This is a genomic window from Alphaproteobacteria bacterium, from assembly GCA_020638555.1.
Lineage (GTDB): Bacteria > Pseudomonadota > Alphaproteobacteria > Bin95 > Bin95 > JACKII01.
The window spans coordinates 1036211-1093881 of record JACKII010000002.1; the positions used below are offsets into that span (position 1 = coordinate 1036211).

At 67.2% G+C, this 57671-nt stretch carries 48 protein-coding genes (2 of these 48 running past the window's edge); 24 read left to right on the forward strand and 24 right to left on the reverse strand.

Annotated elements, in window-relative coordinates; genetic code table 11:
• Positions 1 to 121, reverse strand: partial view of a flavodoxin-dependent (E)-4-hydroxy-3-methylbut-2-enyl-diphosphate synthase gene (ispG, locus tag H6844_10685; protein MCB9929862.1) — the 5' portion only. The gene continues 998 nt to the left of window position 1, outside the view; only the first 121 of its 1119 coding nucleotides appear in the window; its start codon is at positions 119 to 121; its stop codon lies off the left edge, out of view.
• A 229-nt stretch (positions 122 to 350) separates the two neighbouring features.
• On the opposite strand from ispG, the gene H6844_10690 reads away from it, so the two are divergent.
• From H6844_10690 to H6844_10705, 4 genes are all read left to right on the forward strand, one after another.
• Entirely contained in the window at positions 351 to 1325 is a 975-nt protein-coding gene (locus tag H6844_10690; protein ID MCB9929863.1) for a hydroxymethylglutaryl-CoA lyase, read from the forward strand.
• Between the two features lie 82 nt (positions 1326 to 1407).
• Complete coding sequence (locus tag H6844_10695; GenBank protein MCB9929864.1) at positions 1408 to 2637, forward strand: MFS transporter; 1230 nt, start codon at positions 1408 to 1410, stop codon at positions 2635 to 2637.
• A 384-nt stretch (positions 2638 to 3021) separates the two neighbouring features.
• Positions 3022 to 4140: an acyl-CoA/acyl-ACP dehydrogenase gene (locus tag H6844_10700; protein ID MCB9929865.1), complete on the forward strand. Its 1119-nt coding sequence runs from the start codon at positions 3022 to 3024 to the stop codon at positions 4138 to 4140.
• 2 nt (positions 4141 to 4142) lie between these two features.
• Positions 4143 to 5399, forward strand: a complete 1257-nt coding sequence (locus tag H6844_10705) for an acyl-CoA dehydrogenase family protein (GenBank protein ID MCB9929866.1) — start codon at positions 4143 to 4145, stop codon at positions 5397 to 5399.
• A 120-nt stretch (positions 5400 to 5519) separates the two neighbouring features.
• Here H6844_10705 and H6844_10710 read toward each other — a convergent pair whose 3' ends face one another.
• From H6844_10710 to H6844_10735, 6 genes are all read right to left on the reverse strand, one after another.
• On the reverse strand, positions 5520 to 5777 hold the full coding sequence (locus H6844_10710; GenBank protein MCB9929867.1) for a GlsB/YeaQ/YmgE family stress response membrane protein: 258 nt from the start codon (positions 5775 to 5777) through the stop codon (positions 5520 to 5522).
• A 58-nt stretch (positions 5778 to 5835) separates the two neighbouring features.
• Complete coding sequence (locus tag H6844_10715) at positions 5836 to 6462, reverse strand: NAD(P)H-dependent oxidoreductase (GenBank protein MCB9929868.1); 627 nt, start codon at positions 6460 to 6462, stop codon at positions 5836 to 5838.
• 373 nt (positions 6463 to 6835) lie between these two features.
• Positions 6836 to 9499: a pyruvate, phosphate dikinase gene (locus H6844_10720; protein ID MCB9929869.1), complete on the reverse strand. Its 2664-nt coding sequence runs from the start codon at positions 9497 to 9499 to the stop codon at positions 6836 to 6838.
• Between the two features lie 169 nt (positions 9500 to 9668).
• Positions 9669 to 11765, reverse strand: coding sequence for a glycine--tRNA ligase subunit beta (locus tag H6844_10725; protein ID MCB9929870.1), 2097 nt, complete (start codon positions 11763 to 11765; stop codon positions 9669 to 9671).
• Positions 11766 to 11954: 189 nt separating this feature from the next.
• On the reverse strand, positions 11955 to 12836 hold the full coding sequence (locus tag H6844_10730; protein MCB9929871.1) for a glycine--tRNA ligase subunit alpha: 882 nt from the start codon (positions 12834 to 12836) through the stop codon (positions 11955 to 11957).
• 103 nt (positions 12837 to 12939) lie between these two features.
• Entirely contained in the window at positions 12940 to 14127 is a 1188-nt protein-coding gene (locus H6844_10735) for a hypothetical protein (GenBank protein ID MCB9929872.1), read from the reverse strand.
• Positions 14128 to 14251: 124 nt separating this feature from the next.
• Here H6844_10735 and H6844_10740 point away from each other — a divergent pair, with 124 nt between their 5' ends.
• Together H6844_10740 and H6844_10745 are read left to right on the forward strand one after the other, a co-directional pair.
• A complete protein-coding gene (locus H6844_10740; protein MCB9929873.1) occupies positions 14252 to 15031 on the forward strand; it encodes an alpha/beta hydrolase in 780 nt (259 codons plus the stop codon).
• An 18-nt stretch (positions 15032 to 15049) separates the two neighbouring features.
• The gene (locus H6844_10745) at positions 15050 to 16291 is read left to right on the forward strand and encodes an LLM class flavin-dependent oxidoreductase (GenBank protein MCB9929874.1); all 1242 of its coding nucleotides are present in this window, start codon (positions 15050 to 15052) and stop codon (positions 16289 to 16291) included.
• Between the two features lie 164 nt (positions 16292 to 16455).
• On the opposite strand, the gene H6844_10750 is transcribed toward H6844_10745, so the two are convergent.
• From H6844_10750 to H6844_10775, 6 genes are all read right to left on the reverse strand, one after another.
• Positions 16456 to 17622, reverse strand: a complete 1167-nt coding sequence (locus tag H6844_10750) for an osmoprotectant NAGGN system M42 family peptidase (protein MCB9929875.1) — start codon at positions 17620 to 17622, stop codon at positions 16456 to 16458.
• Positions 17619 to 19397, reverse strand: a complete 1779-nt coding sequence (ngg, locus tag H6844_10755; GenBank protein MCB9929876.1) for an N-acetylglutaminylglutamine synthetase — start codon at positions 19395 to 19397, stop codon at positions 17619 to 17621. Before ngg ends, H6844_10750 begins: the two co-directional genes overlap by 4 nt.
• A 1-nt stretch (position 19398) precedes the next feature.
• Positions 19399 to 21174, reverse strand: a complete 1776-nt coding sequence (locus H6844_10760) for an N-acetylglutaminylglutamine amidotransferase (protein MCB9929877.1) — start codon at positions 21172 to 21174, stop codon at positions 19399 to 19401.
• A gap of 405 nt (positions 21175 to 21579) precedes the next feature.
• A complete protein-coding gene (locus tag H6844_10765) occupies positions 21580 to 22989 on the reverse strand; it encodes an amidase (GenBank protein MCB9929878.1) in 1410 nt (469 codons plus the stop codon).
• Positions 22990 to 23001: 12 nt separating this feature from the next.
• The gene (locus H6844_10770; protein MCB9929879.1) at positions 23002 to 23226 is read right to left on the reverse strand and encodes a sulfurtransferase TusA family protein; all 225 of its coding nucleotides are present in this window, start codon (positions 23224 to 23226) and stop codon (positions 23002 to 23004) included.
• 9 nt (positions 23227 to 23235) lie between these two features.
• Complete coding sequence (locus H6844_10775; GenBank protein ID MCB9929880.1) at positions 23236 to 24108, reverse strand: MBL fold metallo-hydrolase; 873 nt, start codon at positions 24106 to 24108, stop codon at positions 23236 to 23238.
• A gap of 173 nt (positions 24109 to 24281) precedes the next feature.
• Between H6844_10775 and H6844_10780 the strand changes: the two genes are divergently transcribed.
• Positions 24282 to 25031 carry an enoyl-CoA hydratase/isomerase family protein gene (locus tag H6844_10780; protein ID MCB9929881.1) on the forward strand — a complete coding sequence of 250 codons (750 nt, stop codon included), beginning with the start codon at positions 24282 to 24284 and terminating at the stop codon, positions 25029 to 25031.
• Positions 25032 to 25058: 27 nt separating this feature from the next.
• Here H6844_10780 and H6844_10785 read toward each other — a convergent pair whose 3' ends face one another.
• The 5 genes from H6844_10785 to H6844_10805 all read right to left on the reverse strand — a co-directional run bounded on the left by H6844_10785 (position 25059) and on the right by H6844_10805 (position 32679).
• Complete coding sequence (locus H6844_10785; protein MCB9929882.1) at positions 25059 to 25598, reverse strand: RcnB family protein; 540 nt, start codon at positions 25596 to 25598, stop codon at positions 25059 to 25061.
• Between the two features lie 119 nt (positions 25599 to 25717).
• Positions 25718 to 25972, reverse strand: a complete 255-nt coding sequence (locus H6844_10790) for an RcnB family protein (GenBank protein MCB9929883.1) — start codon at positions 25970 to 25972, stop codon at positions 25718 to 25720.
• A gap of 323 nt (positions 25973 to 26295) precedes the next feature.
• Complete coding sequence (locus H6844_10795) at positions 26296 to 29682, reverse strand: carbamoyl-phosphate synthase large subunit (protein MCB9929884.1); 3387 nt, start codon at positions 29680 to 29682, stop codon at positions 26296 to 26298.
• 343 nt (positions 29683 to 30025) lie between these two features.
• Entirely contained in the window at positions 30026 to 31735 is a 1710-nt protein-coding gene (locus H6844_10800) for a D-aminoacylase (protein MCB9929885.1), read from the reverse strand.
• Between the two features lie 17 nt (positions 31736 to 31752).
• Positions 31753 to 32679 carry an SMP-30/gluconolactonase/LRE family protein gene (locus H6844_10805; GenBank protein ID MCB9929886.1) on the reverse strand — a complete coding sequence of 309 codons (927 nt, stop codon included), beginning with the start codon at positions 32677 to 32679 and terminating at the stop codon, positions 31753 to 31755.
• Between the two features lie 551 nt (positions 32680 to 33230).
• Between H6844_10805 and H6844_10810 the strand changes: the two genes are divergently transcribed.
• From H6844_10810 to H6844_10840, 7 genes are all read left to right on the forward strand, one after another.
• On the forward strand, positions 33231 to 34229 hold the full coding sequence (locus tag H6844_10810) for an alpha/beta hydrolase (GenBank protein ID MCB9929887.1): 999 nt from the start codon (positions 33231 to 33233) through the stop codon (positions 34227 to 34229).
• A gap of 57 nt (positions 34230 to 34286) precedes the next feature.
• The gene (locus H6844_10815) at positions 34287 to 35222 is read left to right on the forward strand and encodes an alpha/beta hydrolase (GenBank protein ID MCB9929888.1); all 936 of its coding nucleotides are present in this window, start codon (positions 34287 to 34289) and stop codon (positions 35220 to 35222) included.
• A gap of 160 nt (positions 35223 to 35382) precedes the next feature.
• Positions 35383 to 36474, forward strand: coding sequence for a polyamine ABC transporter substrate-binding protein (locus H6844_10820; GenBank protein ID MCB9929889.1), 1092 nt, complete (start codon positions 35383 to 35385; stop codon positions 36472 to 36474).
• Between the two features lie 54 nt (positions 36475 to 36528).
• Positions 36529 to 37614 (forward strand): ABC transporter ATP-binding protein, encoded by a 1086-nt coding sequence (locus H6844_10825; protein MCB9929890.1) that lies wholly within the window; start codon positions 36529 to 36531, stop codon positions 37612 to 37614.
• The gene (locus H6844_10830; protein MCB9929891.1) at positions 37611 to 38504 is read left to right on the forward strand and encodes an ABC transporter permease subunit; all 894 of its coding nucleotides are present in this window, start codon (positions 37611 to 37613) and stop codon (positions 38502 to 38504) included. Before H6844_10825 ends, H6844_10830 begins: the two co-directional genes overlap by 4 nt.
• Positions 38501 to 39313, forward strand: a complete 813-nt coding sequence (locus tag H6844_10835; GenBank protein MCB9929892.1) for an ABC transporter permease subunit — start codon at positions 38501 to 38503, stop codon at positions 39311 to 39313. Before H6844_10830 ends, H6844_10835 begins: the two co-directional genes overlap by 4 nt.
• The gene (locus tag H6844_10840; GenBank protein ID MCB9929893.1) at positions 39306 to 40133 is read left to right on the forward strand and encodes an alpha/beta hydrolase; all 828 of its coding nucleotides are present in this window, start codon (positions 39306 to 39308) and stop codon (positions 40131 to 40133) included. The genes H6844_10835 and H6844_10840 overlap by 8 nt, the downstream gene beginning before the upstream one ends.
• Positions 40134 to 40351: 218 nt before the next feature.
• On the opposite strand, the gene H6844_10845 is transcribed toward H6844_10840, so the two are convergent.
• On the reverse strand, positions 40352 to 40774 hold the full coding sequence (locus H6844_10845) for a VOC family protein (GenBank protein MCB9929894.1): 423 nt from the start codon (positions 40772 to 40774) through the stop codon (positions 40352 to 40354).
• Positions 40775 to 40895: 121 nt separating this feature from the next.
• Here H6844_10845 and H6844_10850 point away from each other — a divergent pair, with 121 nt between their 5' ends.
• A complete protein-coding gene (locus tag H6844_10850) occupies positions 40896 to 42440 on the forward strand; it encodes a pentapeptide repeat-containing protein (protein MCB9929895.1) in 1545 nt (514 codons plus the stop codon).
• Between the two features lie 466 nt (positions 42441 to 42906).
• Here H6844_10850 and H6844_10855 read toward each other — a convergent pair whose 3' ends face one another.
• Entirely contained in the window at positions 42907 to 44385 is a 1479-nt protein-coding gene (locus tag H6844_10855; GenBank protein MCB9929896.1) for an FAD-binding protein, read from the reverse strand.
• Entirely contained in the window at positions 44382 to 45347 is a 966-nt protein-coding gene (locus H6844_10860; protein ID MCB9929897.1) for a lactate dehydrogenase, read from the reverse strand. The genes H6844_10855 and H6844_10860 overlap by 4 nt, the downstream gene beginning before the upstream one ends.
• Before the next feature lie 91 nt (positions 45348 to 45438).
• On the opposite strand from H6844_10860, the gene H6844_10865 reads away from it, so the two are divergent.
• The gene (locus H6844_10865) at positions 45439 to 46281 is read left to right on the forward strand and encodes an SDR family oxidoreductase (protein ID MCB9929898.1); all 843 of its coding nucleotides are present in this window, start codon (positions 45439 to 45441) and stop codon (positions 46279 to 46281) included.
• Positions 46282 to 46320: 39 nt separating this feature from the next.
• Here the strand turns inward: H6844_10865 and H6844_10870 are convergent, their stop codons facing one another.
• A complete protein-coding gene (locus H6844_10870; GenBank protein ID MCB9929899.1) occupies positions 46321 to 47235 on the reverse strand; it encodes an SDR family oxidoreductase in 915 nt (304 codons plus the stop codon).
• 131 nt (positions 47236 to 47366) lie between these two features.
• On the opposite strand from H6844_10870, the gene H6844_10875 reads away from it, so the two are divergent.
• Both H6844_10875 and H6844_10880 read left to right on the forward strand, forming a co-directional pair.
• The gene (locus tag H6844_10875) at positions 47367 to 49310 is read left to right on the forward strand and encodes an AMP-binding protein (protein MCB9929900.1); all 1944 of its coding nucleotides are present in this window, start codon (positions 47367 to 47369) and stop codon (positions 49308 to 49310) included.
• A gap of 46 nt (positions 49311 to 49356) precedes the next feature.
• Positions 49357 to 49887, forward strand: a complete 531-nt coding sequence (locus H6844_10880; GenBank protein MCB9929901.1) for a VOC family protein — start codon at positions 49357 to 49359, stop codon at positions 49885 to 49887.
• A 43-nt stretch (positions 49888 to 49930) separates the two neighbouring features.
• Here the strand turns inward: H6844_10880 and H6844_10885 are convergent, their stop codons facing one another.
• The gene (locus H6844_10885; protein MCB9929902.1) at positions 49931 to 50821 is read right to left on the reverse strand and encodes an alpha/beta hydrolase; all 891 of its coding nucleotides are present in this window, start codon (positions 50819 to 50821) and stop codon (positions 49931 to 49933) included.
• Positions 50822 to 51105: 284 nt separating this feature from the next.
• On the opposite strand from H6844_10885, the gene H6844_10890 reads away from it, so the two are divergent.
• From H6844_10890 to H6844_10900, 3 genes are all read left to right on the forward strand, one after another.
• On the forward strand, positions 51106 to 52269 hold the full coding sequence (locus H6844_10890) for a GAF domain-containing sensor histidine kinase (protein MCB9929903.1): 1164 nt from the start codon (positions 51106 to 51108) through the stop codon (positions 52267 to 52269).
• A gap of 110 nt (positions 52270 to 52379) precedes the next feature.
• Positions 52380 to 54230 (forward strand): ribonucleoside-diphosphate reductase subunit alpha, encoded by a 1851-nt coding sequence (locus H6844_10895; GenBank protein MCB9929904.1) that lies wholly within the window; start codon positions 52380 to 52382, stop codon positions 54228 to 54230.
• A 9-nt stretch (positions 54231 to 54239) separates the two neighbouring features.
• A complete protein-coding gene (locus H6844_10900; GenBank protein MCB9929905.1) occupies positions 54240 to 55199 on the forward strand; it encodes a ribonucleotide-diphosphate reductase subunit beta in 960 nt (319 codons plus the stop codon).
• Between the two features lie 8 nt (positions 55200 to 55207).
• On the opposite strand, the gene H6844_10905 is transcribed toward H6844_10900, so the two are convergent.
• A complete protein-coding gene (locus H6844_10905) occupies positions 55208 to 55420 on the reverse strand; it encodes a hypothetical protein (GenBank protein ID MCB9929906.1) in 213 nt (70 codons plus the stop codon).
• A 101-nt stretch (positions 55421 to 55521) separates the two neighbouring features.
• Here H6844_10905 and H6844_10910 point away from each other — a divergent pair, with 101 nt between their 5' ends.
• The 3 genes from H6844_10910 to sseA form a co-directional block, all read left to right on the forward strand.
• The gene (locus tag H6844_10910; GenBank protein MCB9929907.1) at positions 55522 to 56121 is read left to right on the forward strand and encodes an NUDIX domain-containing protein; all 600 of its coding nucleotides are present in this window, start codon (positions 55522 to 55524) and stop codon (positions 56119 to 56121) included.
• Between the two features lie 53 nt (positions 56122 to 56174).
• Entirely contained in the window at positions 56175 to 56888 is a 714-nt protein-coding gene (locus tag H6844_10915; GenBank protein ID MCB9929908.1) for an alanyl-tRNA editing protein, read from the forward strand.
• Between the two features lie 82 nt (positions 56889 to 56970).
• Positions 56971 to 57671, forward strand: partial view of a 3-mercaptopyruvate sulfurtransferase gene (gene sseA, locus H6844_10920; GenBank protein MCB9929909.1) — the 5' portion only. Its footprint extends 163 nt past the window's final position; the window shows 701 of its 864 coding nt (coding positions 1-701); the start codon lies at positions 56971 to 56973; its stop codon lies off the right edge, out of view.

The following is a 57671-nucleotide window of genomic DNA, read 5'->3' on the forward strand; positions in this document are numbered from 1 at the left end:
TGGTCAGTGTGTTGGTCATGGTCTGCACCGTGATCGGCGCATCGCCGCCGACCGGCACGTGGCCGACCATGATCTTGCGGGACTTGCGGCGAAGGATCTGGCGATAGGGGCGAAGGGTCATGCGAACCGTTCCCTTGAGCGACGACGCGGTCGGTGAGCGCCCCCTATACCCGATCATGGCCCGCCGAACCAGTCGCACCCCGCCGCAGGCCGGGCGCCTGTCCACGCGGCGACGGCCGGCGCGCTTTCGGTCTTGGTGCCGCGGGGATCGAAATGGTAGCGTGATCCCTCAAGCGTTGGCCCCGCCGCGCGTTTCCGCGATCACAGTCAGCCGAAAGGGCGCATGCGCCATGTCCGACCTGCCAGCCAAAGTCAGCATCCACGAGGAAGGCCCGCGCGAGGGCTTCCAGATCGAAAAAGGGCCGATCCCGACCGCGCGCAAGATCGAGCTGATCGACGCGCTCTCGGAAACCGGTCTGAAAAAAATCCAGGTCGCGAGCTTCGTCTCGCCGCGCGCCGTCCCCGGCTGGGCGGACGCGGATGAGGTGGTGCGCGGCTTCAAGCGCAAGCCCGGCATCAACTACCATGTGCTCTGGCTGAACGAGAAAGGCCTGCAACGCGCCCTGATGCACCAGAAAGAGGGCGCGGGGCTGGACATGTTCGGCTCGATCTCGACCACCGCGTCCGAGACCTTCATGCGCAAGAACACCAATCGCGGCTATGAGGACAATGTCCGTATCCAGGGCAACCAGATCAAAATCTACCAGGAAAACAATATCCCGGTGGTGCGCGCCAGCATCATGACCGCCTTCGGCTGCAATTACGAAGGCCCGGTCGAGGTGGCGACCGTTATCAAGCGCCTCGCCGAAATCCTGGCGCTGGCGGACGAGATGGGCTGCAATATCGAATATGTGAGCCTGGCCGACACGATGGGCTGGGCCAACCCGTCCTCGGTGAAGCGGCTGGTCGGCGCGGTGCGGGACAAATGGCCGGAACTCGGCATCAACCTGCACCTGCACGACACCCGCGGCCTCGGCATCGCCAACGCCTATGCCGGCATGCAGATGGGCGTGACCGAATTCGACTCCGCCGTGGCGGGCCTCGGCGGCTGCCCGTTTGCGGCGCTGAAGGGCGCGGCCGGCAATGTCTGCACCGAGGATCTGGCCTTCCTCTGCGAGGAAATGGGCATCGAGACCGGTATCGACGTCGACAAGCTGGTGGCGGTCGCCCAACTGGCGGAGGAGATTGTCGGCCATCCGCTGGCGGGCTCGCTGATGCATGCGGGCACGCTGACGGCGGCCCGTGCGGCGGCGAAGGCGGCCTAGGCCCTCATCTTCCCCCCGAAATGGTATCGACTGTGCCCCGGCCGTTGCGCCGGGGCCTTCTGCGATAGGGCCTCTGCCGGCCATGCCGACGAAAGAACCCCTCGGTCCCGCGCTGCCGGTGTTGATCGGCGCTGCGGTCATGCTGGCCATGGCGATGGGCCTGCGCCAGAGCCTGGGCATTTTCCTGACGCCGATGACGGCGGACATCGCCCTTTCGGTCAGCGAGTTCACGCTGGCGATTGCGATCCAGAACCTGATCTGGGGCTTCACCCAGCCGGTGATCGGCGCCATGACCGTGCGGCTGGGTTTTCGCCTGCCGATGGTGCTGGGCGGGGTTCTGTTCTGCATCGGGTTGGTGCTGCTGGCGCTGGCAGACGGCTTCCTGATGGTGTTGCTGGGCGCCGGTGTCTGCATCGGCATGGCCATGGCGGCGACCTCGTCCGCCATGGCGCTGGCGGTGTCGTCGCGGGCCGTGCCGGCCTCCCGCCGCAGCCTGATTCTGGGGCTGGTCGGCAGCGCCAGTTCGGTCGGCGCGATGGTGGCGGCGCCGCTGGGGCAGGCGATTAACAGCTATACTGGCGACTGGCGCATCGGCATGGTCGGCTTCGCGTTGCTCGGCCTCTCGGTGATTCCGGCGGCTTGGATCGCCGGCCGGATCGACCGGGTGCACCTGCCGGCCCATGGCGGCAGCGACAGCCTGACCGCCCGCGACGCGCTGAAGGCCGCCCTGCGCCATCCGCCCTTTTTGGTGATGAGCGCCGCCTTCTTCGTCTGCGGCATGACGTTGATCTTCCTGCTGACCCATCTGCCGAATTACCTGGCGATTTGCGGCATGGACCCGATGTTGAGCGCCACGGCGCTGGCGATCATTGGCGGGTTCAACATTGCCGGCAGCATCTTTTTCGGCTGGGCCGGCGGGCGCTGGAACAAGCAGGCGCTGCTGGGCATCATGTATCTGTGCCGGGCGGTGATTCTGACGGCCTATTTCATCGTGCCGCCGACGCCGGAAAGCACGATCCTGTTCGCCGGTTTCATGGGCTTTTTCTGGCTGGGCGTGTCGCCGCTGATCGCCGGATCGGTGATCGAGATGTTCGGGCTGCGCTGGCAGCCGATGTTGCAGGGCGTGACCTTCTTCGTGCACCAGTTCGGCAGCTTCGCCGGCGCGTTCGGCGGCGGCTATGTGTTCGACCTGACCGGCTCGTATGACCTGGCCTGGCGGGCCGGCGTGCTGATCGGGGCGGCGGCGGGCGTCGTGCAACTGACCGTCGCGCTCTGGCGGCCGCCGGCGCGGCCATTGCCGACCGCGGCGTGACCGCTCCCGGCCCCCGGATCGCCACCCTGGTGCCGGATCGTCACCCTGGCGCCGCCATCGGCGCCGCATTTGGGCCGAAAATACCCCATTTGGGTGATGAATCGGTTCGGAAGGCCTGCCTAACCTTTTCCTGCGTTCAACCAACGCCAAGGCATGGGATTGAACGTTGGCGGTTTTCTCGGTCAAGAGAGCGCCGTTCAGGGTGGCGAAACCACGGGGCATGGTCGGGCAGCAACGCAGTTTGAGCCTGGGGAGTCTGGGAGGAAGGGCAACCATTTCCTCCCTCTTTTTTTGTGGTCTCTTGCGGGTCGGTGGCCCTTCGCCCTACCATTCGGCCACTCTGCCGTCAGGCATGTCACACTCTCCCGTAAGGCCATTGATCCCATGCAATTCAGTTTCTCAGCGGAGCAGGAGGAGTTTCGCTCCGTCATCCGCCGTTTCCTGGAGGCAAAATCGCCGACCACGGCGGTCCGCGCCCTGATGGAGGGGGACACCGGCTACGACCCGGAGGTCTGGAAGGCGCTGTCGGCCGATCTGGGCCTGACCGCCCTGCACATTCCAGAGGAATACGGCGGCGCCGGCTTCGGCGTCACCGAACTGGCCGTCGCCTGCGAGGAAATGGGCCGCGCCCTGTTGTGCGCGCCGTTCTTCGCCTCGACGGTGATGGCCGCCACCGCCATCCTGCAGGCGGGCGATGACGACCAGAAGGCCGCCTACCTGCCGGGCCTCGCCGCCGGCGAGACCATCGCCACCCTGGCCGTGGCCGAGCCGAACGGCGGTTGGAACGGCGGCGCCATCGCCATGTCCGCCACCGAATACGGCGCGGTCTATCGCCTTCACGGCAGCAAGAGCTATGTGCTGGACGGCATGAATGCCGGGTTGGTGGTCGTGGCAGCGCGCCTCGCCAACGGCCATCTGGGCCTGTTCGTGGTCAGCGACCTGTCCGACGGCGTGACCCGCACGCCGCTGAAGTCGATGGACCCGACCCGCAAGCTGGCGCGCCTGGATTTCAACAACACGCCGGCGGTGCTGCTGGGCGCGTCCGAAGCCGGGGAGGCGGCTTACGCCAGGGTGTTCGACACCATGGTCGCCTGCCTCGCGGCAGAGATGGCCGGCGGCGCCGAGCGCCTGCGCGAGGACGCGCTGGAATATGTCAACATGCGCGTGCAGTTCGGGCGCACCATCGGCTCGTTCCAGGTGACCAAGCACAAGGCGGCCGACATGCTGCTGGACGTGGAACTGGCCAAGTCCAGCGCCTATGCCGCGGCATCGGCCCTGGACGACGGCGACGCGGACGCCTCGGCCATCGTCTCGCTGGCCAAGGCGCAGGGCTCCGACGCCTATATGCAGACCGCCGTCCACGCCGTGCAGATGCATGGCGGCATCGGCTTTACCTACGACAACGACACCCACATGTGGTTCAAGCGGGCCAAGGCGAGCGAGGTCTTCCTCGGCGATGCCAACTGGCACCGCGAGCGCATGCTGCACCACTGGAGCGCCTGACCATGACCGAGATGGCCGAACAAAACGTCCGCGACGAGGTCCGCGCCTTTCTGGAGGCCAACTGGGACCCGAACCGCTCGCTGATCGAATGGCGCAACATCCTGGTCGATTCCGGCTGGGGCGCACCGCACTATCCGAAAGAATGGTTCGGCAAGGGCCTGCCCGCCGCCATGTCGCTGGTGGTGGACGAGGTGATCCGCGACTTCGGCGCCATCGGCGCCGCCAAGATGGGCATCCGGGTGCTGGCCGGTGCCACCATCCTCGCCCATGGCAGCGACCTGCACAAACAGACCTATCTGCGCGGCATCCTCACCGGCGAGGAAACCTGGTGCCAGTTGTTCTCCGAGCCCGGCAGCGGCTCCGATCTGGCCGGTGCGACCACGCGGGCCGACTTCAAGGACGGCAAGTGGATCATCAACGGCCAGAAGGTCTGGACCACCAGCGCCCACCATGCCGATTTCGGCCTGCTGCTGGCCCGCACCGACTGGGATGCGGTCAAGCACAAGGGGCTGACCTATTTCATCCTCGACCTGCGCCAGCCGGGCGTGGACGTGAACCAGTTGCGCCAGATGAACGGCCACGCCTCGTTCAACCAGGTGTTCATCACCGACGCGGTGATCCAGGAGAACATGCGCGTCAGCGAACTGGGCGAGGGCTGGAAGGTCGCCACCACCACGCTGATGCACGAGCGCCGCGGCGCCGACGGCGCCCGCCGCTATGACCAGAAGATCGACCGGCCGGAGCGCATCTATCAGGAATACAACGAGGAAATCGACCACCAGCTGGCCCCGTATATCTGGTACCCGCAGCGCACGGGCCGGGTCGACCTGCTGATCGAACACGCCAAGGCCGCCGGTCGCTATGAGGACCCGGCGGTGCGCCAGGAAATCGCCAAGGTGCTGGGGCTGGCCAAGTCCGCCGAGTGGACCGCCCGCCGTGCCCGTGCCGCGCAGCAACAGGGCAAGCCGCAGGGGCCGGAAGGCTCCATCGGCAAGCTGGCGGCGAGCCATGTCGCCCGCGCCTCCAACCTCGCGCACACCAAGATCGCGGGGCCGAACGCCATGTTGACTGGCTCCGATAGCTGGATGGACGGCACGATTGCCGAGATTCTGGTCTCGACCCCGGCCATTTCCATTGCCGGCGGCACGGACGAGATTCAGCGCAACATCATCTCCGAACGCATCCTGAAAATGCCGAAGGAGCCGCGCACGGATACCGACCGGCCGTTCCGCGAAGTGCCCCGCAACCAGGTCACCTGAGCCCCGCCTCGCGTCCCCGGACGGTGCACCGTCCCCAGGCTTTCCCGGACGGCGCACCGTCCCCAGGCTTTCCCGGACGGCGCCCTGCGCCGATCCGGGACCTCCCGCGGTGAAGCGCTCCTACGACCGCTGCGAATTCTTCAGCATGCGCCAGCCGACCAGCAGGATCACCGCGCCCAGCACCGAAAACAGAAAATTCCCGATGCCGAAGCCGCCACCGTAAAAGCCGGTCTGGCGCGCGATCAGGCCGCCGACAAAGCCGCCGCCGATGCCGATCAGAATGGTGACGAAAATGCCGCCCGGGTCGCGCCCCGGCACGATGGCCTTGGCGACCACGCCGACGATCAGCCCCATGACGATGGCAATGATAAATCCCATATGCTTGTCCTTGCCGGTGGTGCGGCCGCTTCACGGATGGCCTCTTCCCTAGCCGATTTCAGGCCGGGGTGCCAGCGAGCCCCGCCAGGGTCGGGTGGCCAGCGATAGCGGCCAGGGCCTGCGCCATCACCCGTTCCGGGTCGCGGCCGGCGGCTTCGGCCCGGAAATAGGTGACGTCGTGCAGGCCGATACAGGCCAGAATGGCGGAGAGATAGGGGGTCAGGAAATCCGGCTGGCGCGCCGGTTCGCCCACGAACGCACTGCCGGAGGCGATGCAGACAAAGGTGGGACGGTCCGGCAGCAGCCCGATCTTGCCCTCGGGCGTGCTGCGAAACGTCCGTCCGAACCGCACCACCTGGTCCAGCCACAGCTTGAGCACCGCGGGAACGGTGAAATTGTGCATCGGCGTCGTCAGCAGCAGGGCGTCGCTGGCTTCCAGCTCGGCGATCAGGGTTTCGGAGACCGTCAGCGCCTCCACCTCGCGCGCGGCCTCGGCCGTCTGGTGGGTTCGCATGACGCGCGTGAACGCGGGATCCACGGGGGGAGGGGGCGTTGCTGCCAGATCGCGGCCGATCACCTCCGCCACGCCGCAGTGGACCCGCAACCGCTCCACCACCGCATCGCCCAACCGGCGGCTGAAGGCATCGGCATTCGGGCTACAGTCGAGGCGGAGGAGGGTGTGCATCGGGCGGCGCTCTTCGGTGTAACGGCGGATGGCGAGAGGGTAATCGATCCCGGTAACCGCTGTGAAGGTCAAGGCGCCGCAGAGTGGAGGCGGCGGAACGACACCCTGAGTCCAACCGCCGTTGCGATCGTTTGCTGCTGTTTCCCGGCCGCCGCGGAGCGGTGCGCCGGGACCGGTGTCATCCTTCGAACACCGGCACGGGCGGTGTTCGCACACCGCGAGCGGCCCCGGATCGGCGCTCCGCACCGTCCGGGGAATAGGGGCGGCGCTCCGCACCGTCCGGGGAACAAGAGTATCTCTGGCGCATCCGGGTCGCGCTCGGCCGCGCCGTGGCGTTTGCCGCCGCGTCGGTCCTCAGCCTCAGGCCTCCGCCTCAGCCCTCAGCCTCGGCAATCGCCGCCTGCGCTGCCGCGAGGCGCGCGATCGGCACGCGGTAGGGGGAGCAGGAAACGTAGTCCAGGCCGATGCGGTGGCAGAACGCCACCGACTGCGGGTCGCCGCCATGCTCGCCGCAAATGCCGAGTTTCAGGCCGTCCCGGGTCGCGCGGCCGCGTTCGGCGCCGATCCGCACCAACTCGCCCACGCCCTCCTGGTCCAGGCCGACGAACGGGTCGCGCTCGACAATGCCCTGGCGCTGGTATGCGTCCATGAAGCTGCCGGAGTCGTCGCGGCTGATGCCGTAGGTGGTCTGGGTCAGATCGTTGGTGCCGAAGCTGAAGAATTCGGCGCTTTCTGCGATCTCGCCGCCACGCAGGGCCGCGCGCGGCAGTTCGATCATGGTGCCGACCATATAGGGGATGTCGCAGCCTTTTTCCCGGGCGACCTCGCCGCCAACCCGGTCGATGACGGCTTTCAGGATATCCAGTTCCCGCTTGGTCGCCACCAGCGGCACCATCACCTCCGGCAGCACCGCAATGCCTTCCGCGGCCACTTCGGCGGCGGCCTCGAAAATGGCGCGGGCCTGCATCTCCGTCACTTCCGGATAGCTGATGGCGAGGCGACAGCCGCGATGGCCCAGCATCGGGTTGGATTCGGCAAGCCGCACCGCCCGCTGGCGCACCGCTTCCGGCGTGATGCCGATCACCTCGGCCAGATGGGCGATCTCGTGGTCCTGGTGCGGCAGGAATTCGTGCAGCGGCGGGTCGAGCAGGCGGATGGTGACGGCATAGCCCTGCATGATGCGGAACAGGTCGGCGAAATCCTGGCGCTGCATCGGCAGCAGCTTGGCCAGCGCTGCCCGGCGCCCGGCCTCGTCCTCGGCCATGATCATCTCGCGCATGGCGACGATGCGGTCGGCGTCGAAGAACATGTGTTCGGTGCGGCAGAGGCCGATGCCCTCCGCCCCCAGCGTCCGCGCGGTCTCGGCGTCGGCCGGCGTTTCCGCATTGGCGCGCACGCCCAGGCGGCGGATTTCGTCGGCCCAGCCCATGATGGTCGCGAACTCGCCCGAGACCTCCGGGTCCAGCGTCGGCACCTTGCCGGCCATGATCTCGCCGGTGCCGCCGTCCAGCGTGATGATCTCGCCGGCCTTCACCACGGCGTCGCCGGCAAAGAATTGCTGGCTCTCATAGTCGATGCGGATGTCGCCGGCGCCGGCCACGCACGGCCGGCCCATGCCGCGGGCCACCACGGCCGCATGGCTGGTCATGCCGCCGCGGCTGGTGAGGATGCCGCGGGCCGCGTGCATGCCGTGAATGTCTTCGGGGCTGGTCTCGATGCGGACCAGGATCACGTCCTCGCCGCCCTGCGCCCGCCTTTCGGCCTCGTCGGCGGAGAACACCACTGCGCCGGAGACCGCGCCGGGCGAGGCCGGCAGGCCGTGGCCCAGCAGCGTGCGCTCGGCGTCCGGGTCCAGGGTCGGGTGCAGCAACTGGTCCAGCGAGCCCGGCTCGATCCGGCTGACCGCATCCGCTTTCGAGATCACGCCTTCCGCCACCAGGTCGGCGGCGATTTTCAGCGCGGCCTTGGCGGTGCGCTTGCCCGAGCGGGTTTGCAGCATCCAGAGCCGGCCGCGCTCGACCGTGAACTCGATGTCCTGCATGTCGCGGTAATGGGCTTCCAGCGTGTTCTGGATGTCGACCAACTGCCCGAACACTTCGGGCATGACCTCTTCCATGGCCGGCAGGTCGGAGTCGTGCGCGTTCTTCGCCGCCACGGTGATGTGCTGCGGCGTGCGGATGCCGGCGACCACGTCCTCGCCCTGGGCGTTGACGAGATATTCGCCATAGACCTCGCGCGCGCCGGTCGACGGGTTGCGGGTGAAGGCGACGCCGGTGGCCGAGTCCTCGCCCATATTGCCGAACACCATGGCCTGGACATTGACGGCGGTGCCCCACTCCTCCGGAATGTCGTTCAGGCGGCGATAGACGACGGCGCGCGGCGTCTGCCAGCTGGCGAACACGGCGCCGATGGCACCCCAGAGCTGCGCCCGCGGGTCCTGCGGGAAGGGCTCGTCCAGCTCCTCCACGACCTTGGCCTTGTAGATCTCGACCAGTTCCTGCCAGTCGTCGGCGGAAAGCTCGGTGTCCAGGAAGGCGCCCCGCGTTTCCTTCAGGATGTCCAGTTCTTCTTCGAACACATGATGGTCGATGCCCAGCACCACGTCGCCGTACATCTGGATGAAGCGGCGATAGCTGTCCCAGGCGAACCGGGCGTCGGCGGCTTCGGCCATGCCTTTGACGGTCTCGTCGTTCAGGCCCAGGTTCAGCACCGTGTCCATCATGCCGGGCATGGAGACGCGCGCGCCGGAGCGGACCGAGACCAGCAGCGGATTGGCCACGTCGCCGAAGCCGCGCCCGGTCGCGGTCTCCACCTTGGCCAGCGCCGCCTCCACCTCATGCGCCAGCGCGCCCGGATAGGCTTTGCCGTTGGCGTAGTAATGGGTGCAGACATCGGTGGTGATGGTGAAGCCCGGCGGCACCGGCAGGCCGAGATTGCTCATCTCGGCCAGGTTCGCGCCCTTGCCGCCCAGCAGGTTGCGCATGGAGGCATTGCCCTGGCTGTTGCTGCCACCGAAGCTGAAAACCCATTGGCTCATGGTCATTTGGCTCCTGCCGTTCCTTGTCGTCCGTACGGGGCGCGCCTGTCTCCTTGCGTCATTGCGAGAAGCCGCAGGCGACGAAGCAATCCAGGACATGCGCTACGGTCTCATCCGCCGGCCTGGATTGCTTCGCCTCCGGCTCGCAATGACGGTGGAGAGTCGAACTTTACCCCTCGATCACCGCAAAATCGGCCACCTGGCTCATGGTATCGGTCATCTGGCCCAGCAGTTTCAACCGGTTCGCCCGCAAGGCGGGATCGTCGGCATTCACCGTCACCTGGTCGAAAAACGCATCGGTCGGTCCGCGCAGACGGGCCAGCAATTCCATGGCGCCGTCGAACTCCTCCGCCTTCAGCGCCAGCGAGAGGCCGGCCGAGGCCGCGTTGAGGGCGTCGGCCAGCGCCGCCTCCGCGGTTTCCGCGAACAGGCGCTCGTCCGGCAGGCCGCTCTGGCGGGCGCCGTCCTTCTTTTCTTCGATGGCGACGATATTGCCGGCGCGGCGATAGGCGGTCAGCAGGTTGGCGCCGTCGTCTGTGTCGAGAAATGCCGAGAGCGCGGCCACCTGGGCCATCAGGCGCACCAGATCGTCCTGCGCCTCCAGATTGAACACCGCGGCGACACGGTCGTGGCGCACGCGCTGCTCGCGCAGATGCACTTTCAGCCGGTCGGCGAAGAAGTCCAGCAGCGCGGAGGCGGTCTCGTCGGCCGAATGCTCGCCGGAGAGCATGCCGCCATAGGCCTCGTGTGCATAGAGGAAGGCGTTGCGGAGCGGCAGGCGCAGGCCGTTCTCCAGGATCAGCCGGATCACGCCCAGCGCGGCCCGGCGGAGCGCGAACGGGTCGCGGCTGCCGGTCGGCTTCTCGTCGATGGCGAAAAAGCCCACCAGCGTGTCGATCTTCTCCGCCAGCGCCACGGCGACCGAGACCGGCGCGGTCGGGCAGGCGTCGTTCGGTCCCTGGGGGGCGTAGTGTTCGGCGATGGCGTCTGCAACCGCCGCGTTCAGGCCCTCGCCGCGGGCGTAATAGCGGCCCATGACGCCCTGGAGCTCCGGGAACTCGCCGACCATGCCGCTGGTCAGGTCCGCCTTGGCGAGCGTGCCCGCCTCCATGGCCTTGTCGGCCTCGCATCCGGGAATGAACTTGGCCAGCATGCCCGCCAGCGCCGCGATGCGCAGCGTCCGGGCGCCGAGCGTGCCGAGGCGGGCATGGAACACCACGTTTTCCAGCGCCGGCACCCGGCTCGCGAGGCTGTGGCGCCGGTCCTGGTCCCAGAAAAACTTGGCGTCGGAGAGCCGGGCACGCAGCACCCGCTCATTGCCGGCAACCACCGCCTTGCCACCGTCCGCAGTCTCGCGGTTGGCGACGACGGCAAAGCGCGGCGCGAGCCGGCCGTCGGTTGTTTCCAGCGCGAAATATTTCTGGTGCTCGCGCATGGAGGTGGTCAGCACCTCCGGCGGCAGGTCCATGAACTCGCGGTCGATCCGGCCGACGAGGACCACCGGCCACTCGACCAGACCGGTGACCTCGTTCAACAAGCCGGGATCGGGGCGCAGGGCCAGGTTTTCCGCTGCGGCGGCCGTTTCCAGCCCGCCGGCGATCTTTGCCTTCCGCTCGTCCTGGTCGAGCATGACCTTGTGGTCGAGCAGCGCCTGCTTGTACTGCGCGAAATTCTCGATCGGGATCGGGCCGCGCGCCATGAAGCGGTGGCCCTCGGTTTCCGCTCCGAACGCCCGCTCGCCGAGCCCGCCGCCCAGGTCGAGCGAGCCGGCCAGCGGCTGGCCGCCGAACACCACGTTGATGCGCTGCAACGGCCGCACATAGCGAAAGGCGCCGTCGGCCCAGCGCATAGACTTCGGCCAGGGCAGGGCGCGGATGGCGTCGGCGATCATGGCCGGCAGCACCGCCGCGGTGGCCTGGCCCTCGATCTTCGAGACCGCGAACCAGAACTCGGCCTTGCCGACGGTGCGTTGCTCGCACTGGTCCAGCGAGGCGAGGCCGGCGGCGCGAAGGAAGCCCTCCACCGCCTTGTCGGGCGCGCCGACCCGCGGTCCCTTGCGTTCCTCGGTCCGGTCCGGCTGGCGTTCGGCCAGGCCCTCCACCACCAGCGCGAGGCGGCGGGGCGTGACATAGGCCTTGGCACCCTCAAAGGCGAGGTGGGCGTCCTGCAACCGCTTCACCACGGCGCCCTGAAAGTCCCGCGCCGCCTGTTCCTGCATGCGCGCCGGGATTTCCTCGGAGAGGAGTTCGATCAGCAATTCGGCCATGATTCTACTGTGCCTCCCCAACGACCGTCATTGCGAGGAGCGCAGCGACGAAGCAATCCAGATCGACGATACCGTCACGCTGCGAAGCCACCCTGGATTGCTTCCCCCGGCCCCAGGCCGGGGTCGCAATGACGTCCAAGGAGAAGGGGGGGGGCGTACCGGTCCGTGTTGAGAGATGCAAACAATCCATCACGCCGCCTCCTCGACCAGATGGCCGCGCGCCTTGAGCCAGCCGGCGGCCGCCCCCCGCGCCAGCGCCCGCACGCGGCCGATATAGGCCTGCCGCTCGGTCACGCTGATGACGCCGCGGGCGTCCAGCAGGTTGAAGGTGTGGCTCGCCAGGATGCACTGGTCGTAGGCGGGCAGGGGCAGCCCCACCGCCAGCAGCTTCGCGCTCTCGCGCTCGGCGTCCTCGAAATGGCGGAACAGGGTGGACGTGTCCGCATGCTCGAAATTGTAGGCGCTGAACTCGCGCTCGCTTTGCAGGAACACGTCGCCATAGCGCAGGCCGGCGCCGTTGAAATCCAGGTCATAGACGTTCTCGACGCCCTGGATATACATGGCCAGCCGCTCCAGCCCGTAGGTGATCTCGCCGGAGACGGGGGTGCAGTCGAAGCCGCCCACCTGCTGGAAATAGGTGAACTGCGTCACCTCCATGCCGTCGCACCAGACCTCCCAGCCCAGGCCCCAGGCGCCCAGGGTCGGGCTTTCCCAGTCGTCCTCGACAAAACGGATGTCGTGATAGTCCGGGTCGATGCCGATGGCTTTCAGCGAGCCCAGATAAAGGTCCAGAATGTCCTCCGGGTTCGGCTTCAGGATCACCTGGAACTGGTAGTAGTGCTGCAGCCGGTTCGGATTCTCGCCATAGCGGCCGTCGGTCGGCCGGCGCGAGGGCTGCACATAGGCGGCCTTCCAGTGCTCCGGCCCCAGCGCACGCAGGGTGGTCGCCGGGTGAAAGGTGCCGGCGCCGACGCACATGTCGTAAGGCTGCAACAGGGCGCAACCCTGCGCGCCCCAATAGCGTTGCAACGCCAGGATCATGTCTTGAAACGACAATGGAGCATCGGCCACGGGCGAACCCTCGCTTGAGCGGGCGGTATGGTGCGGTGCACCAAAGTCCGGGAACGTGACGGATTCAAGACGCCCCAACGCCGCAGACCGGCGAAGTTTGGCCTCAACCGCCAAACAAATTCTTGAACAGGGTAAAGATGGCGGTCGCCGCTCCGGTCGGTGCATCCTCGCCGCTGATCACCACCTGGTGCACCAGCGGCCAGACCACCGTGATGCTGTAGCCCACGAACAGCCGGCGCAGCGTCTCCGGGCCGATCACCCAGGTATCGACCTGGCGCACTGCATAATGGCGGTTGGAGAGGTCCGCGATTTCCCGCCGCAACGCGTCCCGGCTTTCGATGTCCTCGGCCTGGCGCTCGGCGTGGTGCCGGTCGGCGATGCGCGATTCCAGTTCCCGCAGCAGCGGTTCGAACTCGTCCCGCTTGATCGCCGCCACCCAGCGGTGCAGGTGCCAGAGCGGCGACAGGAAGGCCAGCCAGAGAAAAGCGACGGCGACGATCCAGACCCCGATAAACGGATTGGACCAGTGGTCATAGGTCCGCCAGCAGCCTTCGGCCCGGCCCCAATAGGGGATGATCAGCCACCAGATGAACAACCAAAGCACCGCCGGCAGGGTCAACAGCGCCTGACTGGTCAGGAAGCGGGCGAAAGGCTGCAGGCCGCAGCGCTGGTCGCTGTGGCCGGGCAGGGGGCTCAACTGGGCACCCAGGCTTTTCAGGCGGGTCAACGCCAGTCCATACCCGGCCGCGCGGCCCAGGCGAATGCCGGCCAGCGCCCCGCAGCCGGTCATCACCACCAGCATCGTCAGCAGGTTCGTCACACAGGCGGGCCTGCGCGCGCGCCAGGCACTGTCGGTCAGCACCTTGAGGGAATAGCAGGATGAACCCGGGCGGTCGGAAAACGCATCCTGCAAGGTTGCCCCCACCAGCGCCGCGGCCATCACGAAGAAGACGATGGCGCACGAGATCCTCGCCACGCGTTTCACGAACCCGTCCAACTCCGACGTCATCTGATCGGCCGTCTTGTCCGCGACCAGCACGCCGCTGCGGCAGACCTGGCGCAGCAGGCTGTGGAAGCGCCGCTCCTGCTCGGTGCTGTAGATGCCGGTGATGACGAAGGTGGCGACCCCGGTCAGGAACATGAAATCCCAGTTGCACCAGAGCGTTCCGAACGCCTGCCACTCCAGCCAGGTCCGCCAGGCCAGAGCCAGCCCGATCAACCCGAACGTGCCGTACCAGAGGGCATATTGCTCCGGTTCGAAATAGCGGGAGACAAAGCGGACGACGGGCATGGACCGTCCCATTGCGAAGGGGTTGCGCAGCTAGGTATGCAAAATTGCCGCAGCTTCGTGTTGACACTGCGACGATAGTAGCAGACGCTGCCGCCAAACCAACAATGTCAGAGGATTTGCCCGAATGCCCATTGATTGGAAAGAGGCGACCCACGCCATTGCCGGCACCAATGTTCGGGTGCGGGAGGCGGGCAGCGGCGCGCCCGTGGTGGTGTTGCATCACGACATCGGCACGCCCGAGCGCCTGCCCTTCTACGACGCCCTGGCGGCCCGCTATCGCGTCATCCTGCCGATCCATCCCGGCTGGGGCCTGACCAGCGAGCGGCCGGAATGGGCGCGCTCGGTCCGCGATATCGCCGTGATGTACCGGATGTTTCTGGCGACCCAGATCGCGGAAAAACCGCACCTTGTCGGCCTCGGCTTCGGCGGCTGGATCGCGGCGGAAATGGCGACCATGGCGCCCAACGACACCGGCAAGCTGGTGCTGGTCGGCGCCATGGGCGTGCAGCCGAGCGAGGGCTTTATCATGGACATGGCCATTCACGGCTATCTGGACTACGCCCGCGCCTTTTTCCACGATCCGGCCAAGTTCACCGAGGTCTGGGGCGAGCCGGACGGCGACATGCTGGAGAATTTCGACATCTGCCGCGAGATGTGCTTCCGCACCGCCTGGAAGCCGTACATGTTCAGCCACACCCTGCCGAACCTGCTGCAATCGGTGCCGAACCCGGCCCTGCTGGTCTGGGGCGATCACGATCAGGTGGTGCCGAAGAGCAGTTGCGAGCGCTACCTCGCCGCGCTGCCGAACGCCCGCGCCGAGACGGTCGCGAACTGCGGCCACGCCGTCGACATGGAAAAGCCCGATCACCTCGCCGGCCTGATCGGCGACTTCCTGAACGCTTAAGGGAAGGAGACCCCGCTCATGGACCTGCTCTATTTCACCGAACAGCCGATGTCCGCTTATCCCGAGGAAGCCGGTCGCGACTTCGGCGCCACGGCGCTGATGTTCTCGAACAAGCACTTCGACCCGAAGGAAGGCAGCCGCCTCTACAACGAGTTCATCGAGCAGTACAAGCTGGCCGAGGAAGTCGGCATCGACGGCATCATGCTGAACGAGCACCACAACGCGCCGTTCTGCATGCAGGCCAAGGCCAACATTTTCGCCGCCATCCTGGCGGCCGTGACCGAGCGCGTGAAGATCGTCATGCTCGGCAACCCGCTGCCGCTCTCCGAAAACCCGGTGCGGCTGGCCGAAGAGCTGGCGATGATCGACATGATCTCGAAAGGTCGCCTTGTCTCCGGCATTGTCCGCGGCGGCGGGCAGGAGCAACTCGCGGCCGGCGTCAACCCCGCCTACAACCGCGAGCGCTTCGAGGAGGCGCACGAGGTGCTGATCCGCGCCTGGACGGAACAGGGGCCGATCCGGCACGAGGGCAAGCACTACCAGAACCGGGTCATCAACCCCTGGGCGGTGCCGCTGCAAAAGCCCTATCCGCGCATCTGGGTCCCGGGCGTCATCAGCCGCGAGACCATCGTCTGGGCCGCGAAGCAGCGCTATCCCTATGTGGCGCTGAACACGTCCATCGAAGACACCAAGAAGATCTGGGATTTCTACGATTCGATCGCCGCCGAAGCCGGCTACACCGCCGGGCCGGAGAATCGTGGCTACCTGATCCAGGTGCACATCTCCGATTCGGAGGAAAAGGCGGAAAAGAACGCGCGCCAGTTCCGCTGGATGCAGGGCGAGTTCACCGGCCTCGCCCATCCGGTCTGGTCGACGCCGTCCGGTTATTCCTCGCCCAGCAACCGCCGCGCCTTCGTCGAGTTCGCGGCGGGCCTGAAGGCGAACCCGCGCGGCCAGACGACGTTCGAGCAGCAGGTCAACGACATGCGCATCATCTACGGCACGCCGGACCAGGTGGTGGCGAAGCTCAAAATCATCCTGGAGCAGACCCGGCCCGGCATCCTCGCGCTGTGGGGCAATGACGGCAAGGTCAGCCAGGAGGACTCGCTCACCTGCATCCGCCTGATGGGGCAGGAGGTGTTCCCGGCCATCCGCGAGATCGCCAAGGAACTGGACCTGAAAAGCCCGGACGAGGCCGGCGCGCCGGTGCATCTGCGCTATTCCAAGGACCTGCGCAAACCCTCGGTCGCTGCGGAATAGGGGGGGCGTCTGCGCTCCCAATTTTGGGTGCGACGCCGGCCCCGGGCGAGGCGGAGCCGAGACCGGGGCCGGCGTCGTCCATCGAACGCCGCCGCCGCGTCTGTTCGAGAGAGCAACCGGTCCCGGATGCCCGCTTCGCAGGCTCCGGGACACAGTCTACCCCGTCACGAGTCGACGTTTTCGATGTCCGGCGTCAACTCCTGCCCCGCCGGCTCTTCCGGCTGGGTGGTGAAGCCGGTGAGGTCGGTCATGGCGTGGCGGTCGCGGGCAATCGCGACCTCGCTGCGCGCATAGCAAGTCAGCAACTCCGCCAGCGAGCGCAGCGCGTGCACATGGATGCGCTCATAGCCATGGCTGGCGTCGACGCCAAAGGTGACCAGCGCCGTGCGCACGTCCGCCCCGGCTTCCACCGCCGACGCGCTGTCGGAGCGGTAGAACCGGAACACGTCCTTCTGGAAGCGGATGTCGTTGTCCCGGCAGAGCGCCGCCAGCTTGCGGGTCAGGTGGTAGTCGAACGGGCCGGTCATGTCGGCCATCGAGATGGTGACGCCGAATTCCGCGGAATTCTGCCCCGGCGCCGACGTGCCATTGTCCACAGCCACCAGCGAGGCGATGTTCGGCAGCAGGATCGAGGCCGCACCGTGGCCGACTTCCTCGGCAATGGTGAACATCCAATAGATGTCCACCGGCGGCGGGTCCGCCTGTACCATGGCCTGAATCGCCGCCAGCATGATGGCGACGCCGCCCTTGTTGTCCAGATGGCGCGAGACGATGAAGCCGTTGTCCAGGAATTCCGGCTGCGGGTCGATGGCGACGATGTCGCCCACCTCGATGCCGAGCCGGTGAACGTCCTCGGGGTTCATGGCATAGGCGTCGATGCGCAGTTCGACATACTCCCAGCCGACCGGCAGCGTATCGACATCGTCGCCATAGGTGTGGCCGGAGGCCCGCAGCGGCAGAATGGTGCCGCGATAGGAGCCGGCGTCGGTAAAGACGGTGGTGCGGGCGCCTTCGGCAAAGCGGGCCGACCAATGGCCGATGGGCACCACTTCCAGCCGCCCGTTCGGCTTGATCGCCTTGACCTGCGCGCCCAGCGTGTCGACGTGGGAGACGATGGCCCGCGCGGACGTCATGGCCTCGCCGGGCAGGCGCGCCCGGATGGCACCGCGCCGCGTCAACTCGTAATGGACGTCCATCCGGTCCAGCTCGCCGCAGACATAGCGGACCACGGAATCCGTGTAGCCGGTGGGACTGGGGATCGCCAGCAGCGCTTCCAACTGGTAGCGCAGATAGTCGATGTCGATGGTCAGCCGTAGCGGCGCTTCGCTCATTCTGGACTCCGGGCCCGGGCCTGGCGGGCCGATGCGGGGATGCTGAGGGGAAACAGCAGGTCGATGAAGCGTTCGGCGGTCGGTTGCGGCTCGTGATTGGCCAGGCCCGGCCGCTCGTTCGCCTCGATGAAAACATAGTCCGGCTGGCGCGGCCCCTTGACCATCAGGTCGATGCCCGTCACCGGGATCTCGATGGCGCGGGCCGCCTCGATGGCGGCATTGATCAGCGTCGGATGGGTTTCGGCGGTGACGTCGTGGATCGTGCCGCCGGTGTGCAGGTTGGCGGTCTTGCGCACCACGACCTCCGTGCCGCAGGCGGGCACGGAATCGTAGGTATAGCCCGCCGCCGCCAGGCACCGTTCCGTTTCGTCGTCCAGCGGGATCCGGCTTTCCCCGCCGGTTGCCGCCGCCCGCCGCCGGCTCTGGCTTTCGATCAGGCGGCGGGCGTTGGCACTGCCGTCGCCGACAATGCGGGCGGGACGGCGCAGGGCGGCGGCCACCACCTTGTAGTCGATCACCACCAGCCGCAAATCCTGGCCTTCGAAACAGGCTTCCACCACCACGTCAGGGCAGAGCGTGCGGGCGCGCTCGATGGCGGCGGCAATTCCGGCGGGCTCGGTCAGCCCGACGGAGATGCCCTTGCCCTGTTCGCCCCGCGCCGGCTTGACGACCACGCTGCCATGCTCGGCCACGAAGGCCTGCACGGCCTCCGGCGTCGGGTCGGTCAGTTGCGCCGGCACGCGCACGCCTGCCGCCTCCACCAGGCGGCGGGTCAGGCGTTTGTCGTCACAGATGGTCATGGCGACGGCGGAGGTGAACTCGCTCAACGACTCGCGGCAATGCACGCTGCGCCCGCCATAGGTCAGGCGGAACAGGTTGGCTTCGGCATCGGTCACGGTCACGGCAATGCCCCGCCGCTTTGCCTCGTCGGTGATGATGCGGGCATAGGGGTTGAGGCTGGCATCTTCGGCGCCGCCGGTAAACAGGCGCTCGTTGATCGGGTTCTTGCGCTTCACCGCGAACACCGGCACGCGGACGAAGCCCAGCTTCTCGTAAAGCGCGATGGCCTGGGTGTTGTCGTGCATCACCGACAGGTCCATGAAGCTGGCGCCGCGGGCGGTAAAATGGTCCGCCAGCCGTCGCACCAGGCTCTCGCCGATGCCCGCATGCGGGGCATCCGGCGCCACCGCCAGGCACCAGAGCGAACTGCCCCGTTCCGGGTCCTCGAAACAGCGCGCATGATCCAGCCCCATGACCGAGCCCAGAATCGCCCCGGTCTCCGCATCCTCGGCCACGAACACGGTCATGGAGCGGGCATCGCGATGCGACCAGAAAAACTCGGTCGGCACGGTCACCATATTGTGGGCGGCATAGATGGCGTTGACCGCCTCCGCATCCCGTCGGGTCGAGAGTCGGCGGATAAAGAAGGTGTGCGGCCGGCGCCGCGCCGGGCGGTAGGTGGAGAGGTCGAGGCGATAGGTGTGCGACGGGTCCAGAAACAGCTCCTGCGGCGCCCGGGCCAGCAAAACGTGCGGGTCCTGCACATAGAGGGCGATGTCCCGCCGGTCCGGCCCTTCCGCCGCCAGCACCTCCACCACGTCTTCGTTGCGTTCGAAAGTGTGGGCGAAGATCAGGCGCCCCCAGCCGCAATTGACGACCGCGTTCGGCTGGGGCTTGCCCGCCGCCGTCGGCAGGGGGCTGGAGCCATACTGGCGTTGGCGCCGGAAGCGGTGCTCATAGGCACCGCGGCGGCGCTGCGCACTCGGATCGCGCATGTCAGACTCCGTGTTGCTGTAGCCACAACTCCAACAGCCCCACCTGCCACAATTCGGAGCCGCGCAGGGGCGTGATGTGGTCGGTCGGGTTGGTGAACAGCCGGTCGAGATACTCGGGTCGGAACAGCCCGCGTTCGCGCGCCGCCGGCGCGGTCAACGCATCCCGCACCATGTCGAGATAGGGGCCCTGGATGTATTTCAGGGCCGGCACCGGGAAATAGCCCTTGGGCCGGTCGATCACGGCCGACGGGATCACCCGGCGCGCGGCGGCCTTCAGCACGCCCTTGCCGCCATCGGCCAGCTTGTGCTCGGCCGGGATGCGGCCGGCCAGTTCGACCAGTTCGTGATCCAGAAACGGCACCCGCGCTTCCAGACCCCAGGCCATGGTCATGTTGTCGACCCGCTTCACCGGGTCGTCCACCAGCATGACATTGGTGTCGAGCCGCAGCGCCTTGTCCACCGGATCGTCCGCGCCGGCGCGGGCAAAATGCTCGGCCACGAAGGCGAGGCTCTCGTCCCTGTCGGCCAGATAGGCCGGGGTCAGGTGTTCGGCCAGGCGGGCATGGCTGCGGTCGAAAAAAGCGGCGGCATAGTCGCTGACGGCCTGGTTGGAGTTGGCGAGCGGCGGATACCAGTGATAGCCGCCGAACACCTCGTCCGCGCCCTGGCCCGACTGCACCACCTTGATGGTCTTGGAGACCTCCCGCGACAGCAGGAAAAAGCCGATATTGTCATAGGAGACCATGGGCTCCGACATGGCCTGGATCGCCAGCGGCAGGTTCTCCCGCATCTCCTCCGAAGGGATGAAGATCTGGTGGTGGTTGGTGCCGTAGTGGTTGGCGATCAGGTCGGAATACTGGAACTCGTCGCCCCGCTCGCCATGCGCTTCCTCGAAGCCGATGGAATAGGTGGCGAGATGTTTTTGCCCTTCCTCCGCCAGCAGGCCGACGATCAGGCTCGAATCCACACCGCCCGAGAGCAGCACGCCCACCGGCACGTCCGCCACCATGCGCCGACGCACTGCGGTGCGCAGCGCCTCCAGCACCAGGGTGGCCCAGTCCTCGCCGCTGCGCCCGGCGTCGTCTGGCGTGCGCTCGAAGGTTGGCTGCCAGTAGGTGCGGTCGCTGGTGCTGCCGTCCGGCTCGATGGTGCGGATGGTTGCCGGCGGCAGCTTGCGCACGCCCGCCAGCAGGGTGCGCGGCGGCGGCACCACGGCATGCCAGGTCATGTAATGGTGCAGGGCCACCCGGTCGATGCTGGTATCGATACCGCCCGCCGTCAGCAGCGCCGGCAGGGTGGAGGCGAACGCCAGCCGCCGGCCGGTCTCCGCGTAGTAGAGCGGCTTGATGCCGAAGCGGTCGCGGACGAAGAACACCCGCTCGCTGTCGCGCTCGTGCAGGGCGAAGGCAAACATGCCCTGGAGCCGCGGCACCGCCTCCGCCCCCCATTGCGCCCAGGCTTTGAGGATCACCTCGGTGTCGCTGGTGGAGGCGAAGCGGTGGCCCAGGGCTTCCAGCTCGCGCCGCAGCTCCGGGTAATTGTAGATGCAGCCGTTGAAGGCGATGGTCAGGCCCAGATGCGTATCGACGAAGGGCTGGGCGCCCGCTTCCGACAGATCGATGATTTTCAGCCGCCGGTGACCGAAGCCGACGCGGCTGCGCAAATGCACGCCGGCCCCGTCGGGCCCGCGCGGCGCCATCGCATCCACCATCTTCTGAATTCGGGATGCGGACGCATAAGAACCATCAAACAAAATTTCACCGCAAATGCCGCACATCGGCTCGCGTCAAACCTCCAACATGGAAAAAGGATTTAGACAATATAGCGCAATCTTTCCCCGAATTTAAGGGGGGCTGGGCGCTCAAATTTGTCTCATAAACTTTAGGGTAACGATAATTATTCTTTGAATTATAAATCAGAGGAATTTACAGTAAATTCTCATGCGCGGAGAGAGATATTGAAACAATGCATTGCAATACAGCCGGTGTCACGGGCGTTTCTGCAATGGCAAACAACCGCAAGAACTTGTGCGCAATAAGCGGTTGCCGCGACGGTGCGATATCCGACCGGATACGCAATCGAACCTGCGGACCGGTTGCCTCGATCCGGCCCGATTGACCAACGCCAAGCACAATCCCGATAACGTCTACAGCGGGCCTCGGCGCGCCGCTCGGCTGGTGTTTCAGTCCCAGCCGGGCGGGTGCAGCGTGTGCCAGTCCGTGGCGCTCTCATAGGCAGCGCCGGCCTGAACCAGCAGGGCCTCGCTCTGGTGGTGGCCGATGAACTGGAGCGAAAGCGGCAACCCCGCCTCGGACAGGCCGCAAGGCAACGACAGCGTCGGCAGCCCGGCATAGTCGCTCGGCCAGGTGAAGCGACCGTTCCAGGCGCTGCGGTCGGCAGGGATCGGCCCGTAGGAGACTTCCGGCGACACCGGAAACGCCTCCCGCGCGGTCGAGGGGCAAAGGAACAGGTCGATATCGGCCATGATCCGCCGCATCTCGCCATTGCACTCGGTGCGCAGGATGTGGGCGGCGGCATAGTCCATGGCGGTATGCCGGTTGCCGATCTCCAGCCACTGCCGGAACCAGGGGCCATAGTCGTCCGCCCGCGCCGGGAAGAACGCCCGGTGCGCGTCCGCCGCCTCGGCGGTACACAACACCTGCCAGGCTTCCATATATTCGCGCAGTCGCGCCGGCATGGCGACCGGCACGATCTCCGCGCCCAGCCGCGCCATCACGTCGCGGGCGGCGGCGATGCCGGCGGCGAAGTCCGGCGCCAGGTCCTCGCTGGCATAGCGCGCGTCGAAGCCGATGCGCAGGCCCCGGACGCTCCGGCCGACGCCGGCCAGCAGGTCCGGCACCGGATCGGGCAGGGAGGTCGGGTCGCGCGGATCGTGGCCGGCAATGGCCTGGGTGACGATGCCCGCATCCACCGCCGAGCGGGTCAGTGGCCCCACATGGTCCAGCGTCTGCGCCAGGTCGAGCACGCCATGGCGGCTCACCAGCCCATAGGTGGGTTTCAGGCCGACCGTGCCGCACACCGCCGCCGGATGCCGGATCGAGCCGCCCGTGTCGCTGCCGAGCGTCGCAAACGCCAGCCCCGCCGCCGTCGCCGCGCCGGACCCGCTGGACGAGGCGCCGGACCAATGGCTCGCGCGCCAGGGGTTCTCCGGCACCGGAAAGTCCGGGTTGTAACCGGCCATGGCGCCTTCGGTCAGGTTGATCTTGCCCAGCAGCACGGCGCCGGCCGCGCGCAGGCGCTCGACCACGGTGGCATCGAAGTCGGGCACGAAATCCGCCCGCACTTTCAGCCCGCCCATGGTGCGCACGCCCTTGGTGTAGCAAAGGTCCTTCACCGCCACCGGCACGCCGTGCAGTTTGCCGCGATAGCGGCCGGCGGCGATCTCCGCCTCTGCCTGACGCGCCTCCGCCAGGGCGCTTTCGGCCATGACGGTGGCATAGGCCTTGAGCCTGCCGTCCAGCGCGGCGATGCGGGCCAGCATGTGCTCCGTCACCGCCACCGGGGAAAGCCGGCGCGCTTCGATTTCGGCCGCGAGCGCCCGGATGGTCATGTAGTGGATCGGGTCGCTCATGGGATCGTTGCCTTAGGCTTTGCGGATCAGAAAGGTGAAGGTGCCGCCATCCTGCCGGGTTTCTTCCAGCGCATCGCCGGTCATCTCGCAGAAGGCGGGCACGTCCTTGGCTGATGCCGGGTCATCCGCCAGCAGTTCCAACACCGCGCCGCTCGGCAGGGCTTTGAGGGCGCGGCGGGCGCGCAGCACCGGCATCGGGCATTTCAGCCCCGTCGCATCGAGGGTCTGGTCGGCCATGGCGGGGCGTCAGAACCGGTTCAGCGGCAGTTTCAGATAGGAAACGCCGTTGTCTTCGGCCGGCGGCATCTCTCCGGCGCGGATATTCACCTGGATCGAGGGCAATAGCAGGCCCGGCATTGCCAGTTCCGCGTCGCGCTTGGTGCGCATGGCGACGAACTGGGCTTCGTCCACGCCGTCATGCACATGCTTGTTGCTCTTGCGCTGTTCGGCGACCGTGGTTTCCCATGCGATCTCGCGGCCATCGGGGCCGTAGTCGTGGCCGACGAAAATGCGGGTTTCCGGAGGCAGCGCCAGAATGCGCTGGATCGACCGGTAGAGCGTCTCTGCCGAGCCGCCGGGGAAGTCGCACCGTGCGGTGCCGAAATCCGGCATGAAGATGGTATCGCCACAGAACACCGCGTCGCCGATCCGATAGGTCATGCAGGCCGGCGTGTGGCCTGGGGTGTGCATGGCCTTTGCCGGCATCTGGCCGATGGCGAATTGCTCGCCGTCGGTAAACAGGTGGTCGAACTGGCTGCCGTCGGTGCGGAATTCCGGCTCCAGATTGTAGATTTTGGCGAAGCCGGCCTGCACCTCGCCGATATGATCGCCGATGCCGACGCGGCCGCCCAGCGCCGCGCGCACCGCCGGCGCGCCGGACAGGTGGTCGGCATGGACGTGCGTCTCCAGCACCCACTGCACGGTCAGGCCCAGTTCCCGCACCTTGGCCACCACCCGTTCGGCGAAGGTCGTGGCGGTGCGGCCGCTCGCCAGATCGAAATCCAACACCGCGTCGATCACCGCGCACTGCCTGGTTGTCGGGCAGGCGACGATATAGCAGATCGTCGACGTGCCGGCATGCAGCAGCGCATGAACCTCGGGTTTCGGGTCGGACGTCATGGCGGCGGCTCCTCTCACGGTCGGGCGGCTATCATAACAGTATGGCGACGGCGGCGCCTCCCGCCTCTGACAATTTTGGTCGCATTCGCGGCGCTGGCGGGCAGGCAATTGGCGCAATAGGGTCGGTGTGCTAGTGAGTTGCCATCAATCCATATCTGAGGACCGCTCAACCCATGTCCGATCTCGTCACCTACACGTCCGAAGGGCGCATCGCGCACATCCAGCTGAATCGGCCGGAGAAAATGAACGCGCTTTCCAACGGCCTGGTCGCCCAACTGCGCGACCATCTGGAAGCGTTCCAGGCGTCCGACGACCGCGTCGCCATCATTTCCGCCGCCGGCGACAAGGCTTTCAGCGTCGGCGCCGACCTGCGCGAGCCGCCGCGCGATCCGGATCTTTGGGAGTGCATGCCCGGCACCGGCGTCTTCGTCGACAAGCCGATCATCGCCGCCATCCACGGCTATTGCGTCGGCGGCGCCTATTGCCTGGTGCAGTTCTGCGACCTGGCCGTGGCCGACGAGACCGCGGATTTCTTCTATCCCGAGGCGCAGATCGGCTTCTGCGGCGGCCTGATCGCCAGCCATGCCGGCCGGGTGCCCTATAAGGTCGCCATGGAATTCATGCTGACCGGCAAGCATTTCTCGGCCCAGCGCGCCTACGAGGTCGGCATGGTCAACAAGGTCACGCCCAAGGGGCAGGCCATCGAAGGCGCCATGGAATACGCCCGCGTCCTGGCCGATTCCGCGCCGCTGGTGATGGCGGCACTGTCCCGCTTCACCCGCGAAACCGTGCTGCCCCGCGGCCCGTCCGAGCTTTCCGGTCTCGCCCGCAAGCAGCTTTTGCGGGTCTCGCGCAGCGCGGACCAGCAAGAGGGCGGCCGGGCGTTCGCCGAGAAGCGCAAGCCGAACTTTACCGGCCGCTGAGCCGCATCGGGCATTCGACCGGCAGGCTCAGTAGCGCCTGTCGGTCAGAATGTCGACGATCAGGTGGGTCGCCACCGCCATCAGATAGACGTCGCCATCGATGTCGACATAGACATGCCCGCGCGGCGGCCGCCGCCAGCCATAGTCATGATAATGGGTGATGACCCGGTAGCGGACGGAGCGGGAAATGCGTTCGCCGCGCTTCCAGTGCCGGTGTTTGTGGTGGTCGTAGCCCCGGTGTTCGCGCTCCCAGCGGTCCCGTTCCCAGCGGTCGTGGCCGTCATGCCGGCGATCGCGATACTCGCGCCGGTCGTCGCGCCGGTCGTCGCGGCGGTCGTGAACGCGGTCCGCATGGTCCCGGCGACCCTTGTAGTGATCGCCGCCGCGGCCACGGTCGTCCTTTCGGTAGCGGTCGCCGCCGCGGTCGCCATGGTCGCGGTTGGCATCCCAGCGGGGGGACTCGGCAAATGCCGGCCCGCTGCTATAGGGGACCGTGCCGACGGCCAGCATCAACGCGGTGCCGACGGTCGCAACGGTCCGAACCAGAAATCGTTCTGCAAGCATCATTCTATCCCTCTGCGGTAGCGCAGCATCACGTGGGAAAGGAAAACGCAAGTTTCGAGCTTTTTTTGGTTCGTATGGCGGCCGATCAAGCAAATCGACTGCCATATTGTTGCCATAATAATTTAATTGGCCGCGAGCATGACTCGCACAATGCGGCGCGTTGCTTGGGCCATGAGGTAGATGCCGCCGTCGATTTCAATATACACCTGTCCCCGCGGCGGCGCCCGATAACCGCGGTCACGATAGCGTGTAAGCACGCGAACACGCACCGTGTCCGGTACCACGTCACCGCGTTGCCAGTGCTTGCGCTGGCCGGGCGGGATGCAGGAGCCCTTTTTCGCGAGCCCGGGTGGGCAAGCCCGGGGCGGCGGCGTCACGTGCGCCGCTCCCGCAGGCGGGTGCGTGCGATAGTCGGGCCGGGGGTAGGGGCCGCCATCGCGATAGGGGCCGGCACAGGCGGCCAGGGTCAGAAAGGCCGCCGCAGCGGCCCCGAAACGGATGGGCCCGACACGGATTGGCCCGACACGGATTGGCCCGACACGGATTGGCCCGACACGGATTGGCCCGACACGGATTGGCCCGACACGGATGGGAAAGTGGACTGCGTTCATGTTCCTGTCCTCTCACGCACCTCGCATGAAGATAGGAAGCAACCCACCGGTTTGCCAGGAATTCTCCGTGCCGCTTCTGCGGCCTGGCGTTACCAGGTGTCGACCATCGGGCGCTTCTTCCGGTCGCGCGGCGCCGGCGGGCGGATCGAGGCGAGCAGGTTCACCACCCATTTCCGCGTATCCGCCGGGTCGATCACCTCGTCGAGCGAGAAGTTGGTGGTGCGGTTGATGGCCTTGCCGGACTCGTACAGGCCGGCGACCAGCTTTTCGAACAGTTGCCGCCGTTCCTCCGGGTCCGCGACCGCCTCCAGCTCGGCCCGATAGCCCAGCTTCACCTGGCCTTCGATGCCCATGGGCGCAAACTCCCCGGTCGGCCACGCGACGTAGAAATAGGGGAAGCGCAGATTGCCGCCGGCCATGGCGCTCTGACCCAGGCCATAGGCCTTGCGGGTGATGACCGTGAAATAGGGCACGGTCAGGTTGGCGCTGGTCACGAACATGCGGGCGGCGTGGCGCACCAGCGCCGTCTTCTCCACTTCCGGCCCGACCATGATGCCGGGCGTATCGCAGAGATGGACGATCGGAATGTCATAGGCGTCGCACAACTGCATGAAGCGCGCGCCCTTGTCGGAGCCGTCGCTGTCGATGGCGCCGCCCAGGTGTTTGGGATCGTTGGCGATGATGCCGACGGGCCGGCCCTCGATCCGGGTCAGGCAGGTGACGATGGTCTTGCCGAAGCCCTGGCGCAGTTCCAGCACCGAGCCCTCGTCGGCCAGGGTTTCGATCACGTCGCGGATTTCATAGATGCGCAGTCGGTTTTCCGGCACGATATGGCGCATGCGGCGTTGGTCCGGCGCGGTCCAGTCCGGCAGCTTGCCCTGGAAGTAGGACAGATACTTTTTCGCGACCCGCACCGCCTCGGCTTCGTCCTCGACCAGCACGTCGATCACGCCGTTTTTGAACTGGACCTCGGTCGGGCCGATATCCTCGGGCGCGAACACGCCCAGGCCGCCGCCCTCGACCATGGCCGGGCCGCCCATGCCGATATTCGCGTCCCGCGTGGCGATCACCACGTCCGAGGCGCCCACCAGCGAGGCGTTGCCGGCATAGCAGCGCCCGGCCACGACGCAGACAATGGGCACATGGCCCGACAGTTTCATGAAGTGATGGAACGTGTCCATGCCGACGAAGCCGCCATAGTCGTCGTCGCCGGGCCGGCCGCCGCCGCCCTCGGCGAACAGGATCACCGGCATGCGGCCGTCGTCGGCAATGTCGATGCCCTTGTCCGTCTTCCAGTGGTTGTGCACGCCCTGGGTGCCGGCGAAGACCGTGTAGTCGTAGGCCAGCACGACGACGCGCGATTCCGGGTCGCCGAACTGTTCGCCATTCACCTGGCCGACGCCAACTATGATGCCGTCGGCGGGGCTGCGGGTGTAGAGGTCCTCCAGCCCGCGCCGCCGCACCTGGGCCGCCACGACCATGGAGCCGTACTCGATGAACGTGTCGGGGTCGACCAGATCGTAGACATTCTCGCGCGCGGTGCGGTGCCCGGTCTTGCGCCGGCGCGCCACGGCCTGCGGCCGGTTCTCGTCATAGATGCGGGACTTGCGTTCCAGCACCTCGGCCAGGTCCGGGCGGATATAGTCGGGGTCGATTTCCTCCGCCGCCACTTCGGCGTCGCCGGCGGCGTCGGAGGGCTCCAGCGCGATCAGCAACTGGTCCTCCCACAGCGTGTCGCCGGGCTCGACATGCACGGCGCGCACGATGCCGGCGGCCTCCGCCTTGACCTCGTGCTCCATCTTCATGGCTTCCATGACGACGAGTTGCTGGCCGCGCAGCACCGTGTCGCCCTCGGCCACGGTCAGGGAGAGGATGGTGCCTTGCAGCGGCGCGCGCACGGCGATCATGCCGTCCGCCAGGCTTTCCTCCGCGGCGCTGCGGGCGGCGGAGCCCTGTCGGGCGTCCGACTGCCCGAAGGCCAGCACCGCCAGCGGGTCGACGGCATCGACCTTGACTCCTGCCCGGCCGCTGCGGGCGGCACCGCCGCCGGCCTCGGTGGTCGGCGCGAAATAGAGGTGGGGGTGATGCGCGCCCGCCGCCTGCACCAGGGCCGCGGCGTGCGCCTCGACATAGCCGGTATGGGCGCCGCCGCCGGCAACGCCCTCGTCCCGCAGCAGGTTTTGCAGGAAGGGGATGTTGGTCGGCGCGCCCGCCACATGAAACTCGCAGAGCGCGCGATAGCCCTTGGCCAGCACGTCCGGCAGGCTCTGGCTGCTGGTGTGCACGACCAGCTTGGCCAGCAGCGAGTCATAGGCCGGGTTGGTGCGATAGCCGACATAGCCGTAATGATCCACCCGGATGCCGCGGCCGGAGGGCGGTTCGAACGCGCTCAGCACGCCGCCGCCGGGGCGGGCTTCGCCGTCGGGCTGCATGGTCTCGGTGTTGACGCGCACCTGCATGGCCATGCCGCGCGGGCTCGGCACTTGCGCGCGCGTCAGCCCCAGATCGGCCAGCGTCTGGCCGCCGGCAATCTGGAGTTGCAATTCCACCAGGTTCAGGCCGGTCACCTCTTCCGTCACCGTGTGCTCGACCTGGAGGCGCGGGTTCGCCTCGATGAAGAAGAACTCGCCGGTATCCGCATCGACCAGGAATTCGATCGTGCCGAGATTCTTGTACCCTGCCGCCGCGGCCAGCCGCATGGCCGCCTCCAGCAACTTGTCGCGCAGCACCGGCGACAGGTCGGGCGCCGGCGCCAGTTCCACGATTTTCTGCCGCCGCCGTTGCAGCGAGCAGTCCCGCTCCCAAAGGTGCGACACCTCGCGACCGTCGCCCACCACCTGCACCTCGATATGTCGGGCGCGGCGCACCAGGCGTTCCACATACAGGTCGCCATTGCCGAAGCCGGAGAGCGCCTCCGACTGGCAGCGGGCGAAGGCCTCTTCCAGGTCGTCCGCGTTCAGCACCGGCCGCATGCCGCGTCCGCCGCCACCGGCCACCGCCTTGACCATGACCGCCCCGCCGGGGCCGAGATCGGCCAGGAAGGCGCGCGCGTCCTCCAGCGCGGTCGGCGCGGCGGTGCCGGGCAGGGTCGGCACGTCCTGTTCCGCCGCCAGGCGCCGGGCGGCGTGCTTGTCGCCGAACAGCTCCAACGCCTCGGGGGAGGGGCCGACAAAGACGATGCCGGCAGCGGCACACGCCCGCGCGAAGGCGGCATTCTCGGAGAGGAAGCCATAGCCGGGATGGATCGCCGTCGCCCCGGTCTCTTTGGCGGCGGCCAGGATCGCGTCGGCGTCCAGATAGGCGGCGACGCCGCGGCCGGACAGTTGCACCGCCTCGTCGGCCTTGCGGGTGTGCAGGCTGGCGGCGTCGTCGGCGGGATAGACCGCGACGGTGGGCAGGCCGAGTTCGGCGGCCGCGCGGACAATGCGCGTGGCAATCTCGCCGCGATTGGCGACGAGCAGCTTTCCCGAGATCATGGGGAACGGGCGTCCTTGGTATCGTTCTGAGTGTTGGCGCAAAGACTAGCGGCCCCGTTTGCATAAGGAAACGGGCGGATGCTTGAACTGTCCCGGACGCGCACGGCCAGGATGGCCGGACGCGATCCGGGACCTCTGGCGGCATAGGGCGCCGGCGCTACGATGGCGACCTCGCCCCGGCCGGAGATCCCGGCCCTCCGCCCGCCCGTGGCGGGCTCCGGCCGGGAAAGGGCGGGGGGCAGGCGTTCGAGCTTTCCCGGACGTGTCCGGCCAGGATGGCCGGATGCGATCCGGGACCTCCGGCGGCATAGGGCGCGGCCGCCGCAGCGACCCGCCCCCGGCGTCAACCCTGCGGCCCGCGCACCAGCCGGCCGGGCCGGGCATCCGTCATCTCGCCCGCCTCGGCGATGATCTGGCCGGCGGCCACGGTGGCGCGATAGCCGTCCGCCCGTTGCAGCAGGCGCTTGCCGCCCTTCGGCAGGTCGTTGGTCATGTAGGGCGCGTGCAGGTGCAGTTTGTCGAAGTCGAGCACGTTCAGGTCCGCTTTCTTGCCCGGCAGGATCGCGCCGCGGTCGCGCAGGCCGTACAGTTCGGCGTTTTCCAGCGTCTGCTTGCGCACCGCCTCTTCCAGGCCGATGCGGGCGCCGCGCGAGCGGTCGCGCACCCAGTGGGTCAGCATATAGGTCGGGAAGTTGGCATCCGAGACCGTGCCCACATGCGCGCCCCCGTCCGACAGTGACATATGCGTGCGCGGATGCACCAGCATGTCGTGCATGACGTCGAAATTGTAGCCGCCATAGTTCGAGAGCGGGAAATACAGCAATTGCTGGCCCTCGTTCTGCAACATCACGTCATAGACGAAGCTTTCCGCCGACATCCCGGCCCGTTCGGCCCGGGCGGCGATGTTTTCCGACTGCGGCGGCTCGTAGTCCGGCGGGTCGCCGAGGGCGAACATGTTGGAGAAGGTGGCGAGGAAGTCCTTCAGCCCGCCATAGTCCACATGCGGTGTCTCCTCCAGCAGGCGGACCTTGAAGCTCGGGTCGCGCATGATGGCGACGCGCTCCTCCAGCGATTTGCGGCGGATGGCGCGATAGCTGGGGTGGAACAGGAACGGGTTCAGGGTCGCCATCAGCCCTTCCAGAATGCCCGCCGGCCGCGGCGCGACGCTGGCGCGGATGTCGAGGCCTTCGTTCGCCTGCGCGTCGACCAGGCTTTGCAACACCTCCTTGTAGTATTCCGGCTGGTTGCGGCGCTGGGCGAACGAGAAGATCAGCGGCCCGCCCGTGGTGCGCGCGATTTCCTTCATCCAGGGGAAATCCGGGTCGCGGCCCATATGGTCGCTGATCATCTGGAACACGCCATGGCCCGGCTTGCGAAAGGCGCGGGCGATGCCGACCAGTTCCTCCGGCGTCGCGTTGGTGCCGGGGATCACCGGCCCGTGCTTCACCTTGTGCAGGATGGTGCGCGAGGTGGTGAAGCCCAGGGCGCCGGCCTGCAACGCTTCCTCGGTCAGCCGGCTCATTTCGGCGATTTCGTCGGCCGTCGCCTCGTCCTCCAGCGCCCGCGCCTCGCCCATGACATAGCAGCGGAGCGCCGAATGCGGCACCTGCGCCACCACGTCGATGCTGCGCTGCTGCCGTTCCAGGCTGTCCAGATATTCCGGGAAGGTCTCCCAGTCCCAGGTCATGCCTTCGTCCAGCGCCGCGCCGGGGATTTCCTCGACCCCTTCCATGACGCGGATGAGAAAGTCGCGCTCGTTCGGGCGGGCCGGCGCGAAGCCGACGCCGCAATTGCCCATGACCACCGTGGTCACCCCGTGCCAGGACGAGGGCGACAGGTCCGGGTCCCAGGTCACCTGGCCGTCATAATGGGTGTGCACGTCGACCCAGCCGGGCGTGACCAGCGCGCCCTCGGCATCGATGTCGCGCCTGGCCGGCCCCAGCTTCGGGCCGACCTCGACGATCCGGCCGTCGCGGACGGCCACGTCGGCGTGAAAGGCAGCGCGGCCGGTGCCGTCGACGACGCGGCCATTGCGGATGACGAGATCGTGCATGTGTGTTCCTCCAACGCTTACTTGTTGAGAAAATTCAGGGCCAGCCCCGGCCGTGGCCATTCCATCGCCACCAGCCGGCCGGTCGAACTGAGCGTGATATAGGCGGTGCGCAGGTCCGGGCCGCCGAAGCAGATATTGGTGGTGGCATGGTCCGGCATCGGCACATGCTCCACCTTGGAGCCGTCCGGCGCGATCACGGTGATGCCGCCATTGTGGATGGTGGCGACGCAGACATTGCCGCCGCCGTCCACCGCCAACGAATCGTACATCTGATAGCCGCCCGGCGCGCAGATCACCCGCCCGGCCTCCTGCCGCGCCGGCACTTTGGGTGCAGCGACCCGCCCCGGCTCCGCCAGCTTGTAGGCCCAGACGCGGCCCGCATGGGTCTCGGCAATGTAAAGCTCGGTCTCGTCGGGCGAGAGGCCGATGCCGTTCGGGTCGTCGAACGGATAGATCGCCTCGACGATGTGCGAGCCATCGGCCTTGGCGTAATAGATGGCGGTCACATCCTTGTCGCGGCGCCGGCGTTTGCCGTGGTCGGTGAACCAGAAGCCGCCGTGGCGGTCGAACACCAGGTCGTTCGGGCCTTTCAGCGGCTCGCCATTGCATTCGGTGTAGAGCACCTCGACCTTGCCGGTCTCCAGGTCGATGCGCTCGATCCGGCCGCCGGAATAGTCGTCCGGCTGGCCGATGGGCAGCAACCGGCCGTCCCGCTCCAGAAAGCGCAGGCCGCCATTGTTGCAGACATAGCATTTGCCGTCCGGCCCGATGGCGGCACCGTTCGGCCCGCCGCCGGGCTCGGCCACCACGGTCTTGGTGCCGTCCGGCGCGACCCGGGTCAGGCGGCCCGCTGCAATTTCCACCAGCACCACGTCGCCGTTCGGCAGCGCAATCGGCCCTTCGGGAAAGCGGAGGCCATCGGTGATGACGCGAAACTCGGGCATGGGTTCGATCCTGGCTCAATCACGGAGCGCCGATTGCACCGCACCCCGAGGCGTTTTGTCCAGTCCGAAAGTCGTAGAAGGATGGAGCGCGCGCCCGCAGGTGCCCTGTTTCCCGGCCGCGCCGGAGCGGTGGGCCGGGACCGGCCGGCTCTCGCGAACGCCGCCTTTGCCCCTGGTCGAAGGCTGCCACCGGCCCGGGACGGCGGCTCCGTCCCCCTCCGCGGAGCGCCGGGCCCGTTATCCCATTGCTGGACGAACCGCCTGGCCTCGCCCATGCTGCCGCCACCGCTTTTCCGGAGGAACCCGCCATGTTCGCCCGCCTTGCCACGGCGCTTCAACACAACCCGGCATTGGCCCGCCGTTGCCGCATGCTGCCCCTCACCATCGGCCTGATCGCGGACGGGGACGCCTGGACGATCACGACCGGTGCGACGCTCGACGTCCGGAAAGGCGCGCCGGCCGATGCGGATTTCGTGCTGTCCGGGTCCGCCTCCGCCTGGCGGGAGTTCGCCAAGCCCGTGCCCGCCATCGGCTTTCAGAGCGTCGTCGGCATGGTCCGGGTCGGCCATCTCGGCCTTGACGGCGAGCTGCTCGCGTTCGCCCGTTCGGAAATCCTGCTGGAACAGCTTTTCGCCTCGCTCCGCGACTCGCCTGCTGCGACGGCACCCCAAACCGTCGGCGAGCCCTGGATTGAGCCCGCCGTCGGCCGCTACCTGCATCTGGATATCGCGGGCCTGCCCCATCGCCTTTACTTCGAGGAAGCCGGCCCGGCGGATGGCGTGCCGCTGCTCTGCCTGCACACCGCCGGCGCCGACGGGCGCCAGTATCGCGGCGTCCTCAACGATCCGCAGGTGACGCGGTCGCACCGCGTCATCGTCTTCGACATGCCCTGGCACGGCAAATCCTCGCCGCCGCCGGGGTTCGAGACCTCGGACTACAAGCTCACCACCGACCTCTATACGGAAATGATCATGGCGGTGGTGCGTGCGCTGAAACTGGACCGCCCCATCGTCATGGGCTGCTCGATTGGCGGGCGTGCGGTCATGCACCTGGCGCTGCGCCATGGCGAGGCGTTCCGCGCGGCCATCGGCCTGCAATCCTCCGCCGCGCCGGATCCCGGCAAGGTCGGCAAGCTCTACGAACTCGCCGCCACCTGGCGCCTCGACGTGCATGGCGGCGAGGCCAGCGCCGGCTCCGTCGCCTGTCTGATGGCGCCCGACGCCCCCGCGGCCGACCGGTGGGAGACGCTGTGGCACTACATGACCGGCGGTCCCGGCATTTTCTATGGCGACGTTCACTATTACAGCGTCGAGGGCCTGATGACCGACGCGGAGGCGGAGGCCCTCCGCGACAGCCCGTGCCCGATCTACATGCTGACCGGGGATTACGACTTGTCGGCCACGCCCGCTCTCAGCCAGGCCCTGGCGGAGCGCATCCGTCCGGCGCATTTCGAGGTGATGCACGGCCTCGGCCATTTCCCGATGTCGGAAAGCCCGGAGCGCTTTCTGTCCTACCTGCGCCCGGTGCTGGACAAGATCGCGGCCGGATAGCACGCTCACTGGCAACCCGCATACCCACCACAGCCCCCACCGGTCGGAGGACTCCCCATGCCCGTCGATCCCCAGATCCAGGCCTTTCTCGACAAGGGCGCCGGCGTGCCCGCCACCCACACCCTGCCGGTGGCGGAGGCGCGCCGGCAGTACAACGGCCGCACCGCCATCATGACCCCCGGCCCGGCCATGGCCCAGGTCGCGGAGCAACATATCGACGGGCCCGGCGGCCAGTTGAAGCTTCGCATCTACACGCCGAAAGGGCAGGGACCGTTCCCGCTGATGGTGTTCTTCCACGGCAGCGGCTTCGTGCTCTGCACGCTGGACACCCATGACGGCATGTGCCGCCATCTGGCCGACGGCATCGGCTGCGTCGTCGTCTCGGTCGACTACCGCCTGGCACCCGAGCACAAATTCCCCGCCGGCCCGGACGACTGCCTCGCCGCCACCCGCTGGGCCGCCGCCAACGCCGCCGCGTTGAACGTCGACGCCGGCCGCATCATGGTGGCCGGCGACAGCGCCGGCGGCAACATGGCGGCGGTGACGGCGCTGCGCGTGCGCGACGAGGGCGGGCCGGCGCTCTGCGGCCAGATGCTGCTCTATCCCGTCACCGACTATCACTCGCCGGGCACGCCGTCTTATGAAGAAAATGCCGACGGCTATGGCCTGACCCGCGCGACCATGGAATGGTTCTGGGACCATTACCTGACCGACCCGTCCGAGGCCGACAGCCCGCTCGCCTCGCCGATGCGGGCCAAGGATCTGAGCCGCCTGCCACCCGCCTACTGCCTCAGCGCGGAATACGACCCGCTGCGCGACGAAGCAGAGCTTTACGGCGAGAAACTGCGCGCCGCCGGGGTGCCGGCGGAGATCACCCGCCGGCCCGGCATGAATCACGGCTTCCTGTTCTGGTGCGGTCAGGTCACCGGCGCCGACGAGGCCATGGCCCATGCCTGCGCCTGGGGGCGCCGCATCTTCGCCGCTTCCGCCTGAGCGGCGCGGCTGCCCTCGGCCGGATCGGTGCCCGTCACGGATGTCGCGGGGCCGAGACGGCCGTTGACAGGCGCGCCCTATCGCCCGATGTGTGCGCGCAAATTCCGGTCTGGCCTGCCGCGAGGGCGTGGCGGGCCTCCGGCCGAACGAGGTCGATGCCATGCGCAACCTGCTCGCCGCTGCCGTTCTCGCCCTTGCCGTCGCCGCGCCTGCGCTGGCCGCGGAAGAGAAGGTCCTGAACGTCTACAACTGGTCCGACTATATCGCCGAGGACACGCTGGAGCGGTTCACGGCCGAGACCGGGATCAAGGTCAATTACGACGTCTACGACTCGAACGAGGTGCTGGAGGCCAAGCTGATGGCCGGCTCCTCCGGCTATGACGTGGTGTTCCCGTCCGCCTCGCCGTTTCTGGGGCGGCACGTTCTCTCGGGCATCTATCTGACGCTCGACCGTTCGAAGCTGCCGAACTGGAAGAACCTGACCCCGTCGGTGCTGAAGGCGTTGCGCGCCAGCGATCCGGACAACGCGCATGCGGTGCCCTACATGATCGCCGGCACCGGCATCGGCTACAACGCCGCCAAGGTGGCCGAGGTCGCCCCCGGCGCGCCGACCGATAGCTGGGCGCTGCTGTTCGACCCGATCTGGGCCGCCAAGCTGCAAGCCTGCGGCATCACCCTGCTGGACGATCCGAACGAGGTGTTCGCCGCCGCCTTCGCCTATCTGGGCATCGACCCGGCCACCGAGTCCCGCGAGGACCTGGACAAGGCCGAGGCGCTGCTGGACAAGGTGCGGCCCTATATCAAGTATTTCCACTCCTCCACCTATATCAACGACCTGGCGAACGGTGACGTCTGCGTTTCCCACGGCTATGGCGGCGACCTGGTCCAGGCCCGCGACCGTGCGGCCGAGGCGGGGCAGGGGGTCGACGTCAAGGTCTACCTGCCAAAGGAGGGCGCCCAGGCGGTGATCGACGTCATGGCGATCCCGGCGGACGCGAAACATCCCGACAACGCCTATGCCTTCCTCAACTTCATGATGCGGCCGGACGTGGTTGGGCCGATCACCAACGCCGTCGGCTATGCCAATGCCGTGGAGGGCGCGGACAAATACGTGACGCCGGACCGCCTCGCCGACCCGGTTATCTATCCCAGCACCGAGACGCGCGAACGGCTGTTCGTGGTGCCGCTGAAATCGCCCACCTACAACCGCCTGCGCACCCGCACCTGGACGCGCATCAAGACGGGCCAGTAGGCGGTGACGGGACCGGCGGCGCGACACGGACCGGTGCCCGGCGCCGCCCCGCCCATGCTGGAACTCCGGGCCGCGAGCCGCCGCTTCGGCGACACGCTGGCGGTGGATGTCGTCGACCTCGCCATCGGACGCGGCGAGTTCTTTGCGCTGCTGGGCGAGTCCGGCTGCGGCAAGACCACCCTGCTGCGCATGATCGCCGGTTTCGAAATCCCAGACGAGGGCCGCGTCCTGATCGACGGCCAGGACATGACCGCCGTGCCGCCCTATGAGCGGCCGGTGAATATGGTGTTCCAGTCCTACGCCCTGTTCCCGCACATGACCGTCGCCCAGAACGTCGCCTACGGCCTGAAGCAGGAGGGCATGGCGCGGTCCGAGCGCGACGACCGGGTGGCCGACGTGCTGGCGCTGGTCGAGCTCTCGGACCTTGCCCGGCGCAAGCCGCACCAACTGTCCGGCGGCCAGCGCCAGCGGGTCGCCCTGGCGCGCGGTCTCGCCAAGCGCCCGAAAATCCTACTGCTGGACGAACCCCTCGGCGCACTCGACCGCAAGCTGCGCGAGCGCACCCAGTTCGAACTGGTGAATTTGCAGGAGAGCACCGGCATCACCTTCATCCTCGTCACGCACGACCAGGAGGAGGCCATGACCATGTCCGACCGCATCGCCGTCATGCGCGCCGGCCGCATCCACCAGACCGGCGCGCCGCGCGAGGTCTACGAATATCCCGCCTCCCGCTTCGTCGCCGACTTCATCGGCAGCGCCAACCTGCTGGCGGGAGAGATCGCCGCGCGCGACGGCGACCGGGTTCGGGTGCGCCTGGCCGCGGCCGATGCGGTTGTCAGCGTGGAAGCCCCCGACATCCCCGACGCGCCGCCGCCCGGCACCGCCGTCACCGTTCTCATCCGCCCGGAAAAGCTGGAGGCGCGGCGCGAGGCCGACGGCGGCCCGAACCACCTCACGGGCACCGTCGAGAACATCGCCTATCTGGGCGACCTCTCCATCTATCATGTCCGCATCGCAGAGCAGGTGCGGGTGCAGGTCACCATGGCCAACCGCCGCCACCGGGCCGAGCGGCCCTTCACCTGGGGCGACACCGTCCATCTCGCCTGGCATCCCGGCGACGCGGTGATCCTGACCCGATGAGCGGCCCCCTCCGCCTCCGCGGCGCCTGGGGGAGGCGCCTGGTCACGGCGGTGCCGTTCCTCTGGCTGGCGGTGTTTTTTCTGGCGCCGTTCGCCATCGTCTTCGCCATCTCGCTCAGCCGCTCCCGCTTCGGCGTGCCGCCCTATGAGCCGTTGTTGCAAGACGGCGCTTTTGCCGGGCGCCTCGACAACTACGCCTTCCTGCTGGACGACCCGCTCTATCTCACGGCGCTCGTCAACTCGATCCGGATCGCTGCCACGTGCGCCGCCATCGCGCTGGCGATCGGCTACCCGATGGCGCTGGCCATCGCCCGCGCGCCCGGGCGCTGGCGCACGCCCCTGCTGCTGGCCATCGTGCTGCCGTTCTGGACCTCGTTCCTGATCCGCGTCTACGCCTGGATGGGCCTGTTGAAAAACGAGGGCCTGGTCAACGCCGCCCTCCAGGGCCTCGGCCTGACCGACCAGCCCTTGCAACTCCTGCAGACCGGCTTCGCCGTGCATCTGGGCATCGTCTATTCCTACCTGCCCTTCATGGTCCTGCCGCTCTACGCCACGCTGGAGCGCCAGGATCTGAGCCTGCTGGAGGCCGCCGCCGACCTGGGCGCCCGGCCCTGGCGCGCCTTTCTCACCATCACCCTGCCGCTGTCGCTGCCGGGCGTGCTCGCCGGCTGCCTGCTGGTGTTCATCCCGGCCGTCGGCGAGTTCGTCATTCCGGAACTGCTCGGCTCGTCCCGCACCATCATGATCGGCAAGGTGCTCTGGACCGAGTTCTTCAACAACCGCGACTGGCCGCTGGCGAGCGCACTGGCCGTCGCCATGCTGCTGCTGATCGTGGCCCCGCTCGCCTGGCTGGAGCATCTGCGCGTCCGCCGCGCGGAGAGCGCCCGATGAGCCGGCTCTCGCCCTGGCTCGTGGCGGCGCTCTCGGCCGGCTACCTCTTCCTCTATGCGCCGATCCTGATCCTGGTGGTCTACTCGTTCAACGCCTCCAGGCTGGTGACGGTCTGGGGCGGCTGGTCGGCCAAGTGGTATGGCGAACTGCTCCACAACGACAAGCTGCTGGAGGCCGCCGCGCTCAGCGTCCGCATCGCCGCGGTTTCGGCCACCGGCGCCGTCGTGCTCGGCACGCTCGCCGCCATCGCGCTGGTGCGCTTCGGGCGCTTCCGCGGCCGGCTCTTGTTCTCCGCCATGACCACCGCCCCCCTGGTCATGCCGGAGGTGATCACCGGCCTCTCGCTGTTGCTGCTGTTCGTGGCGCTGCAACAGGCGACCGGCTGGCCGGACGGGCGCAGCGCGCTCACCATCGCCATTGCCCACACCACCTTTGCCACCGCCTATGTCTCGGTGGTGGTGCAGGCGCGCCTGGGCCAGATGGACCGGAGCCTGGAGGAAGCCGCCCTCGACCTGGGCGCCAGGCCGTTCACCGTGTTCCGGACCGTGACCCTTCCGCTGATCGCGCCCTCGCTGGTGGCGGGCTGGCTGCTGGCCTTCACCCTCTCGCTCGACGACCTGGTGGTGGCGAGCTTCGTCTCCGGCCCCGGCGCGACCACGCTACCCATGGTGGTGTTCTCCAGCGTCCGCCTGGGCCTCAGCCCCGAAATCAACGCGCTGGCGACGATCCTGCTGGTCGCGGTCGCCAGCGGTGTTATCGTAGCCGGCCTGCTGATGGCCCGCACGCGCAAGGAGAAACGGGATGGCTGAGCGGTACGGACTGATCGTCGAGGATGTGGAATACGCCCGGCCCGGCGGCGTGCCCCTGCTCGCCCGCCTCTATCGCCCGCAGGGGAAGGGGCCGTTCCCCGGCGTGGTCGAGGTGCATGGCGGCGCCTGGACCGGCAATGACCGCTTCACCAACACGCCCATCAACCAGCCGCTGGCCGAGACCGGCGTCGTCGTCATGGCCATCGACTTCCGCATGCCGCCGGTGGCGCAATACCCGGCCTCGCTCGCGGACATCAACCTGGCGGTGCGCTGGCTGAAGGTGAATGCGGCGCGCCTGGGCGTCGATGCGGCCAAGGTCGGCCTGCTGGGCACGTCGAGCGGCGGCCACCAGGCCATGCTCGCCGCCATGCGCCCGCACGACCCGCGCTACACGAGCCACGCCTTGGAGGGGCGCGCCGACGCCTCCGTCGGCTATGTCGCGATGTGCTGGCCGGTGGCGGACCCGCTCGCCCGCTACGAGATGGTGCAGGCCAACGGCAACGAGCGCCTGGTCGCCGCCCACGACGCCTACTGGCCCGACGCCGCCGCCATGGACGAGGGCTCGCCCCAGCGCATCCTGGGGCGCGGCGAGGACGTGGCCAGGCCGCCGGCCCTGCTGATCGTCGGCACCGCGGACGACAATCTGGGCCCGACCATGGCCCCCCGCTTTGCCGAGACCTACCGCGCCGCCGGCGGCGAACTGCAATACGAGGAATTTCCCGGCGCGCCCCATGCCTTCATCGGCAAGGACCCACAGGCGGAGATCGCCCGCCGCGCCATCGCCCTGATCCTGGACTTCGTCCACGCCCAAACGCGCTGAGGGGCGCGGCCACCGCGCCTCCCTCGATACGCCGGCTTCGCCGTCTACTCGGGATGAGGCAAAAGCCGGGAAGATGCCAGCCCCTCCATTTTCCTCCCCACCTCTCCCGCGCAGGCGGGAGCAAGTGATGGGACAAGCCTCTCCGGCCTCCTCCCCAGCTTTTCCGGACGGCGCGAGCGCGCCGATCCGGGACCTCCTTCCCAGCCGGCCTCTCCCTCCTACCGCTGCACCAGCTCGATGCTCACCCCGTCCGGCGCGGCGATGAAGCAGAGCTTCAGCCCGGTCGGGTTGACCTTCAGCGGCACGGAGAATCGCACGCCCTTCGCCTCCAGCTCCCGGCAATAGGCTTCCAGGTCGCCGTTGTAGGTGTAGCCGATATGGTCCGCGCCCCAGCGGTTGTGGCTGGAGAAATCGCCATAGTCGCGAAAGGCATCGGGCGCTTCCGGCGCCTCGCCGGCGCGCTGTCCGCGCACCAGCACGGTCATGCCGCCCAGCGAGACGAAAATCTGCGGCGCGCCGCGCACCATGGTGTCCTTCACGATCTCCGCCCCCAGCTTCTCCACATACCAGTTGGCGGTGGCGTGCGGGTCGGCGGCGATCACGTGCACATGGTCGAAACTGAGGGCAGGGTTGGGCGCCATGGCGGAGTTTCCTCGGGGCTGGTGTTTCGGTTGCCCCCAAGCCTAGCACGCACCCCCGCCGGTTGACGACGCCCGAACCGCCGGGCGTAATGGCGGCCACCACGAGCGCGGGAGGCAGGGCGTGAACGACAATGGCGAATGGTCGGTCTGGAAGACCCTGCTGCTGGGCACGGTCGGGGTCGTTGTGGCCTTCTCCCTCGTCCATTGGCTCGCCCCCGTCCTGGTCGAGTGCCCGCCATTCAATCCGAAGGACCCCGCCAGCAAGGTCTCGGCCACCGCCTGCTCGGAGATCGTGCGCAACAACGGCCTGGCGGTGGCGGGCCTGTTCGCAGGCCTGGTCGGCCTCGTCGCCCTCTATTTCAATGCCCGGCGCACCCACACCGACCGCCTGCGCCTCACCAACGACACCTATGTGAAAGCCATCGAGCAACTGGCCAGCGACTCGATGGAGGTCCGCATCGGCGGCATGTATGCGCTGGAGCAAATTGCAAAGGACGAGCAACGCTACCACTGGCCGGTCATCGAAACCCTCTCCGCCTACATCCGGGAGCGCGCGCCCTGGCCGGAGAGAGGCCCGGAGGAGGCAAAGGGGCTGGATGCGGTGGCCGCGGCTATCGCCGTGGTTGGCGATCAAATGGTGGAGCGCCTGCCACAACCGGACCATGCCACCGCTGGACTGAGCCCCCCGCGACCCACCGCCATTCCTCTCTTTCCCTCTCAGCCTGAGGTGCGAGCGAAGCGAACCTCGAAGGCCCTGGACGCTACCGATACGAGGCAGCTGTCGGACGAAACACCCGCCCCCGTGCCGATCCGGGCCCCGACCGACATCCAAACCGCCCTGACCATCATCGGCCACCGCTCGAAACGCTGGCGCGAGGCCCGGAGGCCTCAATTTGCGGCGGTGGCTGACCGTTCGGCCCAGATTCTCCAGTGTTGGGGAGAAAGCCGCCTTGGCAAAGTCCCGCACATTCGCTCTGCGGTCGCGTGGATGCGAAAGATGCTGAGCGTTCACGCGTCGAAAACGATTGGTGGCGAACCCCGGCAGATTGACTTGCGCTGCTCTGATTTGCGGCGCACCGATCTAAGCGGGTCAAACTTCGCTCGCACACTTTTCTGTAAAGCCAATCTGACTTCGGCGATTATGGACAATGCCACGTTGATCCGAGCTAATTTCGAAGGAGCTATCCTTGACCACACTCGATTTGATAATGCGGATATTCGGCATTCGAATATTTGGGGAACGTCCATGAAAGATGTATTTTCACATTCATTTCGTATAGATTCCGCAATTATAGTGGAATCAACTTTGGAGAACAGCAAATTTTTATCTGCAAATATGAAAAATATTTTCATCAGAAATAGTAATTTAAGAAATATATTGTGTGATTCATGTGATTTGGAAGGCTCTCAAATTTGGGATAGCAACATGAATAATGCCAATATGTCAAAATCCAATTTATGTAAGGCAAAATTGATGGGCATAGATTTCAGTCACTCCTATTTGGGAGAGGTGGATTTTCGCAATGCCGAACTTTTATCTGTAATTTTGGAGTTTTCTCAATTACATCGAGCAAAATTTTCCTCGAACCTAAAGGACACCGGTGTTTATTGGGATGACAGATTTCCGCCCGCGGGCCTCGATACCGTCATCATTGAACCTGATTAACCCACCCGCCGTCATTGCGAGGACGCGGAGCGGACGAAGCAATCCAGCACTGCCGAACCTCGCGGCGAGCCTTCTGGATGGCTTCGTCGCCGACGGCTCCTCGCCATGACGCCTTGGCGGGTGAGGGGACGTACGCACTTGGCGAAAGTTACGGTACTCGGTTGATTCATATAACATAATATGTTATGCACGCTAAATGTGCCACCAGCCGAATGTTCACAAATATTAAGGTTTGCTCACATTCGTTAAGGTCTTTGCCGCCCCCCAATCTTCCAGCCCCACCACCTCCCACCCCGCTTCATCCCGAGTAGCCCCGCCAGGGGCGTATCGAGGGGTGGTGGCGGCTCTCCGCGGCATCCTTCGATACGCCGGCCTTGCCGGCACCTCAGGATGAAAGCGGGAGAGGGATGGCGTCAGGAGGCTGGGCCACGCGGGCAGGGCCGCGAGGCGCTCGCCGGCAACCCGCCTACCCCCAGGCCTGCAACCCCGCCGCGTTCCGCCCGGCGATGCGGCCGAACGCCAGGCACTCGCCGATATTGCCGGTGCCCTGGTAGAGGTAGGAGTAGATCGAGCCCAACTCCCCCGCCGAGTACAGCCGCCCGATCGCCTCGCCCGAGGGCCGCACGATCTCCGCCCGCTCGTTCCGGCGCGGGCCGCCCTGGGTGTTCAGCATGGAGGGGGAGAGTTCCACCGCGTAATACGGCCCCGGCCCGAACGCCTCCAGCATCAGCGTCCGGCCGAACTCCGCATCCGCGCCCGCCGCGACGCCGGCATTCCAGCGCGCGACCGAGTCCTCCAGCGCCGCCGCGTCCAGCCCGCAGAGCCCCGCCAAGTCGGCCAGGGTCTCGGCTTTCATGACCCAGCCCTTCGCCACCTCGGCCGAGTTGTCGGCGCTCCATTCCGGCTGTTCGACGATCTGGGTCCAGCCATGGCTCGGATGCCCGTCGTAGAGCGGCCCGGCCGCAAAATTGGCCTGGTCGACGATCATGTACATCGGGCAGGGCGTCGCCAGCGGCAGCCAGACCCCGTTCTTCGGCACCTTGCCGTGGCGGGTCTTGTACTTCTCGTCGCAGAAGCGCCGCCCGTCCGGCCCGACCACGATCATGCCGCCCGGCACGCTCTTGGAATAATGCAGGTTCTGCATCGACAAAGACGTCGGCACCTCCGGCACTTTCAGCGCCATGCTCGGCCCCGCCACATTGTTCATGTGCCAGAGGTCCGCGCCGACGGAGAGCCCCATGGTCACGCCGTCGCCGGTGTTGTACGGGCTGCCGGACGTGTAGCAATAGGGCAGGCCCGGCAGGTAGTTGCGGATCATCTCCTGGTTGTTCTCGAAGCCGCCGCAGGTCAGGATCACCGCCTTGCGCGCCTTCACCGCCAGCCGCGAGCCGTCCGCCCGCTGCGCGAGCACGCCGCGGATCTCGCCGCCGGCCCCGTCCTGGATCAGCTCCCGGCCCGGCGTCTCGAACTCCACCCGGATCGGCCGCTCGCGCACCAGGCTCTCGAACCGCTTCCAGGTCAGCGAGTAGCCGTATTGCGGCCCGTCGTGGAATTTGTGGGTCGAGAACGCCCCCGGCAGGTCCGGAAACTCGATGCCGACCGGCTGGTGCTGGTGCTCCTGCGGGTCCGCGCCCAGGCTGGCGAGCCAGTCATTGTTGCGGCACATCTCGTCCGCCCAGACCAGCACCATGTCCTCCGGCACCGCATAAAGGCCGCAGAGCGCGCGCAGATACTTCGCCGCCTCGACCGGGTCGGAGGTGTTGAGATAGCCCTGGCCGGCGACCTTGGTGTTGCCGCCGTGCTGGCCCTCCGGCGCCTTCTCCAGGATCAGCACGTCCGCGCCGGCCTCGTGCGCGGCGACCGAGGCGGCAAAGCCCGCCCCGCCGAAGCCGACCACCACCACGTCGGCTTCCAGATCCCAATGGCTCGGCGGATTGAGGCTCACGGCAGCAACTCCGGCACGATCCAGAGGGGAGCCTCGCCGCGCGCGACCCGCTGCACGTTGTCGAAGGCGTTGCGCACCCGCGCGGTCTGGCTCTCGAAGGTCGGCCCGGCCAGATGCGCCGTCAGCACCACATTGTCGAGCGCGAACAGCGGGTTGTCCTTCGGCGGCGGCTCCTGGTCGAACACGTCCAGCCCCGCTCCCCAGATGGTGCCGTCGGAGAGCGCCCGCACCAGTGCCGCCTCGTCCACCACCGGCCCGCGCGCGGTGTTGACCAGCACGGCGGACGGCTTCATCAGCGCCAGTTCCTCGGCGCCGATCAGATGGCGCGTCGAGTCGTTCAGCGGCGTGTGCAGCGAGACCACGTCGGCCTCGCGCAGCAGTTCGCGCAGCAGCCGGAAGCGCACGTTCAGCGCGTCCTCCTCGTCCTCACGCAGGCGGGCGATGTCGTAATAGATCACGCGCATGCCAAAGGCCTGGGCCAGCCGCGCCGTCTTCTTGCCGATGGTCCCCAGGCCGACAATGCCCATGGTGCGGTTGCGCACCTCGTGCACCCTGGGCGTCTGGTTGCCGCGCCAGTTGCCGGCGGACACGCTGCGGTGCTGGTTCACCAACTGGCGCGAGACCGCCAGCGCCAGCAGCATGGCGTGCTCGGACACGGCCACCGAATTGGCGCCGCCATTGTTGCAGACCGGCACGCCGGCGGCCCGCGCCGCCTCCAGGTCGGCCTGGTCGTAGCCGGCGGACAGGAGCTGCACCAGCTTCAGCTTCGGCCCGGTCATGAACAATTCCCGGTCCACCAGCATGTCGACGAAGCCGACCAGGAATTCGGCCCGGGCCATGGCATCGCGGTATTCCGCGCTGCGGGCCGGCACGATTTGCAGGTCGAAGCCGCTGGGCGCCATCTCGCGCGCAGCGTCGGCGGCGTCCGGGAAGTTGGTGACGAAGACGATCCGGGGGTCCATCGGTCGATCCGCTTCTATTGGCGTTGGGCGTTGCTTACTGATAGCGTCCTATCGAACCAGCCCGCAACTCGGAATGCCGGAGGAGCCCGCCATGAACCCGTCCCAGAAGCCCGTTTGCGTCGTCATCGGCGCCACCTCCAAATGGCAGTCCGACGGCCGCCAGACCCATCTGATCCACGGCCAGGGGGTCGACGACAGCCATCTGCCCGTGGGCGTGCGCTGGGGCGTCGGCGGGGCGCTGGCGCAGAAATTCGCGGCCGAAGGCTTCTTCACCGTCGTCACCACCCGCACCGCCTCGAACGCCTCCCGCCTGGAAGAGGCGATCCGCCACCAGGGCAACGAATGCATGACGGTGGAACTGGATCTGTCCTCGGAAGACTCGGTCAAATCCGCCTTCGCCCGCATCCGCGACGAGGCCGGCGATCCGGAAGTGCTGGTCTACAATGCCGGCTACAATGACGGCCGCGAACTGCCGGACGGCATGGACCTGCTGGAATACATCCCGACCGATCTGTTCGACCGCACCCAGCATGTCGCCTGCCGCGGTCCGTTCCTGGTCGCGAAGGAGGTGTTGCCGTCCATGCGCCAGCGCGGCCATGGCTCGTTCCTGATTTCGAACAATTCCAGCTCGCTGCGCGGCCGCAAGCGCGAGACCGGCCAGTCGCTCTACTATCCCCGCGTGATGATGCGCACGCTGGCCGAGGTGCTGACCGAGGAATATTCCGAGCACGGCGTGCACGTCGCCAATGTGGTCATCGACGGCCTGATCGACTCCCCCGGCACGCGCGCCATGAAGCGGGCGCAGGACAATCCGGATATGGTCATCAACCCCATGGCCATCGCCGACGCCTTCTTCTACCTGCACACCCAGGACCGTTCGGTCTGGACGCACGAAATGCAACTGACCCCGCACGTGACCAAGCCCAGCCATTGAGGCCGGGCTGTCCGGAGCGCGAGGGCAGGGGCGGTCGGCTCAGATCGGGTCCCAGCCCAGCACCTCGGCGGAGTTCTGCATGCTGGTGAAGGCCGGGCGCATGGCGGGGATGGCCTGCTCGTGCACCGCCATCGGCGTCCAGCCCTCGGCGCGATGGACCGAGCGCACGATCCGGCTCTGGTTGTAGAGATAGATCTCGTTCAGGCGGCAGCCGAAGATCTGGCCGGTGATGTCGCGGGCCAGGTCGGACATCAGATAGACCGTCAGCGCCGCGATCTTGGCCGGCTGCATCTGCTGCTGGCGGGCGACGCGTTGCCGTTCCTCCGGCGTGCGCGCGACCATGGTGGAGGCCATGCGGCTCCAGGCATGCGGCGCCATGCAGTTGGAGCGCACGCCAAAGCGCTGCATGTCCATGGCGATGCCGCGCGAGAGGCCGGCAATGCCCATCTTCGCCGCCGCATAGTTCGCCATGCCGTGATAGCCGATCAGGCCGGCGGTCGACGTGGTGTGCACATAGGCGCCGCTTTCCTGCGCGCGGAAATGGTCGGCGGCGGCGCGGGAGACGTTGAACGTGCCTTTCAGGTGCACGGCGACGACCAGGTCGAAGTCTTCCTCCGTCATCTTGTGAAAGAAGCCGTCGCGGGCGATGCCGGCGATGTTGGCGACGCCGTCGATGCGCCCGAACGCGTCGACCGCCTGGGCCACCATGGCCCTGGCGTCGGCGAACGAGGAGACGTCGCCGCCATTGGCCGCGGCCCGGCCGCCGTCCTCGCGGATTTGCCGGGCGACGGCCTCGGCGGCGGCGCTGTCGCGGCCCTCGCCGGCGGTGGAGGCGCCCAGGTCGTTGACCAGGACGGCCGCGCCCTCGCGGGCGGCGAGCAGGGCGATGTCCTTGCCGATGCCGTGACCGGCGCCGGTGACGAGGACGGTCTTGCCGTCGAGAATACCGGGCATGGGCGAACCTCCGAGAATATTGCTTTGGGAGATGCTATCGTGCGGGATCGGGGCTGCCAAATGCGATTGAATTCGAGGGGGCGCTTCGTTCACACTGACTTAGGGACGGAGAACACGAAAGGGGAGTTCCGTTGACCGAGCCTGAGGCGATCTGGCAACCGACGCCCGACGTCGTTGCCGAGGCGAACCTGACCCGGTTCATCCGGGCTTGCGGCCAGCCGGACTATCGAAGCCTGCTCGACTGGTCGGTGGCCGAGCCGGAGGCCTTCTATCGCGCCCTGCTGGATCACATCGGCTACCGCTTCTTCAAGCCCTTCTCCCGCGCCTACGACATCGGCCAGGGGCCGGAATGGCCGCGCTGGTGCGTGGATGGCGAGACCAACATCGCCCTCAACTGCCTCGACAAATGGCAGGGCACGGCGACCTGGGAGAAGCCGGCGCTGGAATGGATCGGCGAGGACGGCAGCGAGCTTACCTGGACCTATGCCGACCTGGACGTGGAAGTGAGGCGGCTGGCGGCGGGCCTCCGGCGCCTCGGCATCGGGCCGGGGGACGTGGTGGCGATCTACCTGCCGAACCTGCCGGAGGCCGCCGTCGCCCTGCTGGCCGTGCCCAAGATCGGCGGCATCGTGCTGCCACTGTTTTCCGGCTTCGGCGAGGACGCGGTCGCCGCCCGTCTGATCGATGCGGAGGCCAAGGCCATCATCACCGTCGACGGTTCCTACCGCCGGGGCCGCGTGGTGGCGGCCAAGCCCGTGGTGGACGCCATCCGCCCGCGTGTGCCGAGCCTCGAACACGTCATCGTCTGCCACCGCGTCGCGGTCGAAAGCGCGTGGACCGACGGTGTCGACCACCGCTGGGCCGACGTCACCGCTTCCCAGTCCGGCGACGACGACAGCACCGCCTCCGTCGCCGCGGACTCGCCCTATCTGCTGATCTACACCTCCGGCACCACCGGCAAGCCCAAGGGCGTGGTGCACACCCATTGCAGCTTCCCGCCGAAACTGGTGCTGGACCTCGGCATCTGCATGGACTTCAAGCCCGCGGACCGCATTCTCTGGATGTCGGACATGGGCTGGCTGGTCGGGCCGCTGCTGGTCTATGGCGCGACACTGATGGGCGGCACCATCATCCTGCCGGAAGGCACGCCCGACTATCCGGTGGCGGACCGGCTCTGGCGCATCGCGGCGGAAAAGCGGGTGTCCTATCTGGGCGTGGCGCCGACAATGGCGCGCAGCTTCATGGCCGACCCCGGCTTCGATGCCTCCCGCTACGACCTCTCGGCCCTGCGGATCTTCGTCTCGACCGGCGAGGCGTGGACGCCCGAAGCCTGGCGCTGGCTGTTCGAGACCATTGGCGGCGGCCGTCTGCCCATCGTCAACTTCTCCGGCGGCACCGAGATGTGCGGCATTCTGAGTTCGGTCGTGACCGAGCCGATCAAGGCCTGCTCCTTCACCGCGCCCGTGCCCGGCACCGCCGCCGCCGTGTTCGACGAGGCGGGGCGGGAGGCCGGCCCCGGCGAGGTCGGCGAACTGGTGATGCGGCGCGCGCCCATCGGCCTGACCCAGGGGCTGTGGCGCGACCGGGAGCGCTATCTCGACGGCTATTGGTCGACCTGGCCGGGCGTCTGGCATCACGGCGACTTCGCCCGGCGCGACGCGGACGGCTTCTACTATATTCTGGGCCGCTCCGACGACACGCTGAAAATCGCCGGCAAGCGCACCGGCCCCTCGGAAATCGAGGCGTTGCTGCTGGAAACCCATCTGGTCAGGGAGGCCGCGGCCATCGGCGTGCCGGACCCGATCAAGGGCACGGCCATCGTCTGCGCCTGCGTCCTGCGCGAGGGCGTCAATGATCGCGCCGCCGCCGAGGCGCTGGTGGCGGCGGTGGTGAAGGGCCTGGGGACGCCGTTCCGGCCCAAGGACGTGCTGTTCTGCCCGGACCTGCCCAAGACCCGCAACATGAAGATCATGCGCCGGGTCATCCGTGCCGCCTATCTGGGCCTCGACCCCGGCGACCTCAGCTCGCTGGTCAATCCCGAGGCGATTGAAAGCATTAAAAGAAAAACGGCCTGACCTCGTGTCGAGAGCCGGCGTTCCCAAACCGGAAGGAAACCCGCCCATGTCCCGCCTGTTCGGCCATCTCACCCAGATCGGCATTGTCGTCCGCGATATCGAGGCCGCAATGCGCCACTGGTCCGGCGTGTGCGGCGTCGGCCCGTGGTTCTATGCCGAGCGCCTGCCGGTCACCAGTTTCCGCTATCGCGGCGAGCGGTACGACGACATTCACATTTCGGTGGCGCTCGCTAATTCCGGCGACACCCAGCTGGAACTGATCCAGCAGCGCTGCGAGACGCCCAGCATGTACCGCGACTTCCTCGCCAAGGGGTATGAAGGCATGCAGCACTGGTCCAGCTGGCCCGAGGATTATGACGCGAAGCTGAAGGCGGCGCTGGCCAGCGGCTACGAAATCGGCCAGGAGGGCGACAGTGCCCGCGGCCGCTTCGTCTATCTCTGGAACGAGGGCCATCCCGGCACGGTGATCGAGATGGCCCACATGACGCCCGAACGCCGGCGCATTTTCGACGCCATCCGCGCCGCCGCGGTCGGCTGGGACGGCGGCCAGCCGATCCGGCGCACCTGGCCGGGTTGAGCAGGGCCGGGTTGAGCAGGGCCGGGTTGAGCAGGGAAGGCGGCTACCCCTTTGCCGGCAGATATTGCCGGAACCACGCCACCGTCTCGTCCATCACCTGGCTGAAGGCCGGCTCCACATAGACCTCGTAGTGGCCGAAGCCGTTCAGGGTCACGAGCTTTTTCGGCTCGCCGGCCTTCTCGTAGAGGGCATGGGATTCCTCCGGCGGCACCAGCCGGTCGTCGTCGGTGGTGATGAACAGGATCGGGCGCGGCGCGATCTTGTCCACCACCCATTCCGGATGGAATTGCAGCGTCTCGTCGATATAGTCGAGCGGCAGGGTGTTGATGGCGTTCGGATTGTTCTTCCGCGCCGCTTCGGCCAGGGCCGCCGATTGTCGGTCCGGCAGTAGGATTTCGCTCCGCTCCGCCCATTCGGACTCGCCGTCCAGCACCCGCTTCTCACGGTCGCCTTTCGAGCGCGCCAGCAGGTCGACCCACTCGTCGGGATGGCGCACGCTCCGCATCCAGCGCGCACCGTGGGCGACGCCGACGCAGGAGACGATGCACTTCACCCGCTGGTCGACAGCGCCGACCCAGGTGACCGTGGCGCCGCCATAGCTGGTGCCATAGATGCCGATGCGCTCCTCGTCGACGCTGTCCTGCAGGCCCAGATAGGTGATGGCGGCCTGCACGTCGGCAACGCGGCTGTAGGGCGCCAGCCTTGAGCGCTGCCCCTCGCTCTCGCCCCAGCCCTTGTAGTCGAAGGTGAGGACGACATAGCCGGCCTCGTTCAGCACCCGCGCATTGTCGGGCAGGTAGAGGTCCTTGACGCCGGTATAGCCGTGGCAGAGCACGATGCCGGCGCGGTGCTCGCCGGGCCGAAGCCCATCCGGGAGATAGAGGTCGCCGGAGAGCTTGTGGCCCTCGCTATAGAAGTGGATCGGGGTCGGCATGGGCGGGTTCCTCGGTGTGAGTGTGTTGCCGGCAGGCTATCAAACTCCCCGCGGCCGCGCCAAGCGCGTGGCCTTGCCACGGCCCCGGGGTACCGGACGCAACATGCATCGGGCGTAGGCATTTCGCATACTACCGTATTAAACCGGTCGCCAAATTCCGGAATCATCGGTATGGTTAACATCAAATACGAAATATTCTCGCCAGGCTCAGAAACGAAGCAACACTCTTGCAAGATCCTTCTCTCAAGGCCATCGGTCTCGCAAACAATTCCTCGGAACCCGCCATGGACGCGGTCGTCCGCCTGGCCGCCCAATGGCTGCGCGCAGACGTGACCATGCTCACTTTCTTCGATACCGCCGCCGATCGGGTCTATTTCAAGGCGCAACAGGGCTTGGCCGAACCTTGGGCCAGCAATGGTCAAATGCGGCTGGCCGCCTCGGTATGCGAGCCGCAGTCGCGCAGCCAAACGCCAATCGTCGTTCCGGATACGAGCCGCCACCCGGTGCTCGCGAACGCCGGTATCGCGCGGACAATGGGCATTCACGCGTATTTGGGCGTGCCGGTGTTCGGCCTGGCCGACGAGCCGGTTGGCGCGCTTTGCCTGCTCTCGGCCCATCCCAGAGGCTGGGATACGCAGGAGATTGCCAGTCTGAAGGATCTGGCCCTCATCATTTCCGAGCAAGTGCGGGCACGAATGGAGGCCCACCGGCAAATGTCCGAGCCTGCGGCCCTGGCCGGAGCGCAGGCGATCCCGGATCAGATGGTCGACCTCGCCCACGAGTTGCGCACCCCACTCAACGCGCTGCTGGGCGCGGCGGAGGCCTTGGTGTCGTTCGATGCGAAGGATATCCGGCAGGACATGGTGGGGTTGATGTCACGGGCGGGGCATCAATTGCATGCCTTTGCCGACGACGTCACCGCTTTGGCCTTGGTCGAAGCCGGGACCCTGGTCCTGGCGGACGAGCCGTTCCGCCCCGATACCCTGGTGCGCGAAACCGTTGCGCTGGTCGAACTGGCCGGCGTGCCGGGTTCGGACGGCGTGCAAATCGTCGGGTCTGTGGGGGCGGCGCAAACGGTCGCCGGCGATCCGCGGCGGGTCTGCCAGGTGGTCGCCAATCTCGTGGCGAATGCGCTGGAGCATGCGGGCAGCGCGCCGGTCACCATCGGCATCGATGTTGCGGACGGGGAGGACGCAACCCGCCGGCGGCTGACGATCACCGTGGCCGATTCGGGACCGGGCGTTCCCGACGGGGAAAAGGCGACGATTTTCGAGCGCTTTTATCGGTCCGCGGCATCGGCCCGGTCGCGGCGAACCGGGTCCGGGTTGGGGCTTTCCATCGCCCGCACGCTGTGTCGCCGACACGGCGGCGATCTGCGCGTTGGCGATACGCCCGGCGGCGGCGCAACCTTCGTTGCCACATTTGCCGTGACGGTGCCGGAGGCGTAGATTGCCGGCTTCGCGACGCAGGCTCCCGCCGGATACCGCTTGCGTCCCTGTCTCGTTCCACCTATGTTCAAAGGCCGCCTTCTTTCAGCGAGCCCGTCGAGCACCGTTCCATGGAGCAGCCTTTACCGCCGGCCATTGCCGCCCTTGAAAGCCCCTCGGAACCGTCGCTGCTGGGTGGCGACGAGTATCAGGACCACGCCAATCGCGTGCACATCGACCGCGGCCGCGATGCGCTGCTGACCCGGTTCGGCAAGGTCACCCTGGCCGACCGCTATTTGCTGCCGGGGGAATCGTTCCAGGACCGGTTCGCCCGCGTGGCCGCCTATTTCGCCGACGACTCCGCTCACGCCCAGCGGCTCTACGACTATATCTCGCGGCTTTGGATGATGCCGGCGACGCCGGTGCTCTCGAATGGCGGCACCAGCCGCGGCCTGCCGATTTCCTGCTATCTGAACGAGGCCAGCGACACCTTAAACGGCATTGTCGATCTGTGGACCGAGAATGTCTGGCTCGCCGCGCGCGGCGGCGGCATCGGCAGCTATTGGGGCAATCTGCGCTCGATCGGCGAGAAGGTCGGCCAGAACGGCAAGACCTCCGGCGTGGTGCCGTTCATCCGGGTGATGGATTCGCTGACGCTCGCCATCAGCCAGGGCAGCCTGCGGCGCGGTTCGGCGGCGGTCTATCTGCCGATCCACCATCCGGAGATCGAGGAATTCATCGAACTGCGCCGCCCGACCGGCGGCGATTACAACCGCAAGGCCCTGAACCTGCACCATGGCGTTGCGGTGACGGATGCGTTCATGCGCGCCATGCTGGCGGATGAGATGTGGCCGCTGGTCAGCCCGCGCGACGGCTCGGTGCAGCGCAGGGTCTCGGCCCGTTCGCTCTGGATCCGGCTGCTGACGGCGCGGGTGGAGACGGGCGAGCCCTATCTGATCTTCATCGACCAGGTGAACCGCAACCGGCCGGAACACCACAAGCTGGCCGGGCTGGAGGTGAAGACGTCGAACCTCTGTTCGGAGATCACCCTGCCCACCGGCCGCGACCATCTGGGTGGCGAGCGCACGGCGGTCTGCTGCCTGTCCTCGCTGAACCTGGAGCAGTTCGAGGAATGGGAGCGGCACCCGAGCTTTATCGAGGACGTGATGCGGTTCCTCGACAATGTGTTGCAGGATTATATCGACCACGCGCCGGACAGCATGGCCCGCGCCAAATACGCCGCCATGCGCGAACGCAGCGTCGGCCTGGGCGTGATGGGCTTTCACTCCTTCCTGCAGGCCAAGGGCATTCCGTTCGAATCGGTGATGGCGAAGGTCTGGAACACGCGCATGTTCCGCCATGTCAAGGCCGGCGCCGATACCGCGAGCCAGGTGCTGGCGGCCGAGCGGGGCCCGTGTCCCGACGCGGCCGATTACGGCATGCAGGAGCGCTTCAGCCACAAGATCGCGATTGCCCCCACCGCCTCGATTTCGATCATCTGCGGCGGCGCCTCGCCGGGGATCGAGCCGATTGCGGCGAACGCCTTCAACCACAAGACCCTGTCCGGCTCGTTCCTGGTGCGCAACCGGGCGCTGGCGGCGGTGCTGGCGGCGCACGGGCGCGACGACGACGAGACCTGGTCCTCGATCACCACGCACGAGGGCTCGGTGCAGCATCTGGACTTTCTGAGCGCGCACGAGCGCGACGTGTTCAAGACCGCGTTCGAACTCGACCAGCGCTGGGTGATCGACCATGCGGCGGACCGCCAGCCCTTTATCTGCCAGTCGCAGTCGCTGAACCTGTTCCTGCCCGCCGACGTGCACAAGCGCGACCTGCATCGCCTGCACGTTCGCGCCTGGGAGAAAGGCTGCAAGAGCCTCTATTATGTCCGCTCCAAGTCGCTGCAACGGGCCGACGTGGTCAGCATCGCGCCACCGCCGCTGCCGGCGCGGGACGATGACGACTGTCTGGCGTGTCAGTAGGATGTCGCTATGGCGCTTCTAGACCCTAAACCCACCTACAAACCCTTTGCCTATCCCTGGGCCTATGAGGCCTGGCAGTTGCAGCAGCGCCTGCACTGGCTGCCGGATGAGGTGCCGCTCGCCGACGACGTGAAGGACTGGCAGCACCGGCTGACCGACGACGAGCGCAACCTGCTCACCCACATTTTCCGCTTTTTCACCCAGGCGGATGTGGAGGTGAACAATTGCTACATGAAGCACTATGCCCGCGTGTTCGAGCCGACCGAGGTGCAGATGATGCTGGCGGCCTTCTCCAACACGGAGACGATTCACATCGCGGCCTACAGCCATCTGCTCGACACCATCGGCATGCCGGAAGTGGAGTATTCCGCCTTCCTGCACTATCAAGCCATGCGCGATAAATATAATTATATGCAGGGATTTAGCGCGGATTCCAAACGCTCCATCGCAACCACGATGGCCGTGTTCGGCGCCTTTACGGAGGGCGTGCAACTGTTCGCGAGCTTCGCCGTGCTGCTGAACTTCCCGCGCTTCAACAAGATGAAGGGCATGGGCCAGATCGTGGCCTGGTCCGCGCGGGACGAGACCCTGCACACGCTCAGCATTATCCGCCTGTTCCGGACATTCGTGGAGGAATACCCGGAGGTTTGGGACCAGGCGCTTGCCGACGAAATCCGCGCGGCCTGCCGCACGATCATCGGCCACGAGGACGCCTTTATCGACCTCGCCTTCGAACTGGGGGAGGTCGAGGGGCTCTCGCCGCGGGAGGTGAAGACCTATATCCGCTTCATCGCCGACCGGCGACTGGTGCAGCTTGGGTTAGAACCGATCTTCGAAATCGCTCGTAACCCTTTGCCTTGGATGGATGAAATGCTGAACGCGGTGGAGCACGCCAACTTCTTCGAGAACCGTGCGACCGAATACACCCGCGGCGCCACCCGGGGCACCTGGGAGGAGGCGTTCGCGTGACGGCCGTGTCAGTTGATGGCCCAGTTGATCGGGTCCTCATCGCGCTTTAGCACATGCTCGTAAGCGCTGGGAGCCCAATAGAAAATGCGCAGGCCACCCCGAACGGCCCCGGTTACGGCGTCGCGCACCAGTTCGTCGGTCGGCGGCGCCGCCATGGCGGCCTGCATGGTGTGGGAGGCGAACAACAGCACGCCCAGCACCACCCCAATGCCAAAGTACAACCGAATTAGCCACGCGAGCAGGGTACGCATTCTGCCTCAACCTTTGTTCTTCTGGCCGTCGTCGCGGCCGGGATGTCGCCGCGCATGGGAGGCCAAGTTCGATGCCGGATCAAGTGAAAATCCTCTCGCGTCGGCGCGGGTTCGACGGCTTCAACAAGCTGGACGTGCTGCAATTGCAACACGAACAGTTTGCCGGCGGCATGGGGCCGCCGATCGAGCGGGAGGTGCTGGAACGGGGGCAGGCCGTGGCGGTGATCCCCTATGACCCCCAGGCCGACCGTGTCGTCCTGATCCAGCAATTCCGCATCGGTGCCCTGGCGGCGGGCCGTCCGCCGTGGATGACCGAGGTGGTGGCAGGCCGGATCGATCCCGGCGAAACCGCCGCGGACGTGGCCCATCGGGAGGCGATGGAGGAAATCGGCCGGCCGGTCGACCGGCTGGAGCTTCTTGCCGGCTATATGGTCAACCCCGCCTGCACGACCGAGAGCATCACCCTGTTCGCCGGCCGCGTGGATTCGCGCGGGGCCGAAGGCGTTTTCGGCCTGACGCACGAGGGCGAGGATATCCGCGTCTTCTCGGTGCCGGCGGACGAGGCCCTGGGCTGGATCGGCACGGACCGGGTGTCCAATGCGACCTTCCTGATCGCGCTGCAATCGCTGGCGCTGAACCGGGAGCGGTTGCGCCGCATATGGCGGGACTGAGCCAAAGCCGCTATGACTGCCGAAGCGACCCTACCGGAACAACGAGTGAGACCATGGAACTGGTGTTTCGCGACAACCCCTACGCCACCGAATGCGAGGCGACCGTGGTCGCCGCCGGACCGGACGGCGTGGTGCTGGACCGCACCGTCTTCTATCCCACCGGCGGCGGCCAGCCGGGCGACAGCGGCGTGCTGATCTCCGGCGACGGCACCGAAACCGCCATTGCCGAGGCCGTGAAGGGCGAAGGGCCGGAGGATGTGCTGCACCGCGTCGCCGAGGGCGCGCCGCTGCCCGCGGTCGGCAGCACCGTCACCGCTCGCATCGACTGGGAGCGCCGGCACAGGCACATGCGCATGCACACCGCCATGCACCTGCTCTGCTCGATGATCCACCACGGCGTCACCGGCGGCCAGGTCGGTGCGGAGAAAAGCCGGCTGGATTTCGATTCCGGCGACCATGTCTACGACAAGGAAGAGCTGACGGAAAAGCTCAACGGCCTGATCGCCGCCGACTATGCGGTCACGTCCCGCTGGATCGACGAGAGCGAGTTGGACGAGAATCCCGACCTTGTGCGCACGCTCTCGGTGCAGCCGCCGCGCGGCACCGGCCGCATCCGCCTGATGGCGGTGGGCGAGGGCGCCATCGACCTTCAGCCCTGCGGCGGCACCCATGTGGCCCGCACCGGCGAAATCGGCCGGGTTCGCGTCGCCAAGATCGAGAACAAGGGCAAACGCAACCGCCGCATCAACATCGTCTTCGAGCAATAGCCCCTCCACCCCGTCCTCCGCATCCGAACCCCGCTCCTATCCGACCCCCGCCCATTTCCGACCCTTGAACGAGACCCGTCCCATGTCCGACCCCGGCTACACCCATCCCGAAGCCCTCGTTTCGACCGAGTGGCTGGCGGCGCACCTGGATGCGCCCGACGTGCGCATCATCGACTCCTCGCACCATCTGCCGACCACCGGCCGCAACGCCAGGGCCGAATACGGCGAGCAGCACATTCCGGGCGCGATTTTCTGGGACATCGACGCCATTGCCGACGCGTCCAGCGACCTGCCGCACATGCTGCCGGATGCGGACCAGTTCGCGCGCCAGGTGGGCGCGCTGGGCATTGGCGACGGCCACAAGATCGTCGTCTACGACACGGTCAGCGCCACCGGTGCGGCCCGGGTGTGGTGGACGTTCCGGGTGTTCGGCTATCGCGACGTGGCGGTGCTGAACGGCGGCTTCCGCAAATGGGTGGCGGAGGGGCGGCCGGTGAGCCGCGATGTCCGCGCGCGGGGCGAGCGCACCTTCACCGCCCGCAAGAATCACACGCTGGTGCGCGACCGCGAGCAGATCCTGCGCAATATCGACCAGCAGCGCGACCAGGTGGTCGACGCGCGCTCGGCCGGGCGCTTCCTCGCGACCGAGCCGGAGCCGCGGGCCGGCATGCGCAGCGGCCACATTCCGGGCTCGAAAAACGTGCCTTTCCCGACACTGCTGAACGACGACGGCACCTATCGCAGCGGGGCGGAGTTGCGGGCGGCGTTCGAGCAGGCCGGTGT

Excerpts from the sequence above, each read along its gene's own strand:
- H6844_10820 (MCB9929889.1), top strand. The coding sequence starts at position 35,383 with ATGCGCAACCTGCTCGCCGCTGCCGTTCTCGCCCTTGCCGTCGCCGCG.
- H6844_10870 (MCB9929899.1), bottom strand. The coding sequence starts at position 47,235 with ATGCCCGGTATTCTCGACGGCAAGACCGTCCTCGTCACCGGCGCCGGT.
- H6844_10895 (MCB9929904.1), top strand. The coding sequence starts at position 52,380 with ATGGAGCAGCCTTTACCGCCGGCCATTGCCGCCCTTGAAAGCCCCTCG.
- ngg (MCB9929876.1), bottom strand. The coding sequence starts at position 19,397 with ATGCGCGATCCGAGTGCGCAGCGCCGCCGCGGTGCCTATGAGCACCGC.
- H6844_10795 (MCB9929884.1), bottom strand. The coding sequence starts at position 29,682 with ATGATCTCGGGAAAGCTGCTCGTCGCCAATCGCGGCGAGATTGCCACG.
- H6844_10900 (MCB9929905.1), top strand. The coding sequence starts at position 54,240 with ATGGCGCTTCTAGACCCTAAACCCACCTACAAACCCTTTGCCTATCCC.
- H6844_10840 (MCB9929893.1), top strand. The coding sequence starts at position 39,306 with ATGGCTGAGCGGTACGGACTGATCGTCGAGGATGTGGAATACGCCCGG.
- H6844_10860 (MCB9929897.1), bottom strand. The coding sequence starts at position 45,347 with ATGGACCCCCGGATCGTCTTCGTCACCAACTTCCCGGACGCCGCCGAC.
- H6844_10815 (MCB9929888.1), top strand. The coding sequence starts at position 34,287 with ATGCCCGTCGATCCCCAGATCCAGGCCTTTCTCGACAAGGGCGCCGGC.
- H6844_10835 (MCB9929892.1), top strand. The coding sequence starts at position 38,501 with ATGAGCCGGCTCTCGCCCTGGCTCGTGGCGGCGCTCTCGGCCGGCTAC.
- H6844_10770 (MCB9929879.1), bottom strand. The coding sequence starts at position 23,226 with ATGGCCGACCAGACCCTCGATGCGACGGGGCTGAAATGCCCGATGCCG.
- H6844_10740 (MCB9929873.1), top strand. The coding sequence starts at position 14,252 with ATGCCCATTGATTGGAAAGAGGCGACCCACGCCATTGCCGGCACCAAT.
- H6844_10735 (MCB9929872.1), bottom strand. The coding sequence starts at position 14,127 with ATGCCCGTCGTCCGCTTTGTCTCCCGCTATTTCGAACCGGAGCAATAT.
- H6844_10750 (MCB9929875.1), bottom strand. The coding sequence starts at position 17,622 with ATGAGCGAAGCGCCGCTACGGCTGACCATCGACATCGACTATCTGCGC.
- H6844_10865 (MCB9929898.1), top strand. The coding sequence starts at position 45,439 with ATGAACCCGTCCCAGAAGCCCGTTTGCGTCGTCATCGGCGCCACCTCC.
- H6844_10745 (MCB9929874.1), top strand. The coding sequence starts at position 15,050 with ATGGACCTGCTCTATTTCACCGAACAGCCGATGTCCGCTTATCCCGAG.
- H6844_10775 (MCB9929880.1), bottom strand. The coding sequence starts at position 24,108 with ATGACGTCCGACCCGAAACCCGAGGTTCATGCGCTGCTGCATGCCGGC.
- H6844_10830 (MCB9929891.1), top strand. The coding sequence starts at position 37,611 with ATGAGCGGCCCCCTCCGCCTCCGCGGCGCCTGGGGGAGGCGCCTGGTC.
- H6844_10845 (MCB9929894.1), bottom strand. The coding sequence starts at position 40,774 with ATGGCGCCCAACCCTGCCCTCAGTTTCGACCATGTGCACGTGATCGCC.
- H6844_10765 (MCB9929878.1), bottom strand. The coding sequence starts at position 22,989 with ATGAGCGACCCGATCCACTACATGACCATCCGGGCGCTCGCGGCCGAA.
- H6844_10885 (MCB9929902.1), bottom strand. The coding sequence starts at position 50,821 with ATGCCGACCCCGATCCACTTCTATAGCGAGGGCCACAAGCTCTCCGGC.
- H6844_10915 (MCB9929908.1), top strand. The coding sequence starts at position 56,175 with ATGGAACTGGTGTTTCGCGACAACCCCTACGCCACCGAATGCGAGGCG.
- H6844_10700 (MCB9929865.1), top strand. The coding sequence starts at position 3,022 with ATGCAATTCAGTTTCTCAGCGGAGCAGGAGGAGTTTCGCTCCGTCATC.
- H6844_10725 (MCB9929870.1), bottom strand. The coding sequence starts at position 11,765 with ATGGCCGAATTGCTGATCGAACTCCTCTCCGAGGAAATCCCGGCGCGC.
- H6844_10715 (MCB9929868.1), bottom strand. The coding sequence starts at position 6,462 with ATGCACACCCTCCTCCGCCTCGACTGTAGCCCGAATGCCGATGCCTTC.
- H6844_10705 (MCB9929866.1), top strand. The coding sequence starts at position 4,143 with ATGACCGAGATGGCCGAACAAAACGTCCGCGACGAGGTCCGCGCCTTT.
- H6844_10720 (MCB9929869.1), bottom strand. The coding sequence starts at position 9,499 with ATGAGCCAATGGGTTTTCAGCTTCGGTGGCAGCAACAGCCAGGGCAAT.
- H6844_10800 (MCB9929885.1), bottom strand. The coding sequence starts at position 31,735 with ATGCACGATCTCGTCATCCGCAATGGCCGCGTCGTCGACGGCACCGGC.
- H6844_10780 (MCB9929881.1), top strand. The coding sequence starts at position 24,282 with ATGTCCGATCTCGTCACCTACACGTCCGAAGGGCGCATCGCGCACATC.
- H6844_10785 (MCB9929882.1), bottom strand. The coding sequence starts at position 25,598 with ATGATGCTTGCAGAACGATTTCTGGTTCGGACCGTTGCGACCGTCGGC.
- H6844_10910 (MCB9929907.1), top strand. The coding sequence starts at position 55,522 with ATGCCGGATCAAGTGAAAATCCTCTCGCGTCGGCGCGGGTTCGACGGC.
- H6844_10760 (MCB9929877.1), bottom strand. The coding sequence starts at position 21,174 with ATGTGCGGCATTTGCGGTGAAATTTTGTTTGATGGTTCTTATGCGTCC.
- H6844_10880 (MCB9929901.1), top strand. The coding sequence starts at position 49,357 with ATGTCCCGCCTGTTCGGCCATCTCACCCAGATCGGCATTGTCGTCCGC.
- H6844_10810 (MCB9929887.1), top strand. The coding sequence starts at position 33,231 with ATGGTCCGGGTCGGCCATCTCGGCCTTGACGGCGAGCTGCTCGCGTTC.
- H6844_10805 (MCB9929886.1), bottom strand. The coding sequence starts at position 32,679 with ATGCCCGAGTTTCGCGTCATCACCGATGGCCTCCGCTTTCCCGAAGGG.
- H6844_10710 (MCB9929867.1), bottom strand. The coding sequence starts at position 5,777 with ATGGGATTTATCATTGCCATCGTCATGGGGCTGATCGTCGGCGTGGTC.
- H6844_10890 (MCB9929903.1), top strand. The coding sequence starts at position 51,106 with ATGGACGCGGTCGTCCGCCTGGCCGCCCAATGGCTGCGCGCAGACGTG.
- H6844_10695 (MCB9929864.1), top strand. The coding sequence starts at position 1,408 with ATGCCGACGAAAGAACCCCTCGGTCCCGCGCTGCCGGTGTTGATCGGC.
- H6844_10825 (MCB9929890.1), top strand. The coding sequence starts at position 36,529 with ATGCTGGAACTCCGGGCCGCGAGCCGCCGCTTCGGCGACACGCTGGCG.
- H6844_10690 (MCB9929863.1), top strand. The coding sequence starts at position 351 with ATGTCCGACCTGCCAGCCAAAGTCAGCATCCACGAGGAAGGCCCGCGC.